The organism is Paenibacillus pini JCM 16418 (assembly GCF_000576305.1).
GTDB classification, from domain to species: Bacteria; Bacillota; Bacilli; order Paenibacillales; family Paenibacillaceae; genus Paenibacillus_AQ; species Paenibacillus_AQ pini.
Genome location: NZ_BAVZ01000004.1, coordinates 1 through 57,671 on the forward strand (window position 1 = coordinate 1; position 57,671 = coordinate 57,671).

At 38.0% G+C, this 57,671-nt stretch carries 51 protein-coding genes and 4 pseudogenes (1 of these 55 running past the window's edge); 32 read left to right on the top strand and 23 right to left on the bottom strand.

What is annotated here, in order from left to right:
* Positions 1 to 163 precede the first annotated feature (163 nt).
* The 8 genes from JCM16418_RS07175 (at position 164) to JCM16418_RS07210 (ending at position 6,469) form a co-directional block, all read left to right on the top strand.
* Complete coding sequence (locus tag JCM16418_RS07175) at positions 164 to 1,117, top strand: Ig-like domain-containing protein (protein WP_036647198.1); 954 nt, start codon at positions 164 to 166, stop codon at positions 1,115 to 1,117.
* 6 nt (positions 1,118 to 1,123) lie between these two features.
* Positions 1,124 to 1,606 carry a YomW family phage-derived protein gene (locus JCM16418_RS07180; protein WP_242403742.1) on the top strand — a complete coding sequence of 161 codons (483 nt, stop codon included), beginning with the start codon at positions 1,124 to 1,126 and terminating at the stop codon, positions 1,604 to 1,606.
* On the top strand, positions 1,603 to 2,328 hold the full coding sequence (locus tag JCM16418_RS07185; RefSeq protein WP_036647199.1) for a hypothetical protein: 726 nt from the start codon (positions 1,603 to 1,605) through the stop codon (positions 2,326 to 2,328). Before JCM16418_RS07180 ends, JCM16418_RS07185 begins: the two co-directional genes overlap by 4 nt.
* 19 nt (positions 2,329 to 2,347) lie before the next feature.
* On the top strand, positions 2,348 to 3,115 hold the full coding sequence (locus tag JCM16418_RS07190) for a YomU family phage tail tube protein (RefSeq protein WP_036647200.1): 768 nt from the start codon (positions 2,348 to 2,350) through the stop codon (positions 3,113 to 3,115).
* Positions 3,116 to 3,402: 287 nt separating this feature from the next.
* Positions 3,403 to 4,386 (top strand): tyrosine-type recombinase/integrase, encoded by a 984-nt coding sequence (locus JCM16418_RS07195; RefSeq protein WP_036647749.1) that lies wholly within the window; start codon positions 3,403 to 3,405, stop codon positions 4,384 to 4,386.
* Positions 4,383 to 5,504 carry a hypothetical protein gene (locus JCM16418_RS07200; RefSeq protein WP_036647201.1) on the top strand — a complete coding sequence of 374 codons (1,122 nt, stop codon included), beginning with the start codon at positions 4,383 to 4,385 and terminating at the stop codon, positions 5,502 to 5,504. The genes JCM16418_RS07195 and JCM16418_RS07200 overlap by 4 nt, the downstream gene beginning before the upstream one ends.
* Before the next feature lie 97 nt (positions 5,505 to 5,601).
* Positions 5,602 to 6,093 (top strand): YomO family phage-derived protein, encoded by a 492-nt coding sequence (locus tag JCM16418_RS07205; protein WP_036647202.1) that lies wholly within the window; start codon positions 5,602 to 5,604, stop codon positions 6,091 to 6,093.
* Positions 6,062 to 6,469, top strand: coding sequence for a YomN family phage-derived protein (locus tag JCM16418_RS07210; protein WP_242403743.1), 408 nt, complete (start codon positions 6,062 to 6,064; stop codon positions 6,467 to 6,469). The genes JCM16418_RS07205 and JCM16418_RS07210 overlap by 32 nt, the downstream gene beginning before the upstream one ends.
* A gap of 32 nt (positions 6,470 to 6,501) precedes the next feature.
* Here the strand turns inward: JCM16418_RS07210 and JCM16418_RS07215 are convergent, their stop codons facing one another.
* Positions 6,502 to 7,101, bottom strand: a complete 600-nt coding sequence (locus tag JCM16418_RS07215) for a hypothetical protein (RefSeq protein WP_036647204.1) — start codon at positions 7,099 to 7,101, stop codon at positions 6,502 to 6,504.
* Between the two features lie 192 nt (positions 7,102 to 7,293).
* Between JCM16418_RS07215 and JCM16418_RS07220 the strand changes: the two genes are divergently transcribed.
* The 14 genes from JCM16418_RS07220 (at position 7,294) to JCM16418_RS26325 (ending at position 24,678) form a co-directional block, all read left to right on the top strand.
* Complete coding sequence (locus JCM16418_RS07220; protein WP_036647206.1) at positions 7,294 to 13,686, top strand: phage tail tape measure protein; 6,393 nt, start codon at positions 7,294 to 7,296, stop codon at positions 13,684 to 13,686.
* A 54-nt stretch (positions 13,687 to 13,740) separates the two neighbouring features.
* Positions 13,741 to 14,520, top strand: coding sequence for a phage tail domain-containing protein (locus tag JCM16418_RS23590; RefSeq protein ID WP_052020107.1), 780 nt, complete (start codon positions 13,741 to 13,743; stop codon positions 14,518 to 14,520).
* 13 nt (positions 14,521 to 14,533) lie between these two features.
* Entirely contained in the window at positions 14,534 to 15,487 is a 954-nt protein-coding gene (locus tag JCM16418_RS07230) for a phage tail spike protein (protein WP_036647208.1), read from the top strand.
* A gap of 91 nt (positions 15,488 to 15,578) precedes the next feature.
* Positions 15,579 to 16,778 (top strand): phage tail spike protein, encoded by a 1,200-nt coding sequence (locus JCM16418_RS07235; protein ID WP_036647209.1) that lies wholly within the window; start codon positions 15,579 to 15,581, stop codon positions 16,776 to 16,778.
* A gap of 562 nt (positions 16,779 to 17,340) precedes the next feature.
* On the top strand, positions 17,341 to 20,151 hold the full coding sequence (locus JCM16418_RS23595) for a WD40 repeat domain-containing protein (protein WP_052020108.1): 2,811 nt from the start codon (positions 17,341 to 17,343) through the stop codon (positions 20,149 to 20,151).
* A gap of 172 nt (positions 20,152 to 20,323) precedes the next feature.
* Positions 20,324 to 20,602: a hypothetical protein gene (locus JCM16418_RS07255; RefSeq protein ID WP_036647216.1), complete on the top strand. Its 279-nt coding sequence runs from the start codon at positions 20,324 to 20,326 to the stop codon at positions 20,600 to 20,602.
* A complete protein-coding gene (locus JCM16418_RS26320; RefSeq protein ID WP_256203047.1) occupies positions 20,603 to 20,734 on the top strand; it encodes a hypothetical protein in 132 nt (43 codons plus the stop codon).
* Positions 20,735 to 20,776: 42 nt separating this feature from the next.
* Complete coding sequence (locus tag JCM16418_RS07260; protein ID WP_036647218.1) at positions 20,777 to 21,238, top strand: hypothetical protein; 462 nt, start codon at positions 20,777 to 20,779, stop codon at positions 21,236 to 21,238.
* Positions 21,235 to 23,085 carry a glycosyl hydrolase family 28-related protein gene (locus tag JCM16418_RS07265; RefSeq protein WP_081765349.1) on the top strand — a complete coding sequence of 617 codons (1,851 nt, stop codon included), beginning with the start codon at positions 21,235 to 21,237 and terminating at the stop codon, positions 23,083 to 23,085. Before JCM16418_RS07260 ends, JCM16418_RS07265 begins: the two co-directional genes overlap by 4 nt.
* An 83-nt stretch (positions 23,086 to 23,168) precedes the next feature.
* Positions 23,169 to 23,426 (top strand): hypothetical protein, encoded by a 258-nt coding sequence (locus tag JCM16418_RS07270; protein WP_036647221.1) that lies wholly within the window; start codon positions 23,169 to 23,171, stop codon positions 23,424 to 23,426.
* Position 23,427: 1 nt separating this feature from the next.
* The gene (locus tag JCM16418_RS07275) at positions 23,428 to 23,721 is read left to right on the top strand and encodes a hypothetical protein (RefSeq protein WP_036647223.1); all 294 of its coding nucleotides are present in this window, start codon (positions 23,428 to 23,430) and stop codon (positions 23,719 to 23,721) included.
* Positions 23,718 to 24,032, top strand: coding sequence for a phage holin, LLH family (locus JCM16418_RS07280; RefSeq protein ID WP_036647224.1), 315 nt, complete (start codon positions 23,718 to 23,720; stop codon positions 24,030 to 24,032). Before JCM16418_RS07275 ends, JCM16418_RS07280 begins: the two co-directional genes overlap by 4 nt.
* Before the next feature lie 32 nt (positions 24,033 to 24,064).
* The gene (locus JCM16418_RS25695) at positions 24,065 to 24,328 is read left to right on the top strand and encodes a M23 family metallopeptidase (RefSeq protein WP_052020109.1); all 264 of its coding nucleotides are present in this window, start codon (positions 24,065 to 24,067) and stop codon (positions 24,326 to 24,328) included.
* Positions 24,298 to 24,678: a M23 family metallopeptidase gene (locus JCM16418_RS26325; protein ID WP_277912094.1), complete on the top strand. Its 381-nt coding sequence runs from the start codon at positions 24,298 to 24,300 to the stop codon at positions 24,676 to 24,678. The genes JCM16418_RS25695 and JCM16418_RS26325 overlap by 31 nt, the downstream gene beginning before the upstream one ends.
* Before the next feature lie 254 nt (positions 24,679 to 24,932).
* Here the strand turns inward: JCM16418_RS26325 and JCM16418_RS07290 are convergent, their stop codons facing one another.
* The 7 genes and pseudogenes from JCM16418_RS07290 to deoR form a co-directional block, all read right to left on the bottom strand.
* Entirely contained in the window at positions 24,933 to 25,304 is a 372-nt protein-coding gene (locus tag JCM16418_RS07290; RefSeq protein ID WP_158442414.1) for a recombinase zinc ribbon domain-containing protein, read from the bottom strand.
* Between the two features lie 163 nt (positions 25,305 to 25,467).
* Positions 25,468 to 26,766 (bottom strand): pyrimidine-nucleoside phosphorylase, encoded by a 1,299-nt coding sequence (locus JCM16418_RS07295; protein WP_036647228.1) that lies wholly within the window; start codon positions 26,764 to 26,766, stop codon positions 25,468 to 25,470.
* A 395-nt stretch (positions 26,767 to 27,161) separates the two neighbouring features.
* A pseudogene (gene deoA, locus JCM16418_RS24220) lies at positions 27,162 to 27,437 on the bottom strand (pyrimidine-nucleoside phosphorylase); the annotation flags it as partial.
* 67 nt (positions 27,438 to 27,504) lie between these two features.
* Positions 27,505 to 28,686, bottom strand: a complete 1,182-nt coding sequence (gene deoB, locus JCM16418_RS07305; RefSeq protein WP_036647232.1) for a phosphopentomutase — start codon at positions 28,684 to 28,686, stop codon at positions 27,505 to 27,507.
* Between the two features lie 43 nt (positions 28,687 to 28,729).
* Complete coding sequence (locus JCM16418_RS07310; RefSeq protein ID WP_036647234.1) at positions 28,730 to 29,908, bottom strand: NupC/NupG family nucleoside CNT transporter; 1,179 nt, start codon at positions 29,906 to 29,908, stop codon at positions 28,730 to 28,732.
* 168 nt (positions 29,909 to 30,076) lie between these two features.
* Positions 30,077 to 30,741: pseudogene (deoC, locus tag JCM16418_RS07315) on the bottom strand (deoxyribose-phosphate aldolase).
* 225 nt (positions 30,742 to 30,966) lie between these two features.
* Entirely contained in the window at positions 30,967 to 31,902 is a 936-nt protein-coding gene (deoR, locus tag JCM16418_RS07320; protein WP_036647236.1) for a DNA-binding transcriptional repressor DeoR, read from the bottom strand.
* A 221-nt stretch (positions 31,903 to 32,123) separates the two neighbouring features.
* On the opposite strand from deoR, the gene coaA reads away from it, so the two are divergent.
* Positions 32,124 to 33,044 carry a type I pantothenate kinase gene (gene coaA, locus JCM16418_RS07325; RefSeq protein ID WP_036647237.1) on the top strand — a complete coding sequence of 307 codons (921 nt, stop codon included), beginning with the start codon at positions 32,124 to 32,126 and terminating at the stop codon, positions 33,042 to 33,044.
* 62 nt (positions 33,045 to 33,106) lie between these two features.
* On the opposite strand, the gene JCM16418_RS07330 is transcribed toward coaA, so the two are convergent.
* Positions 33,107 to 33,475: a hypothetical protein gene (locus tag JCM16418_RS07330; RefSeq protein WP_036647240.1), complete on the bottom strand. Its 369-nt coding sequence runs from the start codon at positions 33,473 to 33,475 to the stop codon at positions 33,107 to 33,109.
* 178 nt (positions 33,476 to 33,653) lie between these two features.
* Here JCM16418_RS07330 and JCM16418_RS23610 point away from each other — a divergent pair, with 178 nt between their 5' ends.
* The gene (locus JCM16418_RS23610) at positions 33,654 to 34,352 is read left to right on the top strand and encodes a class I SAM-dependent methyltransferase (RefSeq protein ID WP_052020111.1); all 699 of its coding nucleotides are present in this window, start codon (positions 33,654 to 33,656) and stop codon (positions 34,350 to 34,352) included.
* 17 nt (positions 34,353 to 34,369) lie between these two features.
* On the opposite strand, the gene JCM16418_RS07340 is transcribed toward JCM16418_RS23610, so the two are convergent.
* The 10 genes and pseudogenes from JCM16418_RS07340 to JCM16418_RS07385 form a co-directional block, all read right to left on the bottom strand.
* Positions 34,370 to 36,442 (bottom strand): MMPL family transporter, encoded by a 2,073-nt coding sequence (locus tag JCM16418_RS07340; RefSeq protein WP_052020112.1) that lies wholly within the window; start codon positions 36,440 to 36,442, stop codon positions 34,370 to 34,372.
* A 40-nt stretch (positions 36,443 to 36,482) separates the two neighbouring features.
* Positions 36,483 to 37,628 carry an NAD(P)/FAD-dependent oxidoreductase gene (locus JCM16418_RS07345; RefSeq protein ID WP_036647242.1) on the bottom strand — a complete coding sequence of 382 codons (1,146 nt, stop codon included), beginning with the start codon at positions 37,626 to 37,628 and terminating at the stop codon, positions 36,483 to 36,485.
* A complete protein-coding gene (locus JCM16418_RS07350; RefSeq protein ID WP_036647245.1) occupies positions 37,616 to 38,359 on the bottom strand; it encodes an SAM-dependent methyltransferase in 744 nt (247 codons plus the stop codon). The genes JCM16418_RS07345 and JCM16418_RS07350 overlap by 13 nt, the downstream gene beginning before the upstream one ends.
* Complete coding sequence (locus JCM16418_RS07355) at positions 38,343 to 39,515, bottom strand: type III polyketide synthase (RefSeq protein WP_036647247.1); 1,173 nt, start codon at positions 39,513 to 39,515, stop codon at positions 38,343 to 38,345. Before JCM16418_RS07355 ends, JCM16418_RS07350 begins: the two co-directional genes overlap by 17 nt.
* A gap of 165 nt (positions 39,516 to 39,680) precedes the next feature.
* The gene (locus JCM16418_RS07360; RefSeq protein WP_036647249.1) at positions 39,681 to 41,375 is read right to left on the bottom strand and encodes a M3 family oligoendopeptidase; all 1,695 of its coding nucleotides are present in this window, start codon (positions 41,373 to 41,375) and stop codon (positions 39,681 to 39,683) included.
* A gap of 205 nt (positions 41,376 to 41,580) precedes the next feature.
* Positions 41,581 to 42,489, bottom strand: coding sequence for an aldo/keto reductase (locus JCM16418_RS07365; RefSeq protein WP_036647250.1), 909 nt, complete (start codon positions 42,487 to 42,489; stop codon positions 41,581 to 41,583).
* 50 nt (positions 42,490 to 42,539) lie between these two features.
* Positions 42,540 to 43,793, bottom strand: coding sequence for a DUF445 domain-containing protein (locus JCM16418_RS07370; RefSeq protein ID WP_036647252.1), 1,254 nt, complete (start codon positions 43,791 to 43,793; stop codon positions 42,540 to 42,542).
* A gap of 142 nt (positions 43,794 to 43,935) precedes the next feature.
* Positions 43,936 to 44,493 carry a nitroreductase family protein gene (locus JCM16418_RS07375; RefSeq protein ID WP_036647254.1) on the bottom strand — a complete coding sequence of 186 codons (558 nt, stop codon included), beginning with the start codon at positions 44,491 to 44,493 and terminating at the stop codon, positions 43,936 to 43,938.
* A 53-nt stretch (positions 44,494 to 44,546) separates the two neighbouring features.
* A pseudogene (locus JCM16418_RS07380) lies at positions 44,547 to 44,806 on the bottom strand (metal-sensitive transcriptional regulator).
* A 45-nt stretch (positions 44,807 to 44,851) separates the two neighbouring features.
* The gene (locus tag JCM16418_RS07385) at positions 44,852 to 45,133 is read right to left on the bottom strand and encodes a hypothetical protein (RefSeq protein ID WP_036647256.1); all 282 of its coding nucleotides are present in this window, start codon (positions 45,131 to 45,133) and stop codon (positions 44,852 to 44,854) included.
* 150 nt (positions 45,134 to 45,283) lie between these two features.
* Between JCM16418_RS07385 and JCM16418_RS07390 the strand changes: the two genes are divergently transcribed.
* From JCM16418_RS07390 to JCM16418_RS07400, 3 genes are all read left to right on the top strand, one after another.
* Positions 45,284 to 46,516 (top strand): aminopeptidase, encoded by a 1,233-nt coding sequence (locus JCM16418_RS07390; protein WP_036647258.1) that lies wholly within the window; start codon positions 45,284 to 45,286, stop codon positions 46,514 to 46,516.
* A gap of 208 nt (positions 46,517 to 46,724) precedes the next feature.
* Positions 46,725 to 47,954, top strand: coding sequence for an aminopeptidase (locus JCM16418_RS07395; protein ID WP_036647260.1), 1,230 nt, complete (start codon positions 46,725 to 46,727; stop codon positions 47,952 to 47,954).
* Between the two features lie 49 nt (positions 47,955 to 48,003).
* Positions 48,004 to 48,768, top strand: a complete 765-nt coding sequence (locus JCM16418_RS07400) for an SDR family NAD(P)-dependent oxidoreductase (RefSeq protein WP_036647263.1) — start codon at positions 48,004 to 48,006, stop codon at positions 48,766 to 48,768.
* A gap of 143 nt (positions 48,769 to 48,911) precedes the next feature.
* On the opposite strand, the gene JCM16418_RS07405 is transcribed toward JCM16418_RS07400, so the two are convergent.
* Positions 48,912 to 50,030, bottom strand: coding sequence for an NADH-dependent flavin oxidoreductase (locus JCM16418_RS07405; RefSeq protein WP_036647265.1), 1,119 nt, complete (start codon positions 50,028 to 50,030; stop codon positions 48,912 to 48,914).
* A gap of 293 nt (positions 50,031 to 50,323) precedes the next feature.
* Between JCM16418_RS07405 and JCM16418_RS07410 the strand changes: the two genes are divergently transcribed.
* The 4 genes from JCM16418_RS07410 (at position 50,324) to JCM16418_RS07425 (ending at position 53,435) form a co-directional block, all read left to right on the top strand.
* Positions 50,324 to 51,277 (top strand): TRM11 family SAM-dependent methyltransferase, encoded by a 954-nt coding sequence (locus tag JCM16418_RS07410; protein ID WP_036647267.1) that lies wholly within the window; start codon positions 50,324 to 50,326, stop codon positions 51,275 to 51,277.
* A 147-nt stretch (positions 51,278 to 51,424) separates the two neighbouring features.
* A complete protein-coding gene (locus JCM16418_RS07415; protein ID WP_052020113.1) occupies positions 51,425 to 51,904 on the top strand; it encodes a zinc ribbon domain-containing protein in 480 nt (159 codons plus the stop codon).
* A gap of 207 nt (positions 51,905 to 52,111) precedes the next feature.
* On the top strand, positions 52,112 to 52,858 hold the full coding sequence (locus JCM16418_RS07420; RefSeq protein WP_052020114.1) for a spermidine synthase: 747 nt from the start codon (positions 52,112 to 52,114) through the stop codon (positions 52,856 to 52,858).
* Between the two features lie 79 nt (positions 52,859 to 52,937).
* Complete coding sequence (locus JCM16418_RS07425; protein WP_036647272.1) at positions 52,938 to 53,435, top strand: DinB family protein; 498 nt, start codon at positions 52,938 to 52,940, stop codon at positions 53,433 to 53,435.
* Positions 53,436 to 53,595: 160 nt separating this feature from the next.
* Here the strand turns inward: JCM16418_RS07425 and JCM16418_RS07430 are convergent, their stop codons facing one another.
* Both JCM16418_RS07430 and JCM16418_RS07435 read right to left on the bottom strand, forming a co-directional pair.
* Positions 53,596 to 55,311 (bottom strand): proline--tRNA ligase, encoded by a 1,716-nt coding sequence (locus JCM16418_RS07430; protein WP_036647273.1) that lies wholly within the window; start codon positions 55,309 to 55,311, stop codon positions 53,596 to 53,598.
* A 310-nt stretch (positions 55,312 to 55,621) separates the two neighbouring features.
* Positions 55,622 to 56,412 (bottom strand): annotated as a pseudogene (locus tag JCM16418_RS07435) (class I SAM-dependent methyltransferase).
* 94 nt (positions 56,413 to 56,506) lie between these two features.
* Here JCM16418_RS07435 and JCM16418_RS07440 point away from each other — a divergent pair.
* On the top strand, positions 56,507 to 57,355 hold the full coding sequence (locus JCM16418_RS07440) for an NAD-dependent epimerase/dehydratase family protein (RefSeq protein ID WP_036647276.1): 849 nt from the start codon (positions 56,507 to 56,509) through the stop codon (positions 57,353 to 57,355).
* Here the strand turns inward: JCM16418_RS07440 and JCM16418_RS07445 are convergent, their stop codons facing one another.
* Positions 57,356 to 57,671 carry the 3' portion of a GHKL domain-containing protein gene (locus JCM16418_RS07445; protein WP_242403744.1) on the bottom strand. It continues 917 nt past the right edge of the window, so only the last 316 of its 1,233 coding nucleotides appear in the window; the start codon falls outside the window, past its right edge; its stop codon occupies positions 57,356 to 57,358.

Here is a 57,671-nt window from a genome sequence, read left to right on the forward strand (position 1 = left end):
AAAAAACATGAAGTTTACATCTGATTTCAAAAACATTTCCTTTTCTATCGTAATAAATGGGCACTATACTCAAGCACTAATCAATGGATATATCAGACAAAAATTCTAAAAAATAATATCTAGACCTGATGAAGTTTTTAAAGCAGGTGATCATATAGTCTGGATGGAAAACGACTGGCTTATTACTGAGATGGATGATAATCAAGAGATATACTGCCGTGGTAAGATGTCTAAATGTCCATCTTCTCTTAAATGGCAAGATCAATATGGATACATTCATGAAACATGGTTTGCTTACATTTCTGATACTATGAGTAATTCTGGTATTAAAGAAGACCGTGTTATGAAGTTAGATAATGAACGTCGAAATATAATCTTTCAAAATAATGATCATACAATTTCGTTTGATAAAGAGAAACGGTTTATATTTGACAGGCGTACTTGGAAAATTACAGATATAGATAGGCTTGATCCCCATTTAATTACTGCCGTGTTAGAAGTTACTCCAACTGATAGCGTAAAAGATAATACATCATTGCGTGTTGCTGATTATGTTAATCCTAACTATGAAATTACAGTAGATAAAATAAGTGTTTTACTGAAACCTTCTGAATCTTACCAACTACATACAGAAGTAAAAAACAACGGAATCACTCTTATTAATCCTATCCTCTCCTTCTCATCATCTGATCAATCTATATGTACAGTAGATAATGACGGTTTAATATCATCTGTATCCGAAGGATCAGTTGTGATAACAGTAAATTATAAAGAATCGTACAAACGGATTACTGTAGTTGTCAATAGTAAAGATTCACACAAACTTACAGTAGATATATTCGACAATTCTACAACTAATAAATTTATCATCACCAAGTCTAAATCTAAAGAATTTACATGTGTCTTCAAGGGCAATGGTCAAAGTATTGTTTCAGAGGCTTGGTTTAGCTTAACTGATGTCAATGGTAACCCGACTAACCTTGCCACAATTACTTCTCAATCGAATAACTCATGCATTGTGCGTGGAGATAATATCGGATACGTGTTAATGAATGTAGCTAGTGCTGATAAGACCATTATTAATTCAAAACAAATACAAGTTAAATCTGCAATTTAGGAGTGAGTGAAACTGAGTAAATTAGAGAACTTAAGTAAAGACAAAGCTACAATAATGCTCAAGTTGGCTGACTCCCAGAATCTTTGCAAAGCATTGTATTATTCTGAAGATAATTTCTTGGATCAGCCAGACATTGAAGATACATCCGTTCTGTTTTATGACAAGATTTTTCCTTATAATAGAGTACCTGACGTTCAAACAGATAAAAACTCTTATATAACAATGGGTTTTAGGGATTACAGAAAAACAAGTAATAAAATGTTTAAGTCTGGTTATTTATACATCTATGCATTTACTCACAGGGACAAGGTAAAAACTGATCACGGCTTTCTTAGATATGATTTTATGATCTCTGAAATAGATAAATTGCTGAATAACAGCCGTGGGATTGGATTTGGAAAATTAGAATTTTATAAAATGGATGAATTTTATATTAACACAGACTATATTGGACTGTATATCGTTTATAAGGTTTGTGATCAAAATTGAATAATCTTATTTCAGAAGATATTGAGGCTAAACTATTAGCTAATCTTCCTATTGATATTGGGAATGGTTTGCTATACTATCCTACTCCATTTATAAAGGCAGTGGACATTGGGCTCTCTACCTATAACCTTTATGTCTCTCTATTTTTAATTGACAAAACCTCAATAAATAAGGCCATAGATGATCGAATAACCAACTTCGATATATTTTATGCAAACTGCTACCATGATACTGAGTTTAAAGATGCCGCGTTCTCTGCGTTGCGTCTTTTTTTCATGGAAGAGCCTGAAATGTATGAGGATATAGAAGGGGTTTCTATAATATTCCCTAGCAATGGCTTAATTCTTAATTTTAAAAACTTTGACAATTTTCAGCTTATATTGAAGACTGTTCACCATCTTAAAACTAATAATAAACCAGAGTTTAACCCTAAAGACTCACGAGCACAAGCAATGATAGATTTGATCCTTAAACAAAGAAAACAACAACCAACACCAAAGGAAAAAATGACCTTAGTTAGTATTGTTTCAGGCCTTTCATGGAAGTCTAATGGGGTTTCTATAAAAGAAATTCTTGATTTAAATATCTATCAAATTTACAATGGTTTTTTTACTACTAACAATATTGACAACTACCATCACACCTTATCCGCTATCTATGCAGGAACAATTGACAGTAAAAATATTAAAATGGCTGATATGCATTGGGCTAACAAACCATAAAAAATGGAGTGAATTATTAATGACAACACCAAATATCTGGGCAATTAAAGAAGTAGCACTTGCTACATTTTATGATTTAAAAACTGGTAAAGCAAAAGTACAACTACCGAATTTGAAGACTGCTGGGATTGAAAATAGTGGTGAAACAAAATACTCACAAGGTGGTCGAGGAAATACTAAAGTAGTTGGGTTCTCTGGGAATCGTGGAGGTAAAGTAACTCTTCAAGACTGCGTATTTACCAATGAAGTAATTGCAATGATGACTGGAAATGATATTAAAACAGGAGTTAAAAATATTGTACAACGTCAAGAGTTAAAAGTTAACATGAACAAAGCTATTTTAGATTATACGCCTGTAGAAGCATCCAATGGTCTTATCAGTGTATATATTTTGAACCCTGATGGTACTCATGGTGAAGAAATTACATTTACTACTGGAACAGTAGCAGCAACAAAATATACTTTAGCTGCAAAGACACTAACCTTCTTCGCTACTGAGTTACCCGATGGTACAGATATCGTTGCTTATTACAGAGTTGCTACAGATTCCACTGCTAAGACTATAACAGTTTCTACGGATAAGTTTGCTGGCTCATATAAAGTCATTCTTGACTGCCTAGTTCGTGATACGGTTAATGAAGAAGACTATGCGGCTCAAATTGAAATTTTTAAGGCGAAAATGGAAGATAACTGGAAAATAGACACAAGTGCAGATGGAGATCCTTCTGTGTTTGATATTCCATTAGAAATCCTTAAGCTTCTAGGGGCACTAAGACCTATGAAATGACTATTTATGACGAGGGCGCACTGTCAAAGCTTTAGGAGTCTTTCTATCAGCGACACAATACATAGAATTATAAGGAAGACTAAGATTTCAAAACAATAGTTGGCTACTCACTAAAGAGTGGTCAACTTTCTATTTTTAGGGCATTTTCTAAAGCCTTCTTCTAAGTAAGAGAGTTATATAAAGTGTCTTTAGACACATTTTTTTAATAAGATGAAATGGATGTTTTATGCACAGGTGTTGTTTTGAGTTAGGAAGGAATGATTTAAGTGAGTGAAATTAATAAAAATATGTTAAGAAATATTGCAGAAAAGCTAACACCTATTGATGACGAGAAGTGGCAAATGGTAAACGAGGACTATCGTAGTCTAGTTGAAGAGTACATCTCAGTACAGGAACATAGCCCTAAAACAAAAGAACAATACAAATCAGGTTTAAGGCAATTTGGATATTATGTTTTTAAAAATATGAATAATAAGCCATTTCATAAAATCTCTAAACGTGATTTTCTAAGGTACATAAGCTTTCTACGTGAAACAAGAAAAATGTCTTCAAGTGGTATTAATCTAAAAAAAGCCTGTGTCTCTAGTCTTTGCAACTATATAGAGAATGTAGTCGCTGATGATGATGATAACTATAAAACGTTCCGTAATTTTACCCGTGGTCTCCCTGCTGTTACAAAAAATCATGTATTCCATAAGGTCAAAATAAGTAAAGATGACTATGACTTAATAATGAAAACACTAATCGATGATGAAAATTATTTGGGTGCTGCTTGGGTAGCGTTTGCTTTTAATGTTGGGGCACGGAGAGCTGAGATTCCTCAATTCAAAGCTGAAATAGCCAAGTATCCGATTCCTGAAGGAAGCAATTATGTTATGTCTCATATCATACGCTTAAAAGGTCGTGGAGAGGATGGAAAACAAGAACCGTATATGATTAATGAAGAAGCATTAAAGTATATTAATTTATGGTTTGAAAAAAGAGGATATGAACATGATTATATATTTACAGTAAAGTACGGAGGCCAAATAAGTCCTATTTCTGAATCTTGGACAAATGATTTCTGCAAAGAAACATTATCAAATATATTGAACAGAAGAATTAATCCTCATCTATTCAAAGCTTCTTGCGTCACATATTTGCTTGAAGTTAAAAAGATACCCATTGAACTAGTTTCAAAATTCGTTGCACATCATGAGAATATAGCCACTACTATCGCACACTATGACTTACGGGATTTTGCTGAAGAAAAGAACAAAATATTCGGATGAATAAATTAGATAAACTAAAGCTTGAAAAGGTATCGAATTATTCCACAGATGATAGAAATACATATAAGGATGTAGATGCCTATATCTATGCTTTATCGGATGATAATTTAAGAGTTATAAAACGTCGAAATTCTCTACCAGCAAGATTTTTTAGATCTAATCCATATACATTTGACAACATTAAGTTATATCTTAAAAATAAAACTATTGGAATTGAATTAATTAGCACAGAAGCAAAAAATGGAATGGAACCATTAGAATTCAAATGCATTATTCATGGGCTATTTAATAAAAGTTGGAACGAAATTAAAAATGGTCAATTTTGTCCTCAATGCGGTCGTAATAAAGGAAGCGAAGCAAGAAAGAACCTTTATGTAGATGTTGTATCTGCTTTTAAGGCTAAAAATCTGAAGCTTATATCTAAAGAATACGTCAATAACGAAAGCGACTTGTCATATATATGCTTAAAGCACCAAGACAGAGGGATTCAAAAAATAACTTGGGGAAACTTTATTTCTCAAAAGGGTTGCAGATTTTGCAGTAAAGAAAATACTGTTAAAAAACAAACAAAATCAAATACCAAATTTGAGAGTGAATTATTTTTAGTGCATGGCAATAAGTATGATATGCAAAGTCAATATATCAATTCTAAAGTAAAAGTTCAGGTGTATTGTACGGATTGTTTAACTTTATTTTCAGCTAAGCCCAACCATTTATTAAATGGACATATGGGATGTTCTTGTAAGTCCACGTCTTTGGGTGAAGATAGAATAAGATCCTATTTAAATTTTAAAAAGATAAAGTATCAACAACAATTTCGATTTGACGACTGTAAAAATAAAAAACCACTTCCCTTCGACTTTGCTGTATTTTCAGAAATAGACAACCTTATATTCTTGATTGAATTTAATGGTAAACAGCATTATAAAAATACTGGATGGTCGAGTAATCCTTTAAAGTCAGATGAGTATTATAAGAAACAAATATATAATGATTCAATAAAAATAGACTATTGTAAAAGAAACAACTTGAAGTTAATTGTAATCCCTTATTGGGATATAAATAAAATAGATAATATTCTAAATAATGAAATAGAAAAATTTGATTTTATGCAGTAAAAATAATAAAAATTAATCAATCTATTGTCACAAACCAACCTTTTCTCTAAAAGGGTTTTTTCATTTATTTTAATAAAAAATATAGGGAGATGTATATATGACTCAACAAAAAAAGTTAACACTTATTGATCTAAATAGATTTGAAAAGGAATTAGACAAGACAAAGAAAATTAGCATCCTAGATAATAAGTACGAAGTTAATATTCACACTACTTTTAAAGACTCAGACATTGAAGACTTACTTCATGACTTTCGTACAATTATTGAAAAACTATCAAATACTCAGAATGTAGAACTTAGAAATGTTTATTCAATTTACTTAACTCTAATTCTTAGACAATTTACTGATATTCCTATTACTGAAGAGAATGAAATTGTTGAACTAATTAGAATTTCAAAAGTACTAAAAAACAAAGGAATTACCAATGAGGTGTTTAATGAAATTCCACAAGATCAACTTGATTATTTGACCCAAAAGGTTAAGAAATCGTCTGATGCATTAAATCAACTTCTTAAGGATACTGAGGTGGAAAATGGATATACAGAACCCAAAGCAGTTGGAAGCGATTCTGAAAAAGAAAGTAGCTAGCGCACTACTTATAGATGTGGCTAATACTACAAAAAACACCATGAAGGAAAAGATGGATGATGAGGTTTATATACCTTATACACCAAAGATGTATGAACGAGAAAAAAGCCATGGTGGATTAACCGACGATAGGAATATTCTTGTTAACTTAATCAATGAAACCACACTATCTGTAGAAAGCCATCGTATGGATGAAGAGAGAAATGTTAGTGAAATTGTGGAGTCTGGTAAAGGCTATCAATATGACTTCCCTTTCAATGGCGTTCCAAGACCATTTACTGAAGCTACTAGGGAAGAGCTCCTTAACACAGGCATTCATACTGCTTCACTTTATCGAGGGTTAAAGAGGCAAGGACTTACAGTAGAAGTTAAATAAAAGAGACCTTAGAAATAGGTCTCTTTATGTTTTTAATTTTGAATTGTAGTAAGTCTTCCATCTGAAAAGTATAAGTAATTATTACTTCCATAGACCCATTGCTCATCAACACCTGTTGCTGTTGTTGTTTTATATACTTTTTTCGGTTTACCCCAAGATGATTTCAATACTTGATCTTTACTCATTCCGATAGTTACACCTGATTTGCTCTCAGGTTCTGCCTTTATAGCTTTGGCCTTTGGTTCTAAGTATGCTATTTTATAGTCGATTTCTTCTTGATTAATAATACCATCAATCGGTAATAATTCTTTATAGCGGTTGTATGAGTTTAGATAATATCCATCTCTTTCCGATTCAGCAGCTAGAGAATATGTTAACAAATTAAATTCCATTTGTTCTTCTTGGGGAATTGATTCTATTTTTACTTCACCCCAATCACCATATTTAGCAGTAAGATCATCATCAATAATATTAGCACTCTCTCTAAATTTACCCTCGCTAATAAGTTGAATTGCCTTATCATTAATAGATTCTTCTACCTTAGCTTCTTTAACAGGTGAAGGGGAAGAACATCCTGAAATAACTATTGCTAATAGTAGGAGATAAGCACCATTTAATAATTTTTTGAACATGAATATGTCTCCTATCTGAAGAACATCAATTATAAAGCTAATGGGAATTAATATCATAAATATAAAGTAATTCTATATTTAGTAGGTGAAACAGTCAACATCTAATAGGGTGTTGGCTTTTTTGTTTGCTACTACCCACGGAAGTATCAATTGTCACTTCCTTTTTTATCATATGAAAGGAAGTGAACACATTTGAGTGAAAGTTTAAGAATATTGATATCTGTTGGTTTAAAAAACACCGCCGTTACGGATATCAATAAGGAATTAGAGAAACTATCTAAAAATCCATCATTACAAAAATTAAACGTTAAGATTAATATCGATCAAAGCTTTACAAAGACTATTAATAGTTTTATAGAAGTAACGAAAAAATTAGATCAAGCTCTTCAAAAGCAAAATCAAGTGGTTAATGAAACAATAACTACATACAAAAAATTAGATGGCTCGATTGAAAAAGTAAGGGAGAAACATTTAGCAAATGGATCAATCATTACACAAACGAACAAAAAAGTTGATGAACATAAACAAAAACTCAACCAAGAAACATCCGCATATGAAGCTCAAAGAAAGACAATTCAACAACTTGAAAAAGAATTGGTTGGCTTTAATAAAACAAGCGCTCAGACCATTAAAAATGGTACAGGAGCTATAACTGGCTACAAGAATACATATGTTAGTCCGACAGGTCAGAAATTAACAGCCACTGCTGATTCAGAAGGTATTGTTAATAAATATGCTCAAACAAGAGATTACGCCAAACAATTAAGTGATATTCAAAAAATATCCGATGGTCGAATGAAATCTGAAATTCGAGTTAGAGAAGAAGAACGAAAAACAAATGAGGCTCAGCAACGTGCAATACAAAAAAATGCTGATTCTGAACGAGAACAATATTCCAAAAAGCTCAATCAGCTTAAGGAGTTTCAACGAAAGTATGAAGAGTCCTATGCTAAAATGGGATCACAAAAACTTTCATTAGACAACGCTCAAAAACTTGATAACTCTATTTTGCAGACTCGAAATTTAAATGTCGCTGATCCCAATTTAGCAAATAAAATGAGAGATATTTCTAGAGCTTTTAATGATGTAGGTCAATCTGCTAAAGCAAGTACGACTGGCATCTCAGCTTTCATTAATAGTGCTACTAAGCTAGCCTCACATGTACCTGTTTTCATGGCTGTGCACACCGCAATTTATGGTGTGTTTAATGCTATCTCAGAAGGCTTTAAAGGTATGATTGACATTGAGTCTAAAATGGCTGGTTATATCCAAACAAACGAACATTACTTTAAATCTTTAGATGGTGACGGATTAGACACTAAAAAAGTGAATGACCAAACCAAGCAATTTATTATCACAGCACATGCTCTTGGTGCTGAAATAGGAGAAGTAACGGAATCGGCTCGTTTATGGGGTCGTATGTATAAAGACGTTGGTGTCGTGCAAGAATTAGTTCGTCAGTCTACCATGCTCTCGACGGTAGACTTAGTCTCACTTGAAGATGCCACAAAATCCATGGAATCTGTACTTGCTCAGTATGGAGTACAGCTAAAAAATACAGCAGACGCGCAATTGTATGGTAATCGTATTCTCGATTCATGGTCAAAGGTAGCCCATGAAACTATGGCTCCTGCAAAGGATTTAGGCGCAGCATTTGAACGAATGGGTAAAATAGCTTCAGAAACTGGCGTTTCCTTTGATTTTATGAATGGTCTCGTATCTTCTGGTGTCCGTAATACAGCCCTCAGTGGTGAAAACTTGGGTAACATGTGGAAGACGGTACTAGGTACAATTCGGACAGATAAAGCCGTTAAAGAACTTGAGCGACTTGGAGTAAAAACTAAGGATGTTGTTAATGGTGTCGAACAATGGCGTAAAGCTGAAGATATTCTACTCGATTTATCGATATCTGTTACCGATAAAAATTATGATCTTACACAATCTTATGCGGACATTTCTCGTGGTGTATATCAATATGCAAAACTAGCTGCATCGCTGAATGCTGGTGACATACTTCTTGGCACATCTAAATCTATTAATTCAACTGGTAGTACAGTTGAATATTTAATGACTCAAATGGATACGATTCAACGTAAATCTTCTCAAGTAAAAACATCATTCTTAGAGATATTTAATACGGCTGGTGATAATGGTTTACGTAGCACACTAAAAGGAATCTTAGATGTGATTGACCAGTTATTGTTAGGAATTAACAAAATACCTAGTGGAGTAATCGGAGCTAGTGCCGCGTTTGTTGGTTTAGCTGGAGTTGCTGCATTAGCTAAACAACCTATAATTAATTTTATTACAGCACTTGGGGTATTACGGACTGCAAAGGTTGCAGATGTAGCTGCTACTGCGGCGAACACTGCTGCAAATAGTGTTAATATAATATCATCAAATGGAATGACATTATCTACTGTGCAAAAAACGGCTGCTACCTCAACCTCAATTGTTGCTACTGAAGGGGCAACTATTGCTACTGGAGGACTAGCTACTGCACAAGCAGCGGCAACAGTTACGATGGGTCTCATGACAGGCGGTTTAACCATACTTGTAGGAGCGCTAGCAGTTTGGGCTGTCAGTGCTGGAGCGGCAGAAAAACAACACAGAGACACAACACAAAAAATTAAAGATGAAATCGCAGCAAATAATCAACTAATAAGTCAGCAGAATAGACAGGCTGAATTCTTACCAAAAGTCGTTAAAGCTTATGATACATATAATAAACTATCTACAAAGCAAACATTGTCTAATAAACAACAACAAGATGTTAAAAAACAACTTGCGGAAATAGAGCAAGTTCTTAACGAAACGGTACAAGAAGGTGGACTTGCTAGACTCAAAGCGGCTGGCATGAGTGAAGCAGCACTTAATCATGAAATTGATTTAATTAATCAAAAAACCGAAGCTGACAGAGCAGCCAACAAAGAGAAGCTTAAAGGACAAATTGAAACCAATGATAAAGAAAAGATAGATAAATATAATCAACTTATTGCGAAAGAAAAGGAACTTAAAGAATTACAAAAGAAAAAGGATTCGGCTTTAGACCTAGATACATCTCATATGTATACTAAAAAGATTTATAAGGTATCCAATCAGCTTGAAGTCTTAAAAACAGATTACGCAGATCTTGAAAAGAACCAAAAAGATTACAATGATCAGCTTATGCAGTTAAATAGTGATCAGTTTGATCAATTAACTGGCGCAATGGGAAAGCTAACTGAAGGAACAAAAACCGCGGAAGAACTAACTGAGGAACTTAACAAAGGGTTTGAAGAAACGGTTGACTCATTATCTAATCTAGCTTCAGCTTATGAAACGTTAAACAAAGGTGAAAGCTTATCAGCAGACACCATTGTGAGCCTTATAGATAAGTATCCTCAACTGGCTTCTTACTTAGCTCAAACGAATGATCTCACTTTCAACAAGGGTGAATTATTAAAAAAAGTTGCTGAGATTGAACGCAAAGCTAGAATTGATGAATATCAGAATTCTATTGACTCAATCGAAGTAACTCGGAGTGAGTTAATTAAGAAACAAGATCTATATCGGCAATATTTTGAGAATATGATCGCTACAAAACAACCTTTGGATAATTGGATGTTCGGTTCTGCTCTTACGAATGAAGAACAAAAAGCATTGGATTCGTTTAATACGGACACGGAAGCATTACAGGCGAAGATCAAAGTACTTAACCAACCTTTATCATTCTTTAACACTAAAACTGAAGACAAAAAGAAGCAAAAAGAATCTAATAATACAATCAGTGAAACAAATGAACTGCTCACAGAGACCCAAAAAAGACTGGCTGCAATTAAAAATGAACTGAGTGATCTTGAAAATAAGCGCAGTCGTATTAAGCAAGGATCTAAAGCATATCGAGATTCTATAGCGCAAGAAAATAAGTTATTAGAAGAGCAACGATCACTACTTAAAGATGGAATTAAGAATCCAAACAAACTTTTAGCGCAGAAAGTAACAACGACAACTAAAGTGCCAAGTGATTCCTCCTCTTCTGGTTCTGATTATTCATCTAACAATTCAGGTGTCTCTTCTCTTCTGTCCACAGGAAAAGAATTGCAAGGGAAATTTACATATAAACAAGTCAGTGGTGAATACAAGGGAACATTTAATCAATTTGTTCAGGGAGCTACTAGTGATTGTTCTCAATTTGTACAGGAAATGTTTAAAGAATTCTTAGACATTAAGTTACCTCGAACAGCCGCAGAGCAGGCAAAAAAAGGCACTAGTGTTAAAAAAGAAGACCTCCAAGAAGGCGACTTGGTTTTCTTCAATACAACAGGAAAGGCTAATTCTCACGTTGGCATTTATTCTGGTAATGGAAAAATGCTTCAAATGGGAAATAGTGGACTTAAAGAATCTGACATCAATAGTTCGTATTGGGCTCCAAAGTATCAGGGCGCTAAACGAATAAGTGGTGCAAGTTCTTCAAATGTCACTGTTTCTAGCTCTAGTTCTAGCTCTAGTAAAACTAAAGTGAGAATTAAAAATGCTTCAGAAAGCGATAAGAATCAAGCGATTCTAGAGGCAACCTCACAACTCTCTGATACTGAATTAAAGATATATCAAAATAAAGTTAAATATATAGATGATGTTATTTTAGAGTCACAGAATAAAATTGGTAATTATGATAATCTGATATCAAAATCACAAGTTAAGCAATCACAATATATTGAAGCTTCAAAAGAATGGCAAGCTGAAGAACTAGCTCAGATTGCTTTCATGGATAAACAACAAAAAGAGCTAGATCTTAACAACAATAACGTTAAATGGCTTGTTCAGAATAAAAAGATAACGGCTGGAGAATTTGATAAGCAGATTGCAGATAATGAACTTAAGCGACTTGAGATTGAAAAGCAAAAGCAAGAAAAATCATTTTCTATAATTATTAGTAGATTAGATGTATATACTGGCAAAATTGATGTACTTAAAAATAAACTCGATGAATCAACTGCTAAAATGGGGTTGATGACCGAAGGAACAAAAGAATATAACGATGCGCTTCAAGCTCAAATTCCTTTACTAAAACAAGAACAAAAAGAACATCAATCTAAAATTGATCTTATTAATTTACAGCTTCAGAATAATAAATTAACTGCCGCAAATAAAAAAGAATTAATTTTGCAATTACAGGCTGAAACAACTGCATGGTTAGATAACGAAGCAGCAATTAAGACGAATATTGAAAGAATGGCTCAACTTCGTCAAAGTGCAGCAGATAGAATCATAGATGAATACAAGAACATGTTGCAGAAACAACAGAAGCTTGAAACGGATGCTCTAGATAAGCGCACAGAGATTGAAAATAAACGTCATGATCAAATAAAAAAGAACCTTGATGAAGAGAATAAGTTATTTGAAGATGTCATTAATGCTCAATTAAAAATGCTTGATTTGCAGAATAACAAGGATGATTATGAGAGTGAATTAAACAAAAAACTCAAAGATCGTCAAAAATTATCCGACGACATCAATAAATATGCACGAGATGATTCAATAGAGGGTAAGGCTAAGAAAAAAGAACTTCAAGAGCAATTGGATGCTAAGAACGAAGAGATAGATAAATTTAAACTGGATCGTGACCGTGAATTACGAAAACAGAATCTTCAAGACCAACTAGATGATCATAAAAAACATACGGATAAAATTAGTGAAGACGAAGATCAACTAAACAAAGATACATTAGATAATATTGAAAAAGAAAAGAAGGCTGTAGAGCAGAAATATAGCGACATTCTTGATAACGAGAAGTATTTTTATGATTTAAAACAAGGATTGCTAAGTAAAGATTCTGAGGTAGTCAAAACCACTTTAGCTGAGATGCAAACAGGTTATGATACTTATTTTGGTCAATTGAAGAGTCATGTCTTCGATACGAACCAAGAATTTGAAAATCTAAACTATACGCTTCAAAAGAGTTTAGAAATGCTTCAAAAATACTCAAATAGTGATTATTCTGAAAATAACGACTTTAAATCTGGTTACACTCCTTCATCACCTTCAACCAATAGTGATACCAGTAAAGAGAAGGTTGCTGCATGGAATAGCTATCTCAATAACAAGAAATCCGCAGAATCTATTACTCAGCAGGTTGTTACTCTAAATAAAACAAAACCTAATTCGGCAGATATAGCAAAATTAAAGTCACAATTAGATAACCTGAAAGCTCAAAATGACTCCTTGCGTACAAAATACGGATTTCCAGATGGAAGTTATAGTGAGTTGAAAACTAAAGATATATTTTCTGCTGAAACAGGTGGAATGACACCTTCTTTCTCTGGAGGAAAGTATCTTCTAGCACATGAAAAGGAATTAGTCCTTAAAAAAGATGACACTGCTAATTTAATTAAAGCAGTCATTCTTAATAGAGATCTTACTCAACCGAATTATCCATCAATGCAGAATATAACAAAAAACAATGGGTTAGATTCTAGAGACAATTCTTTTAAAGAAGGAGATGTTTACATGAATATCCGAATTGATAAAATTATTGGTGATGAAAGTGGCGCACAAACAGTCTTTAGTAAAATTCAAAAAGGTATGAAGAAATTAGGCAGATAAATGGTACTGAGTGGGATTCAATATTCCCACTCTTTTTTATGTGGAGGTGAATGAATGACGGTAGCTGAAAGTTTGTATTTTGTTTATGACGGAAAAAGAAGTGATGAAATGGGAATTATCAATGTAAACCTTGAAACAGGAATGTTAGAGGAGAACTTCTTACCTGAACAAAATATTAAAGAAATAACGATTCGAGGTAAAGATGCTCCATATTATATGGAGAAAAATCGTAATCCAATTACGCTTAAACTAACTTTTGCTTTTGTAGCTGATTTTAACGAGGAAAAATTAAAGCATGTAAGTAGCTGGTTGGCTAATCAACCTTACTATAAACCTCTTTACTTTTCGGATAATCTTAATAAATGGTACTACACTTTATATACAGGGGAAGTAAAACTGATTCACAATGCTTTAAAACAAGGATACATCACCATTGAGATGAGAAACATCAGTCCCTATACGTATTCTCCTATATATCAATCTGGAATTTACGACTATAGCCTTAATACATCAGATGGTATGGATTTCACAATCAATAACCTCGGTACATTACCATGCAAACCTATCATTAAATTAGAAAAAGTAGGCGCTGGAGAAGTTAAAATCGTTAATTATTCTAATAGGGGTAAAGAATTTTTAATTAAGAATCTAGTTCATGGAGAATTTATAGAAATTGATTCAGATACAGAAGATATTAGTTCGAACATACCCCTAACCTATCATTTTGATGATACGTCTGGTAAGTACCCTTATTTCACCGAAGGGAATAATTACATAAAAATTTATGGTAATTGTAAAATCCAGTGGATTTACCAATTCTCATCGTTATACTAAGGAGAAATTCTAAATGATTGATATTATAGATTCTGACATCATCAAGCCTAAATATTTTTTATGTAGGCCTGATTTGAAAAGAACTACGATTGCAAATTTAAGTGAAGCAACTAGTGATAGTCAAAAATTAAGCCGAGGAAACGTGAATGAATTAACATTTTCTGTCCCTCTATTTTTATCTAAAAAAAATAAAAGAGTTAAAAATAAACATGTCGATTTAATAAAAGAAAAATATCATATCCGAGTTGAAAAAGGTAAGCATATCGAGTATTACCTCATTAACAAAATCATTAAAACGATGGATGATATGGATACGATTAAAGTTGAGTGTTTTAGTTTGCCATTTGAGTTATCGACTAAACTCATTAAGAACTATAGTGTTGTCTCATATAATGCCACTCAAATATTAGTTGATATGCTTCAATCTACTATCTGGAATGTAGGCTATGTGGATGCTCAATTTGATCTGAAGTACCGTACTTTCGACTTTACTGGAAGTGTTCTCAGTGCAGTTCAACAAATTGCTTCTACTTTCACAGCGCTAATTGTATGGGATACGGTTAAACGACAAGTCAATCTCTATGATCCAGACACATATGGCTCGAATAAGGGTTTTAAAACAAAATACGGAAAACTTATGCAAGGGATTACCCAAGAACTTAACTTAGATGAATTTTGTACTCGTCTGAAACTATTCGGTAAAGATGATATGTCCATTCAAGAGGTTAATCCGCTAGGTGGTAATTTCATTCAAGATTTCTCTTATTTTATGTATCCGTTTGCTATAGATGATAAAGGAAATATTACTTCACATAGTTTTTATATGAGTGATGAATTATGTATTGCTTTAAACAAATATAATAAGCTAGTTGAAAGTAAAACATCTGATTACTCTAATTTATTGAAGCAAAAGTCAACCCAAGAAGAGAAACTTAACAAAAAAACAAACCGAATTATCAACACTTAATACAGAGCTTAATATCTTATCAGACCAACTTGATACTGCGAACGGGACAGGAAAACCTACGGCTGCACTTATTATACAAAAGAACAACAAGTTGGCTCAAATTAACTCAAAGAATTCAGAAATTGATACAATTAAAAATCAGATTGCTTCTACTGTATCTGCAATAAATGCTCTTGGTAAACTGTTGAGAATGGAAAGCAACTTAACTGTCAACCAGTTAATAGAACTCAATCAATTTATCATTGAACAAGAAATGTCTGACTCAAATTACACGGATGCAGCTACCTTACTGGAAGACGGTAAGAAGAAATTTGAAAAAATGCGTGAACCTAAGATCGTTGCAACCATTTCTTTAGTCAACTTTTATGAGATCTTAACTGAAAAACATAACTGGGACAGACTTGATATTGGTGATGTTATCACAGCAGAACACGAAGATTTAGGAATACATATTAAAGCAAATGTAACGGATATTGATTTCAATTATGCCGATGCAACGATAAGCGTAACGATCTCTAATGTTAACGAACTACTATCCGATGAAGAACGTTTCATGAAAGATCATCTGAAAAATATTAGCATGTCAAATAGCGTCAATATGAATCAATATAAATGGGATGATGCAAAGGCTACAGCAGATGATGTTACTAAAATATTGAATAATACGTGGGACGCTGTTAAGCGAGATATTACTGCTGGAGTTAATGAAGATGTGAGTATTAGTAGGCGAGGAATTATTATAAGAGATCCTGCTGACGCAAATAAATTACTTATCATGCAGCATGGTCAAATAGCTCTCTCAAATGATAATGGAAATTCTTGGAAGATGGCAATTACACCAAATGGAATATACGCAGACCGATTAGTGGGAAAGATTTTACTCGGGAATAAATTAATTATTACAGACGACAATGGCACGTTTAATATTGAAGGAAATCTCCTAACCATTAAAGATAAACTAGGCTCTATAAGAATCCAACTTGGAGAGTATCTACCAAATCGATATGGCCTAAAAATACTTGGTGCGAGTGGAAATGTGGTACTAGATGAAACTGGTATTTTACAAACAGATACAATTCAGTTAGTCGATAATGTTGATTCAGAACATCCACTAAAAATTAAGTTTTATATTGCGCCTAAAACGATGAGATATGATGAAATCATGCTTAATTTTTCCCTTGAACGTTTCAGGCATATAGTAAAGGAGCATCTTATGGTGGTGGGGGTGCAACAACCTCATCTTCAGGCGGAGGTAATGTTACTACAGCTCAAAGTACGAGAATTGATTTAACAACCACAGGATCTACGTACATTTCGGGTTCCACTCAAACTGAAGGCTCTTATTATGGATCAGGTGGGCATAATCATGGATGGCCTGAGGGTACGGTATTCAAAGATATTAATGGAGTACCTAGAACTTGGGTTCCTTCAGGAAATCATCAACATTCGGTTTATTTGGGAGACCATTATCATAATATTTATATGCCCTCGCATGACCATAGTGTATATATTCCTTCTCACGAACACCAAGTATATATTCCATCGCATACTCACGCCATTGACTATGGAATTTATGAGAGTAGCTATGCAAGTGGCGTACAAATTAAGATTGACGGTATCGTTAGAAATAGCACGTCCTATTATAGCGATAGCAATGTAAATATCACGCAATGGATACAAACAACAGGATGGCATACGATTGAGTTAACATCAAATCAATTAGGTAGAATTAATGCGGCCTTATATATGCGTACATTTGTTGGTTCATAGAAAAAAAAGAAGTCAAATATACAACAATACAGAAGAGCCTTTATTCATATAAGGATCTTTATTTTATTATAAGGAGGAATGACATGTCATCATTTGATTTTGGAAAAAGCACCATAACGAAATACCGAGCTGGAACTAGTGGCGATCAATATATTGATATTAGCGAATCTAAGAAAGTAATTAATGGGACAATACTACTTAGTGAAATACCTGATTTCGATAATAAAGTTAAAATACCGAATATGTTTGAAGTCCCACGAACAAATAATAGTTCATTAAAGGATAAAGAATATATCGTTGATTATAATGAAGGTATTATTTCTTTTAGTAATTCAGCAGAAGGACTAACCTTAAGTCTGACATACAAAGGCAGAGGTAATCACTATGTTAGCTCAGCTAGGATATGGACACAGGAGCAAGATGGAGAAGTTCTTGAAACATTAAAAGATATTGTTGACAAAAGTTCTTCTTCGCTCGAAAAAATTTCTGAGCTTTCTAACTTGATGAAAGATACAAAGCAAGCAACAATTAATGCTAATGATAAAGCGACGTTAGCCGACACTAAGGCCACTTATGCTCAGACTCAAGGTGACTATGCCAAATCACAGGGGGCTTTAGCTAATACAGCATCTACACTGGCTAATACGGCTAAAGACAATGCAAATACAGCGACCTCTTTAGCTAACAGTGCAACCACTGCTGCGAACAATGCAAGGGATAATGCTAACGTTAAGGCTACATATGCTCAGCAACAAGGTGACTATGCATTAGGTGTAGCTGATTCTTTAGTGCATAAAGGAATATATAATGCCTCAACTGCTTATGTAGTTCGAAACATCATTTATTATAATGGTTCGACTTATATGTGTATTAGTAACACGACAGGTAACCTTCCAACTAATACAAGCTATTGGAGAAAGCTAACCAATATGAATTGGCTAGGAACCTATTCTACTTCAACAACGTATAATTTCGGGGATATTGTTGTTGATAGTTTAAATCAAACTCTTTACATGTGTATTTTAGATGGAACTCTAAATAAAGCATTAACAACCGTGGTAAACTGGACAACTTTAGTAAGTGTAGCATCAGCCATTTCAAACGCGAATACGGCTACTACTCAAGCCAATACAGCAAGAGATAATGCGAATACAGCAACTACCTCAGCTAATAACGCAGCGACTAGCGCAAATACAAAGGCAACATTTGCTCAGACTCAAGGAGATTATGCTAAAGCGCAAGGAGATTATGCTAAAGATAAAGCGGAGAAAGCAATTGAAGTTGGTACTTCTCTTATCAATAGAGGTACTTATAGTAACACTTTGGCTTATAAACCATTAAATATCGTTGTTTATGACAGTGGAGTGTATCAGAATATTGTTCAATCAACAGGAATACTCCCAACAAATTCTTCTTACTGGCAATTACTTATGCAGACATCAACATCTGTTACTTGGGACACGATTTCAGGTAAACCTGAAGTTGAGAGTCATATTGCAAACAAAAGCAATCCACATGCAGTTACTGCATCACAGGTAGGGTCATATTCGAAAGAAGAAGCAACTGCTAATTTTGCACCTATTAGTCATAATCATACAGCAATTGATCTACCTAATAATTTAGAGACAATTACTGGAGCTCAAGCTAAAGCAACAAGTGCTGAAACAAAAGCAAATACATACACAGATAATAAAGTAAGTGCTCAAGTAGGTACACTTAGTAATTTACTGACTTCAAAGAAAACGAATACAGTTGAGGCTATTAATGAGCTTTTTACCTCGTTAGGTGATGGGAAAAATAATGTACGTGCCGCTATCATCGAAAAAGGGGGAACGGTTGCAGGAACTTCCCCTAATTCATTTAAGGAGTTAACGGATGGTATAAAAACTTTATCGTCATCTATAAACGGACAATTAAATGAGATCATTCCTTTTGCTGAGACTATTAATACTAATGATCCAGTTTCAATAAAGATATCGCCCATTGCGTTATCGAAAATTCCTAATCCCGATATTTTACCTACAGGAAACGCGAATGATGTGGCTTTTAGTAACGATGGTAATTACCTCTGTGTCGCACACTCAACTTCGCCATATATTACAATTTATAAGAAAAATGGTTCGAATTTTATAAAGCTTGCAGATCCAACTGATTTACCTCTTGCATCTGTTACGGATGTAGCTTTTAGTCCTGACGGTGTTTATTTAAGCATTGCAGAAAGTATGTCTTATTCTGCGACAATATATAAAAGAACTGGTGATACATTTACCAAACTCACTAACAAGGCAAGTGTATCAAGTTTTATTATGGACTTATCTTTTAGTCCTGATGGTAACTACTTAGGTGTAGCGACCTATCAATCTCCATATATAAGTATACATAAACGAAGTGGAGATACGTTTACAAGGCTCGCAAATCCTTCTGCACTGCCATCAGGTCAATGTAATTGCATCTCTTTTAGTTCTGATAATAATTATGTAGCCGTAGGACAATCCACTGCTCCTTACTTATCAATTTACAAAAGAAGTGGAGATACACTTACGAAAATCACAAATCCAAGTATATTACCGACAGACACTTGCTTTGGAGTAGCCTTTAGTAATGATAATAAATTTTTAGCATTTGCGAGTTCGTCATCACCATACATCATCATTTATAAGAGAGACGGAGACACATTTACGAAGATTGCAAATCCAATTGATATTCCAGATGGAACTTGCTATAGTGTTGATTTTAGTTCTGATAGCAACTATCTTGGTGTCTCTCTAAATTCATTTCCCTACTTTACAAGATATAAAATTACGGGCGATACGTTTACGAAGCTAAGTGACCCAAGCACTCTACCTACAAGTGGCTGTAATAGTACTTCATTTAGCCTGATACTAACTTTTTAGCCACTGTTAATGCAATTAGTCCTTTTTTAACTATATACGCTTCTAGTAGAACAGCCTTCAAAAGCACTAATTCAATTTCTGAAATACAATCTTCTCTTGGATTAGGTTTTGCTAAAGAACAAGGAAAATTAGGGAGTAGTAAAACGATAGCAACTCTATGGAGGTAAATAATATGAAATTTTATCTAAAAGTTAATGAACAAACAAAAATCATTGAAGATGCTATTACGTATAAGCATGATGGTTATATGGAAGTCGAATATCCAGAACTACCAATAGGAATTAACGCAGGATACTACCGTTGGGAAATGGATCAGCCTATTTTAGATGAGGAATTGAAGAAGGAAGCAGATAAAAAGAATCTTCCGCAAGGTTATCTCGAACTAGCAAGCAAGCTGGAATTATTACAGAAAGCAATGGACGACATGATACTTAAGGGAGGTACATCTTAAATGGGCGCATATATGGGACAACGTATTATTGATGGAGTCTACGAGTACAAGTATGTAATTTCTAAACGACCCGATTTAAAGGATGAGATTGAAGAATATCTTACAGAAAACCTATACGATTTTAATAATTAAATTATAGTAATAAAAAATACTAATAAGGATGTGAATATTAAAATGGCTGCTCATAATAAACCCCTTCAGACAGCATCGTCAGGTACATTTGCGCCCCAACATTTTAATCGAGATACAGATAACTACGAATACTCGGAAGGTAAAAATGGTGCATTATTTGTGGCATTTAAATCCTCTCACGAGGAGTTTGTATTTATTGATAAATCTAGTACAGCAGGGATAAAAGACTATACTGTACTAGATGAAAAGACTATAAATATACCTTTTATCTCTTCTGATCCTGTCGGTACAAAATCTACTCTTAGCGCATTCTTGGTTGATTCATCAGGCAATGAGTACCAAAAACAAGGAATTAGGCAGAGTGGAGTAATGGATATAGTTGATATAGTTAATACTGGAGAGGTAGTTACTTATTCAAAACCAGCGGGATTTATGTTAAGAATAAAATGGCAAAAACCAACAGGTGCTGGTACAGTGAGTGCCAAGGCGGTAATTGTACAATGAATTTAAATGATGGCGTTGTTACAACAGCATTAAACAGATCACTTAAAGCCTTGCGTAATAGAAAGGGGCTGAATGTATTAACAACTAAAGCAGTAGGCGATGGTATCATAGACGACACCAATGCTATTCAATCAGCAATCGACATAGCATATGCTGAAGGTTATGAGGGAATATACTTACCAATAGGAAAATATAGAACAACAAAGACCCTTATACTTCCGAATCAAGACAGACCGAATACGTTAGCTACACAAGGTCGTGGGTTTAAGATTGTTGGCGATGGAATGTATGATAGCGGAATAGTTTACACAGGCAACGAATTTGCTATATATAGTGACAAGAATATGGCAGAAACTATATTATTTCAAGATTTCTATATTAATCATAGGAATGGTAGTGGCATTCATCTACCTCAAGGAGCTCATCAAATGTTTGAGCGCTTCTTTTCTAGTTCATGCGGTGAAGGTGGATATGGCGTATTAATTGACGGAGATATTGCGGATCAAGATAAAACCAAAGGTCAAGGTTCTTATATGGTTTCATTCCGTAATTGTCGATTTTGGGAAGAATGGGGCTATCGAGGTACTGGAGTGAAAATAATCAATTCTGTATTATGTACTGAGTTTTCAAATAATTTTTTTAGTAGAACTATTACTAACAGACCCATTTTAGAATTGGTTAGATGTGATACTGTTAATATTAAAAGTTGTGCATTTGAAAGAACTCCCCAGAGTGTTCCAGTTGCGGATGCTAGTAAGGGTAGAACTGAAGCTATGGTTGCGAGTGAATCAAGGCTTGCTAACTCTAAAATCACTTCTCCTTTGATTATTCTTGATCAATGTCACGCTGTATCCATTACAGATAGTCATGTAGAAATGTCTTTTGAGTCGTTCGTAGGCATTAAAAATCACAGCGCTGGAATTTTAATTGATGGTTGCCAATTATCACATTATGCAATTATCGACTATGATTTATCCAATGGGTATGTAATTGTCGTAGATAAAGACTCTATATACTCCAGAGATATTATTTTAGGAGCTCGTAACCATCGTACTCAGGTCAATCATGAAGGTGGAACTATCGGTGCAGCATATGTTGACCCTATCGGATGTGTAACGGTTAAATCACATTATGATTATACTCCATACCAAGACTTGAACTATCTTCATGAGCGTAGAACTGTACCTTATATCGGTAGTACAGGCTCAAATTTATTGTCTAATCCATCTTTTTATTCTCTTACTCCTAATGGAGTGCCAAGTAATCTTGAATTAGTAGACGGTACATGGACATTTTCACAATTACCGTATATCTCAGGTTGTAGAATTAAACAGATTGGAGCAAAGGGAGCAAAGTACAGGCTTCGTACGAGAACAGTTGAATCCTTAAATAAACATGATTTCTACTCCTTTATTATCGTAGGTAGAAATAATTCAGGAGTGTCTAATGAGGTATATATTGATATTGCAGGAGACACAAACGATTTAACTTATATAATCCCTTCGGGGAATCAAAGGTTTACACATATCCAACAAATTAAAGGACAAGCCTCTGATATCATTGATATTGTTACATACGCTCCTCTGGACTTAACAATTTATGCTATGTACATAATTCCAAACATTGTCACGGAAGTTCCTTACGGTTCCGAAACTCAATCAGTCTCGAAATTGAAATCTGTTGATATTACAACCCTTTCCATTAAGCTTGACGCAGTAGAAACTTTACCTGAGTCAACTTGGAATACTAGGGGTCACATATTTCGTCGAGAAACTGATGGAGTTGAAGATCAACTATTTATTTGCAAAAGAAAAGCTGATGGAAGTTTTTACTGGAAAGAAATATAGTTCTACGTAACATAGTAGAGACTTCATTCAATGAAGTCCCTTTTTGTATTCTATAGAACTGATAATGAGAGGGAGTATCTATTATGGATGAAGTACAAACAGAGATGCTACAGCGTATTACAAGGGTTGAGACTGTAGTTGATGGCATGAACAAAAAGCTAGATAGCGCTATTAATGCAAAAGATTTAGCAGTTGAAGCTCTTACGATTGCTAGAGATAATACGCGACGCATTTCAGACATGGAAGACGGTCAAAAGTTCATGCGTAGAGCTATTGGTGGCTCGGCTATCACGCTAGTCATGGGTATTATCATAGCTGCCATAAAGTTAGGGGTCGTTTAGAATGGTTGCTCGTAAACCAGTGAAACGAAAACTCACTGCAAAACAACAAGAAAAGAAAAGTATAGAATTCAGCAAGATTATATTAGCAATGGTTATGTCTACATATTTTGCAGGTGTATTGCTAGGTGGGTATATTGTATTTCATTCAAGTAGTGAGTTAAGCGCCCTTCTTACCTTTATTGGCGCGCCTGTTGCTACAGCAATTGGATTTTATTATTGGAAAGCCAAGAATGAAAATGTTAGTAAGCACACTATGAATAGAATTGAAAATACTGAAGGAGATGAGCAACCATGATTGATCTTACACCCATCGTACAGGCAATTGTTATTCTTGCTGCTGCTATAATTACTACGATTATCGTACCTTACATCAAAAGTAAAACTTCTATTAATCAACAAAATCAAATTTCTTTGTGGATAGATGTCGCTGTGCATGCAGCAGAGCAGCTCTATATAGGCTCTGGTCGTGGAGAAGAAAAAAAACAATACGTAATTAACTTTCTTAAGATTAAAGGGTTTAAAATCGATATTGAATCTATAGAAGCTCTTATTGAATCAACAGTTAATAAGATCAACAACGATAGCAATACAATCATCGTTAACTAATTTTTCTAAAACTATTGAAAGGAATGAAAATTATGTATCCATTTGAAAAATATCGTCTCACCTCCCCTTTTGGTATGCGTATGCATCCAGTTGATCATGTCATGAGATTTCATAGAGGTGTAGATCTCGTTACATCCCCTTCTAACGGTGTTCTAATTGCATTTGTAGCTGGAGAAGTATTACATGCAAAGATGGGCGTGACAGGCTCAGGATTTGGGAATATGGGCAACGTAGTAGCATTAAAGATGATAAAGGTTATCTGCATGTGTATGCCCACCTTTCTGCCGTATCCGTGAAAGTAGGACAGCATGTTACAAGAGGAGAAAAAATAGGTAACCAAGGAAATACAGGAAAATCTACAGGAGCCCATCTCCATTATGAAATTCGTAAGAAGTACAGTCCTAGCTTTGGTTGGACTGAGACTGAGTCTGGAGTTGTAGAACCTACTCGTTATTTACAAGAGTACTATAAAAATGAAGGAATTAAGGAGGAAATCGAAATGAAATTAGTTGATGCAAATTTAATTATAGATAAGTATCTTAAACCGGCTTGGGGAGCTTCTAAATCAATATCTGAGAAAAATGACATCGGAAGGTTAGCTGATATTCTTCGTGTTGCTTCTGGACAAAAACCACAAAATAATTAGTAAAATATGCTCTAAAATGATCAAATTATATAGAAAAGTGTCATCCTAAAATTATTCAATAATGATATGCATGATAGTCCTGTTTTATGCATAGTTTCGTCTTAGAAAACCCTTATATATCAACGTTTTTTGAACGCCCCTATTTCGTAAAATGATTAACAATAGCCTCCTTCAAGTAAAAAATATCAAAACATACCATGTCATCCTAAAATGGTCTAATTTGAATATTTATCTTGAGGGAGGCTATTTTTTTCTTAAAAATATATTTGATCATCAGAAACGAACGTTCTTGTGTTGTCATTGTATAATATTTCTATAGTCTTATTAATTGGATCAATATTAATCTGTTTCACAGAATTCATAACTTGTTCTAATGTTATCTGATCATAATCCTCTACTTTTGTCCTTAATGTCATTTTAGATCCGCTTGTACCAACTCCTGTTTTAACTTTGTCTATTTCGAGATGGTTAGCAACTAAATAGACAATTCGATTCTGTTCTATAACTTGTCTTATACATTTGCCGTAATTAGAGTAAGAAGAACAAATATATTTTTCTTTGTTTCGCTCCTTTATTCCCTTAAAGTTTTTCCCGCAACTCGAACATTTAATTTTCTTTGAAAACAAGTACATCTCTTATACCTCACTATTATAAATATTAAGTTAACTTATCATATATTACTTTATGTATTATTATCGTTTATCAGAAACCAAATAAATACCCCCTCAAATTAATAAACTACATTGAAGGGGTAATTTTTTAAATTATAGTTTTTAATTATCCATCAATTCATTGAATAACTTCATAAATAATTGGATCTACAACTGGAGCTGTATTCTCAATTGTGAATGCTTTTTTTAGTTTAGCGACACTATCTTCATGGTTTCCGTTACTATGAATATGTGCTATAACATCCCCTTTTTCAACTTTGCTTCCAGTCTTTTTCAACACTGTAATTCCGACAGCATAGTCAATTTTATCTGCCTTTGTTTTACGACCAGCACCTAGCAACATGGCTGAAATTCCAACTTCCTCAGCGTCGATTGCCGTAATATAACCACTAGTCTCACTCAACACTTCAATTGTTTCTTTCGCTTGGGGCAACAGTGAATAATCATCAATGAAACCACTATTACCTCCTTGAGCTTCAATAAACTCTTTAAACTTCTCCAGAGCTTTTCCTGAACTAATTGCTTCTCTTAGTTCGACGATTGCTTCTTCTTTATTGCTTTGTTTCTCACCTAATACCATCATTTGCGCTGCCAATTCTAAACATAGTTCCGTTAATTTAGTTTCACCATGTCCTTTTAATACTTCAACTACTTCTTTAATTTCATTAGCGTTACCAACTTCATGACCAAGCGGCTCTTCCATATTGCTTAATATCGCAACAGTCTTCCTGTTTAATTTACTACCGATACTAACCATTAGTTTTGCTAGTTCCTTCGCATCATCAACAGTTTTCATGAATGCACCTGAACCTACTTTGACATCTAACACAATTGCGTCGGCTCCTGAAGCAATTTTCTTACTCATGATGGAACTTGCAATTAGTGGAATTGAATCTACAGTACCCGTAGCATCTCTAAGTCCGTATAATTTCTTATCCGCAGGAACCAAATTAAGAGTTTGTCCAATTAAAGAAATCCCAACTTCATTTACGGTTTGAATAAATTCATCATCACTTAACTCAATTCTAAATCCTTCAATTGCTTCCAATTTGTCCAAAGTTCCACCTGTATGACCAAGTCCGCGACCTGACATTTTAGCTACTTTAATACCTAGTGAAGCTACTAAAGGCAAGACAATTAAACTTGTTTTATCTCCAACGCCCCCAGAGGAATGCTTGTCTACTTTTATGCCATCTATACCCGAAAGATCAATGGTGTCTCCCGAAAAAGCCATTTCATGTGTGAGATAAGAAACTTCAGCATCATCCATTCCTTGAAAGCAGACCGCCATAGCGAAAGCAGCCATTTGATAATCTGGAATTTCATCTGAGCTATATTTAGAAATCATAAACGTAATTTCTTCTTTAGTCAGAATTTCGCCATGTTTTTTCTTGAGTATAAGATCAGACATTCTCATAGCAATATTCCTCCTGTGTTGTTCGTTTTGATTATATTTTTATTTTTCCATGTTACAACTGTTGTTACGATATCAAAGAGAAGGTGAGAATGTACGTCAATTTTTGCAAAAGCCATGAATTCTTCTAACGATGTGTTATAAGCTGCGCTTATTTTTTCAAACAAAGGCTGTTGTGGAACAGAATCATATACTAGATAACTTTTTGCAGTATATTGACTTATGTGTGTTTTATCAGCAATTGCTTTAGCAGTAAAATCGTGGCCTTCTTTTTCAACAATTGATTCTAACCACAATTTAAAACCATTTCTAAATTTTTGGTATATGTTAAAAGCCCAGATACGGAAATTAGTCGGTTCTTCTGCTTTTAAAGATAGCTGCAACATTATGTTATTTGGTGTAGTTGTATCACCCACACCACCTGTAGAGTGTTTATCTACCTTCACACCTTCAATTTCAGAAAGGTCGATCGTATCACCAGAGTTCACAATGGCCATTGTAAGGTCAGCACGTTCGCGTTCATTCATATTTTTAAAGAAGATGGCCATAGCCAAAGCGCTAACCTGATAATCCGGGATATCACCCTTGGTATATCCTTCAATGATAAAGTTAATCTCTTCTGTTGTTAGTTCATGTCCGTCACGTTTCTTCTCGATCAAATCAACCATTCTCATTAGATGTATACCTCGCTTTCAAAGTTGTAAATATGGATGAATTAAAGTATGAATCATAGCAGATTTGCTATTTAAGTTGTGATAAGAAGCTTGTTCCGTATTCAGGCATCTTCACGCCAAAGTTCTCCGCCACGGTAGCACCGATATCAGCAAATGTTGTACGAATTGAAAGATCACTACCACCATCCTTAAATCGTGGTGAGTACACAAGCAAAGGTACATATTCACGCGTATGATCTGTTCCACGATAGGTTGGGTCATTTCCGTGATCAGCTGTAATGATCAGAAGATCATCATCCGTCATTTTAGCGAATACTTCGTTCAAACGCACATCGTAATCTTCCAATGCTTGGGCATATCCTTGAGGATCACGGCGATGACCATATAGAGCATCGAAATCAACCAGATTCAAGAAGCTCAAACCTGTGAAATCCTCGTCCATCGTTGATATCATTTTGTCCATACCGTCCATATTGGAAGTCGTACGAACAGATTTTGTTACGCCTTCACCGTCATAAATATCTGAAATCTTACCCAGTGCGATAACATCATAATTAGCATCTTTCAGCTCACTCATTACCGTACGATCAAATGGTTTCAGTGCATAGTCATGACGATTCGGTGTGCGCTTGAAATCTCCAGGCTCACCCAAGAATGGACGAGCAATGATGCGTCCAAGCATGTACGGATCTTCAAGTGTAATTTCACGACAGAATTCACAAATTTCGTATAACTCCTTGAGAGGAACCACATCTTCGTGTGCTGCAATTTGCAGAACAGAATCGGCAGAAGTATACACGATTAGTGCACCTGTTTTCATATGCTCTTCGCCCAGCTCATCAAGAATTTCTGTTCCGCTAGCTGGTTTATTCCCAATCACCTTGCGACCTGTCTTCTCTTCAATATGCTGAATCAACTCATCTGGAAATCCATCAGGGAATACTCGGAATGGTGTATCAATATAGAGACCCATGATCTCCCAGTGACCCGTCATTGTATCTTTACCAACGGATTTTTCTTGCATCTTCGTATAATAAGCCATTGGCTTGTCTGATTTATCCACACCCTGTACTTCACGAATGTTAGAAAGTCCAAGTTTACCCATGTTAGGCATATTAAGCCCACCACGTTCGCGTGCGATGTGTCCGAATGTATCCACATCGAAATCATCAAACTGTGCAGCGTCTGGCGCTTCACCAATACCTACAGAGTCCATTACAATCAGATGTATTTTTTTAAAAGTTGCCATATGAATCACTCCTTCATTCCTGAGTATAACGCATGCGAATCAATTATAAAAACAGTCCCGCAATCGTAGCTGAAAGTACACTCACTAGCGTTGCACCATACAACAGTTTTAGACCGAAACGTGCAACCACATTACCTTGTTTCTCATGCAAGCCTTTTACGGCACCGGCAATAATTCCGATCGACGAGAAGTTTGCAAAGGAGACTAAGAAGATGGATACAATACCGTTTGCGCGAGCGGACATTGCCGTATGTTTACCAAGTTCAAGCATCGCAACAAATTCGTTGGAAACCATTTTAGTTGCCATAATGCTACCGGCTTCCACTGCTTCTTTCCATGGAACACCCATCATAAATGCAAATGGTGCAAAAATGTATCCAAGTAACTCTTGGAACGAAATACCAAAGATGCCATCAAAGATACCGTTAATCATTGCAATTAATGCAACAAATCCGATTAACATCGCAGCAACGGTAATGGCTACCTTGAAACCGTCCATAATATATTCGCCAAGCATTTCGAAGAATGATTGTTTCTCTTCTTCTTGGACTTCAAGAAAATCTTCTTCTTTCGATACTTCATAAGGATTCAGAATCGAAACAATAATGAATCCACCAAATAAATTCAGCACTAGCGCAGTCACAACATATTTCGGATCAATCATGGTCATGTATGCCCCAACGATTGACATCGAAACCGTCGACATAGCCGATGCGCATAAGGTATAGAGACGATGTTTAGGCAGCAGTCCGATTTGCTTTTTCACAGAAATGAACACTTCAGACTGTCCCAGGATCGCAGAAGCTACAGCATTATAAGATTCAAGTTTACCCATTCCATTAATCTTACTTAACACCAATCCAATATACTTAATAATAAAAGGTAATATCCTTGTGTACTGAAGGATACCAATTAATACGGAAATGAAAATAATCGGTAAAAGCACCGTCAGGAAGAAAGGCGCCTGACCCTCGTTCGCCAGTCCACCGAATACAAAGTTTACACCTTCTGCCGCATACGCGAGCAATTTGTCAAAGACACTAGAAAAACCTTTAATCAAAAAAGAACCTATACTCGTGTTCAGTAGAGCATACGCTAGTATAGCTTGCAGCACGATCATGATGATCAGTGGGCGATAGCGAATTTTGCGCTTGTTATTACTGCCTACGAAGGCAAGTGCAAACACAACAAGTAAACCTAGAATCGCAATTAAGTATTTCATAGCTGTCTCCTTGCACTCGATTTTAAGTTTAGTAAACGTGAAAACTTTTGAAAATAATATATTAAGCGCTTACACGCTCTTCAAATAGTCTATGACAGTGAAATAACTTGAAATTGCACCCATTAATAAGGATTGGGCAAAAGAGAAACCTCTTCTGCCCCTCAAACATTAATAAGTAGATGTAGACGTTCCACCTTGCATGATTTTCACGCCTGAACTAGCACCAATACGAGTAGCTCCTGCTTCGACCATTTGGTTCATATCTTCGAGCTACGAACACCACCCGAAGCTTTGACTCCGATGTCAGGACCAACGGTTTGACGCATGAGACGAATATCTTCTGGAGTTGCGCCACCAGTAGAGAATCCCGTTGAAGTTTTCACGAAATCTGCACCAGCTTGGACAGATAAACGACAAGCGCGTTCTTTCTCTTCGTCTGTTAACAGACAAGTTTCAATAATTACTTTAACCAATGCTTTACCTTTAGCAGCTTCAACAACTGCCTTAATGTCTTGTTCAACGACACGATCGTTCTTATCTTTCAAAGCACCAATGTTAATAACCATATCCACTTCAGTAGCTCCATTAGCGATCGCATCTTGGGCTTCAAAAGCTTTCACAGCAGATGTGGAAGCACCTAGAGGGAAACCAATTACGGTACATACTTTGACTGTAGTACCCTTCAGTTGTTCCGCTGAAAATTTGACCCAAGTTGGGTTCACACATACAGAAGCAAACTCATATGTCTTCGCTTCTTCAGTCAGTTTCTTAACCTCAGCTTCTGTTGCATCTGCACGTAGCAGAGTATGGTCAATCATGCGTGCTAAACTCATATTTATATCCTCCCTTTATTATGTTAGTTAACGTTATTTGATACGGTCTCAAACGATGAAACCGTTTATAGGGTTATCATATCACCCGCTTGAACATATGTAAACAACATCATGAAATTATGTTCATGCTGATTCATATCGTCTCAAGTATTGTGCACAAAAAAAATCTGCCGTATGTAAACTCGGCAGATTTCTAAAAGTATAATTGAGGATTTTTAAGCATTATTAATGAAGTAAAGCCTGGGCTGTAAACTGATCTGTGACTAGAATATTAGCATATTTACCCGCAAGTGCAGCCTGAATGGCCTCCACTTTACGCTGTCCACCCGCAACGAGTATTGACTTCTCCTTGTTACGAAGATCAGAAAGCTGTATCCCTACGGTACGGTTATTAATTTCTTCACTGCAAATATGGCCTTCCTTATCAAAAAACCGAGAACAGATGTCGCCTGCACCTTTGCTTTTCAACTGTTCCTGTTCGGCCTCACTAAAATAACCTAAGCGAAATAGTAGCGCATCTTCCTTCACGGTACCTACCGTAAATACTGCAATATTTGCTTGTTTCCCTAATTCAACAATACGTCCGATATGACGATCTTCATCAACAATCTGCTTCATGGCAATACTATCAAAGACGACTGGAAGAGGTAAATATCTCGGTACGGTCTGAAAGGCTTCAGCGAATAAATTAACAGTCTCAGCAGCATAAGTATTTACGTGAGAGTGGCTTACACCGCCCTTCAATTGGACAACTTCCACACCTTTTACATGCTTGGGTTGTAAATGAAGTGCCACAGCATGCATGGTTGTTCCCCACGTTACACCAATAATGTCTTTATCCTGGACGGTTTCATTTAAGAATGAAGCGGTCTTCTTACTAATGTGCTTCTTAATCTCTTCATACGTATTAAGCGGTGAATAACAAACTTCAACCGTGTCTAGTGCATATTTTGTACGTAAATCTCTCGCGAGTGCATTTAAATCTTCATGGGGATCAACAATATCAATACGAACATAGCCTTGTTCCTTGGCGTATTGAAGCAATCTGGATACAGTAGGTCTTGAGACACCTAGACGAGAGGCGATATCTTGCTGGCTATAATCGGACTGATAATACAATCTCGCGGCCTCAATCGATAAACGCTGTTTTTCTTTGTCCATTAGAATCAACTCACTTATCTGTAAACCTCATTTTTATATCATTCTTATCATTATAACGGTTCCGACTTGAAACTAAAAATATGGTATTATTTCATTGTAATCCAGTGCTTGTATGTTTACTGGATACACTATATACTGCATTACAGATGTTTATAGTTCAAGAAAAACTTAGTCCAGCTATGTATTGTGCTTAAGTTTATTCTCTAGAAAGCAGGCTTGCAATGAATACATATTCTCCTTATTTCGAGTTTGGCCGTGAGGATTGGGGTAGCGTGAACGACCTCCCTCATTTTCAAATCACAGAAGAAGAGTTTGAACAACTCAGAGGACTTAACGAAGACATATCCATAAGAGAAGTTAGTGAAGTGTACTTACCTCTAACGCGATTAATTCATTTATATGTGAACGCTTTCCAAAGGCTCCATGCAGAGATGAGATCACTACTTGGCAGTCCTGTAGCTAAATCTCCTTATATTATCGGTATCGCTGGTAGTGTTGCCGTCGGCAAGAGTACAACAGCAAGGCTAATGCAGACTCTACTATCACAATGGGATCAGCATTCAAATGTAGCACTCGTAACAACGGATGGTTTCCTGTACCCAAATCATATTTTACAGGAACGAGGAATGATGGATAAGAAAGGCTTTCCTGAAAGTTATGATATTAAGAAACTGATTCAGTTTATTGGAAACGCTAAATGCGGACAGCCTGAACTACGTGCTCCTGTCTATTCCCATACTGCATACGATATTCTTCAAGGCGAAGAACAAATCATTACTGAGCCTGACATCTTAATCCTAGAAGGAATTAATGTATTACAGGTGAATACGGAAGCCCAGGTCTTTGTCAGTGATTATTTTGACTTCTCCATCTATATTGATGCTGATGAGGCTAATATTCGCAAATGGTATGTTGAACGTTTTCAAATGCTACGTGATACTGCCTTTCAGAATCCTGAATCTTACTTCCATCGGTATGCTTCTCTTACACAAGCTGAGGCGATCCAGAAGGCTTACCAAATATGGGAACAAATTAATGCTGTTAATCTACAGCAAAATATTCTTCCAACGAAAGAACGCGCTAAACTGATCGTTAAAAAAGGTCCTAATCATACGATTGAGCAGGTTTGTCTGCGAAAATAGTTTATATTAAAAAAGCGTACGGGCATGAGCCTGTACGCTTCTTTTGTATTCTATAACTTTTCTTAGATAAAGAAGAACGGGAGTAAAAACAGCAGTGCTATACTTGCCCACGCAAGACCAGCACCGTTACCGTATCCGTACCCATATCCTCCACCATATCCATAACCGTTGCCGTAACCATTGCCATATCCGTATCCATAGTTCTTAATTTTAGCCTTGGCTTTATGCATATCTTGAAGCTGTTTTTTCGCTTTATATGCCTTTGTAGACAATACATTAGCGCCTTTACATGCGCCATCGAATTCCAGACCGTGTTCATGTACGTAACTGAGTGTGCCATAGACATGTCTTCCGTCATGCATGACTGCACAGAAGCGCTGACCGACCAAAGGCTTGCACGTTTCCTGACATATTGGATAAATTTGTCGCATTGGATGTACCCCTCCCTTTTCAGTTATTCCCCATATTGTATTCTCACTTTCCATTGCTTGACTGAGTCACTTGTACGTGCAGGCGAAGATCGGCTCCAGCCCATAAGCAAAGAAAGATTCTCACATACAATATAGTCAAAGGGGCGTGAACCATGAATTATCATGATATATTAGCATTATGGGTGAAGGAGCTGCCCATCCTGGCGGATTCGCAGCGACACTTCAGTTGTTGAAACGACATCCTATTGTTGCAGGTCAACGGGTATTAGAAGTCGGATGTGGTACCGGCAGAACGGCATGCCATCTCGCACGAAGTGGCTGCATTGTTACAGCTATCGACAATCATCAGGGTATGCTTGCCAAAGCCAGAACACGTGCAAAAAGGCAGCATGCAAGCATTACATTCATTGAGGGAGATGTAACGAAGCTCCCTTTCGATGATCATTCGTTTGACGTCGTATTCGTAGAATCGGTCACTTTATTCGCAGATCCTATTGCAGCACTTACAGAATACAGACGTGTGCTAATACCTGGTGGCCGTCTGGTGGATAGAGAACTATGCGCACGCAAACAAGATGTAGAATTAGAGAAAACGATGAAACACTTATACGGCATCCGAATTTTACCCAATCCGACAGATTGGCAGGATCTTCTTACCGCTTCCGGATTCAATCAAATACAGATAGAGACGGATAGCAAGATGGTTAATCCTTTAGACCGAACTACAGCAGCAATCGTGGATCGAGATCAAATGGTCGATTTTGCACAGATACAACATCCAGAAGTACTCGCTTTTCTGAAAAACAATGAAAAATTTATTAAAGAGCAATATAATGATTTCACTTATATCATCATGATGGCTATCAATCCAAGTTAAGTCGAAATAAACGGCTGCTAACGCAGGAAGCGTGGCAGCCACCAGTTTAGCCGCCCCATTAACATCATCAAGGAAGGTACAAGCACTAATCTGATTAACGTTGCATCGATGAAAACGGCCGTAGCGATACCTACTCCTAGTTGTTTGACCCCTGCCACTTCACCAAAAGCAAAAGGTATGGTTACGACAAGTAAAATGGCTGCCGCCGATGTAATTATTCGACCTGTTGAAACCAGACCTTCTTGAATCGCTTGTTTATAATTTCCTGTCGCTTCATATTCTTCGGTCATACGTGAGAGCAGAAATACACCATAATCCATACTAATCCCAAAGGCCAATCCAAAAATAAATACAGGAATCATTATGGCAATGCTGCTAGGCTCCATCCCTAATCTTCCATCTTGAAATATAAAGACTAGGATACCGAAGGCAGCTCCCAAACTTAACACATTCATAAGTAAAGCTTTGAGTGGAATCACAATTGAACGGAAAGCTATGAATAACAAAATGAAGTTTGATAGCCCAATCCATAACAGCACACTAGGGAGCCTTTCATGAATTTCATCCTGTATCTCCTGCTCATATTTGGCTTCTCCGCCAAGTATAAAAGGTAACGTGTAATGCTCACCCTTCTCTTCCCATGTTCGCAGCCACTCGCTGGCCTCTTCCGATCCTGGAATACCTCGAATCGTCACAGAGAGAAGTAATTCATTATGTATATTTTGTAAAATTGGTTCCATTGTCAGGACGTTAGGATCATGTTTAAGAGACTGCTGCAACTGAACAATGGCCGGCCACTTCGAGCTACCCACTCCCAAATCCTTGTCCTGAATTACAATTGGAATAGACGAGCTTGTCTTACTCTCAAATTGGGAATGGTATGTATTAGCAGCCCATCTGGATTCATAGGCTCTAGGTAAGGAGGAAGCATCAGGTATAGAAGTCTCTAAGTTCCGTACAGGAATTACACACAATACGATCAGCATGGAAGAGAAAAAAGTCATCCGTAATGGTTTTCTCATTACAAAGGAAGACCATTGTAGCCACTTAAGGCGCAATTTAGCAGTAGAGGCTCGATATTTTGTAGATTCTCTACGATTCAATAGTGAAAGCATTGCAGGTAGCAGCGTTAAATTCAGAATCACAGAAATGATAAGCACCGTAATTGCTGCTACAGCAACCGATTGGAACATCGGAAGACGTATTAGATATATAGCAGCAAGTCCCAGGATAACACATGCCGCAGAGAACAGAATCGATCTACCTGCGGTTCGTAGAGTGATCAGCATCGCTTTTTCAATGGTGTTCTCCACCCCACCTGCTGAGCGTTCTTCTCTAAACCTATTCGTCAATATAAGTGCGAAATCAATGCTCAATGCAAGCCCAACCATTGGGATAACATTAAGGACAAAATTCGAAAGTTCCATAGTTCCGCTCATGCCTAACCAATACATGATACCCATCGCTCCACTCACTGCAATTAGTCCAATTACAATAGGTAGCAAAGCGTAAAGCACGCCTCCAAATGCAACTAAAAGAATAACAAATGCCAGTGGGATACCGATAAACTCAGCCTTCTTCATATCCGCTAAACTAGCTCGATTTACATCCGCTTGTACAACAGATTTACCGGTCAAACCTACTGTTATATTAGGTGTTTTAGGAATAAGACTATGAATCTTAGAGATCGTGGGTGCCATCGCAAAAGAGGGGTGATTGAATCCTAGGACAATATATCCTGTATTTCCTTGGAGCATTCGTGGATCTGACTTGGGAGAGATAACCGTTTCCAGCCCTTCAATCCTTATCATATCCGATAAAGTTTGATCCATAATCTGCTTCAGATTTACTACAGATTCCTTATTATCTCTCTCGAACACAATAATCACAGGATCTGCAGGAATACCGAAATGATCATTAAGAATATGCTGGACTTCGTTATAAGCACCCTCTACTTGGAGACCATGATCCTTTAGCACTGAAGGAAGCAATGCAGCGGAAGAGCCGAATACGATACAAAAAGCCATCCACAGCGCAATGATCACGCCTGGAAGGCGAATGGTCAGATAAGTCAGCATTCGGTATCCCATAGATAGCTCCTCCTAGCATTTTTAGACCATACTGTCCAAGCTACTGCTCGATTTCCTTCAGGCGCGTTGCTCTAACAAGCTTTCTTTTCATTGAGGGAAATAGCTGTCCTCCTGCAACAAATAGATGGGGGATCAGCGGAGCTGAACTAAGAGAATGCAGCAACTGCCCCCAACGAAGTAGGGAACTGAACTCCCTTCGAACGGAATGAACATAATTGATTTTCCATTCATCCATCGATATTTCATGACGTAAATAACGGTTTGCTGAGTCTGCGCAGAGCTTAGCTGAGCGCATCGCTACAGACATCCCATCGCCAAACAATGGAGGAATAATCACACTCGCGTCTCCAACAAGAGGCATGTTCTGCCAAGCAAGAGGTTTTTTGGAGATCGCAACAGGAGCCACAGATACTTGCGTTCCAGTGATAATAGAAGCGGTTGATAGTCGCTTCGCCAGCTTGGCATTGCCTGATGCAGCCGCTTCAAGCAGTTCCGTAACCGAATGCCCGCTTCCTTTTATAACATCCCGTCTCAGCATCGCTGCCATATTCACAACGCCTTGTTCAACGGGGGAAAGCCCAATATATCCGCCAGGTACAAAGTATAGCTCAACCGCTGAATTCATCATGACACCACGTAAGTGAGTTTTCACGCCAATATAGGTCTCTTTGCTTCGATGAGGTCTTGCAATATTCTCACCCATGCCAGACGGCCGCCTTGTACCCCATGCTCCATATATCGTCTTTGATTCGATCCATTCACTTGCTCCACCACGTCTGAGCTCAATCGTATATCCTGATTCGTGAGCGATGACGGAATGAACGGCTACTCCAGTTTCAATGATGGCGCCTGCTGTTTTAGCTGCCTGATGAAGGAGTGAATCCAATGCTAACCTGCTTATTCCCCATGCCTCTCCCGTGAGTTCTGTATCTAGCGTACCCCCGTGCATGAAAATAAGCTTGCCCGTATTGATTAGACTAGGATTCATGGAATGAATGGCATCACTCACTCCGAGAAGATGTAACATTTGACGAGATTCAGGAGACAGAAACTCCCCACATGCTTTATGACGTGGAAAGTGCTGACGGTCAATTAATAAGGTCTTCCACCCTTGTCTAGCTAGCTGAATAGCCAGGCAACTGCCCCCAATACCACCGCCAATGACAACAGCATCTATGTCAGGCATCCATTGCCTCCTTCCTGTGGCTTCTTAATCACAACTGTGTAACGAAACAAAGGTTTCCATGCGTAGGTCATATTTAGCGAAGGATCTATGCCGCGCTCCAGTTGTATCCAGTCTTCAGATCTGAACCCTTTCGCTACGGAAAGAGGACCATCATGATGAATATATCGATTTCTAGATATTAGACGAGCCGTCACCCAGACCGCTGCCCATGGAATAATATGACGATGGATGTCATTAATAACCACGCCGATACGAGATGCGTTGGTCATATGCCGTACGACCTCTGCCATTTTCACTTGATCAAAATGGTGGAGGAACTGAGACGACACCACCATATCCGCACAGTTCGGAGCTAATTGGAATAGGTCCATACGCCAAACTTTGACACGGGGTTCTTTATGAAATAAACGTCGAGCTTCCGCACAGGCCTCTTCGGTTATGTCCACAAGCGTAATACGTATATCAATGTGATGTCTTTCAGCCCATCTAAGAATTCTTCGATTCACATCTCCTGAGCCTGCTCCAATATCTATAATCGATAGCTGAACGGGTTTACCGGATTGCTGCCACAACTTATGAATTCCTTGCAAGACCGGGCCCGAATTGCCAAATATCCAATTTAATCTACGTAAATGCTGTAGTGCTTCTCGCAGCTCAGCACCACCTGTACTAAAATCATCCATATACTCATCTTCAAGTGCTCTAGTCTTCAACTTATGAATGATGTACATGTTGCAGCTCAGCCTCCTGTGGAGATGTAGATGGCATAAATGTAAACTTCATCAACTCTGATGTAAGCCCGGGGCCAAAAGCTAGGGCAATCCCTTCTGCTGATGATAGCTTACGTTCGACTAAATCTTGTCTCATTTGTTGCATCACGAACAGAATCGTAGCAGACGATACATTTCCAAAGCTTCGTAAAATGTTGCGACTATACATCGTCTGCTCATCTGTAAGGTTGTACAATTTTTGGACTGCGTCTACGATTCCACGTCCTCCAGGATGAATGGCCCATAATTCCGGAACTTTGCGCTCTCTAAGCAGCAAATTCACTTCTTCTGGGAGAAATTTGGTTAATAGCTTTGGGATGTTGGGAGACAGATACAGATCAAATCCTGTATCACCCACCTCCCAGATCATTTCATCTGCACAATCAGGTAGTAATATGGAATGCCCCTCGCCGAGCCTGAATACTCCATTGTCATATGTCTTGCTAGAGTCAGACATACCAATAATACAAGCTGAAGCACCGTCACCGAAAAAAGATGAGGCAAATAATGACTCTCTTGAACTTGAAGGCTGAAAGTGAAGTGTGCACAGCTCTACACAAACGACTAAAATGTTCGAAGAGTTCGTGCTTTCCGCTAATTGTTTCGCCAACTGAATAGCCTTCAGACCTGCTGCACAGCCTTGAAAGGTTAGCGGGATACGATTAACTCGTGGAGAAAGACCTAAATGATGCACCAAGATGGCATCAAGTCCAGGAAGAAATTGACCTGTACAGCTCACCGTAATGATATGTGTAATCTCAGTTGGATCTGTATGAGCGTCTTGTAGAGCTTCGCGCGCAGCCTGCAGCGCTATTGGAATACTTTCCCTTTTATAGATTTCCATCCGCTCAGAGGTTGATGGGACATCCTGAAGATTCGCTGAGGGAAGATAACGGCAATCCCCTGCCTTTTCAAGCAGATTTGGTTCGCAGGTATAGCGGGTTTCAACACCGCATTGTTTAAAAATCCGCTTAGCCCAGCGAATTGAATCTGGATAATCTTGCAGTGCTTCTTCGATTCGATTAAAAACTTCATTTTGCTGAAGTAGATTAACGGGGACGGCCGTACCGATTCCAATAATAGATATAGCGGTCGCATGTGTTTGAGCGTATGACATTCGGTCTACCTCCTTGTCCTCTTACAAAAAGAATGGTGTACAAGTACATGTCTATTCAACATCCACAGCCAGTATGCAAGTTGAGACAACAAAAAGACATCTGGACTAAATATCCAGATGTCTTCTCGTTCACATATTTTTTATGTGATAATATTTATTCGTTTTTTATAATACGGTGTCATCAACGCGATCAAGCCAATTTTCAATGACTCCAATAACGGAGGATACACATCCGTCTTCAAAAGGAGACTTCAATCCAGCAAGTGCCACTAACCCTGTAAATGAAAGACTACCTCCAGCCTGACACAGCGTTAGGTAATCGGCCCAAGCAGATTTCCAGTCCTCATTCATACGTTTCCAGAACTGGAATGCACAGATTTGTGCCAATGTGTAATCAATGTAGTAGAATGGCATCTGATAAATATGACCCTGCTTCTGCCAGAAACCACCCTGTTTTAAATATTCATTATCTCCAAAATCACGATGAGGCAAATATTTACTCTCAATTTCACTCCATGCTTGTTTACGCTCAGCAGGAGTAGCATCCGGATTCTCATATACGAAATGCTGGAACTCATCCACGGATACACCATAGGGAATAAATAACAGCGCACTTTCCAGATGGTGGAAGCGATACTTATCTGTATCTTCTTTAAAGAAGAGCTCCATCCAAGGCCATGTGAAGAACTCCATGCTCATGGAATGAATTTCTGCAGATTCATTGGTTGGGAAGTGATATTCTGGAACTTCGTAATTTCGGCTAGAATACACTTGGAACGCATGACCAGCTTCATGGGTAAGAACATCAATATCTCCTGAGGTTCCGTTGAAATTCGAGAAAATGAATGGGGCACTGAATTTGCTCATATATGTGCAATATCCGCCACTTTGTTTACCCTTTTTGCTAATCAGATCCATCAGATCATTTTCAACCATAAAATTGAAGAATTCGTTGATTTCAGGCGATAGTTCGGAGTACATTTGAACGCCTTGATCCAGAATCCACTGTGGATCACCTTTTGGTGTTGCATTTCCTGTCTTGAAACTAACCGCTTCATCATAAAAGTACAACTGATCGAGACCCAACCGTTTGCGTTGACGGTCTTTCAATTTGCTCGCGACAGGCACGATAAAGTCTTGGACTTGTTTACGGAAATTTGCAACCATCTCGGCATTATAGTCAGTACGGTTCATACGTGCGTAGCCCAATTCCACATAATTCGCATAGCCGAGTTTACGAGCCATTTTCGTCCGTACTTTTACCAATTCATCATAGATCCGGTCAAATTCAGCTTCGTGGTCGGACATGAATTTGTATCTCGCTTCGGAAGCGCTGCGACGTACCTCTCGGTCAGTTGATTCCTCATAAGGAGTAAGCTGAGATAAAGTACGCTCTTCACCATCAAAAGAAATTTTAGCAGAAGCAATAAGCAGCGTGTATTCAGTAGATAGCTTGTTCTCCAATTGCAAATCCTCAATAATTTCTGGACTGAATGTTTTTAAGGACATTTCAGCGAGCAGGAATAATTGCTTACCCCATTTACTTTCTAGCTCATCACGAAATTTGGAATTCACCAGTGCCTTGTAATACTCCGTTATGTATTCTTGATAGACAGGTTTGATTTCGTCAAAAAGATCTTGTTCTGCTTTGTAAAATTCATCATTTGTATCGATGGAATGACGAATACCCACTAATTCACCCATCGTTTCGAATTCACTACGTAGCTTATTAATTTCATTCATCACTTGATTTTGCACTTCGAAAGTTGAAGCTTCTTCAAAGTTATGAATCGATTCTTTAAACCGCTGTTCAATTACTTTCATATCGGGACGTTCATAAGGATATTCAGTGAATTTCATATATAACGCATCCTTTCATCTATGTTCTCTCCATCATTATACATAATGAATACGTTTTAATTCTACAAAACTTTAATAAATAATAATTATAATTATTATTTATTGGATAATTTTTACATATTTAATAATGGTGAATGTTTTAGATTCAAAAAAAAAAAGAATGAGGGTTATCCCTCATCCTTTCACATGCTCACTTTTACAATACCTATCGATGTGACGCATACCGATTGGCTTTACTTATTTTTTGAATCGTTGATAACTCTTCCTCTGTCAATTCTAATGAATGCCCTGCAGCAATATTATGCTCAAGTTGTTCGATTGAGCTTGCTCCTGGAATAGCAACTGCAACGACAGGAGATGAAAGTGCATAACGAATAGCCGTTTGCGACATACTGCGATCCGCTAAGGAAAGGGATTTCAGTTTAGATTGAAGGGTGATAAGCTCCTCGCGGGAGTAATCGAGGAAGCCATCCTCTGCTTTGCGTTCCCCTTGTTCAGACAAAATCCCTTTGGCCACGGGTCCCCTAGCAATCAAACTAATTTGATGCTCAGCAAGCAGAGGCATTATTTCCTCTTCGGGTCTGCGGTCAAGAATACTATACTGACTCATGACGCTAACGATTTTTGAACGTTTCACATACTCACGAATGACATTGGGACGTATCGAGGAAATACCATAACTACGAATCCAGCCTTCTTGCATAAGCTCTTCAAACGCTTCAATGGTCTCATCTATCGGATCATCAAGCGTACCTCCATGAAGCTGATACAGATCAATATAATCGGTTTGAAGTCTTGTTAGACTGTCTTTCACAGCTGATTTGATATAAGCCTTGGAAGGATCCCAATGCCATCCCTTTTGTCCTAGAATACGCCGGTTTCCGACTTTAGTTGCGAGTATCAGTTCATTTCTCTTCTTTTTAATGGCTTTACCAACGATCAATTCATTCAAACCTTCATCATATAAGTCCGAGGTATCTAAGAAATTAATCCCCTGCTCAATCGCTTGATGGACTAGCTCCGTTGCTTTCATTTCATCTGTCCCAAGAGACATACAACCTAATCCAATTTCACTAATATATATATCTGTCGAACCTAGACGGTTTTTTTTCATATGATAACACCCTTTCTAGTTCTATTCTTGTTGTCATTCATGCTGAAATATTATGAAATGGCTAGATGAATAATGGACAACACGATACCGATGAGAAAACCACACACGGCACCATTGACTCTAATCCATTGTAAATCATCTCCGATTTTTTCCTCAAGCATTTGCACTAGCGCCTGATCATCTAGTTGATCCAAATTGTCTCTAACCAACTGTCCTACACGGTAGTAATTTGCCTCAACCATTTGAATAATAAACGACAATAGGCCTTGCTCCCAGCGGTTCATTAACTCTTCCTTGGATTGAAGTGTACGAGTGATCCATCGGAAACCTTTAATAAGGGAGCGCCCACCGCTTCTTTGTTCCTTCTCAAGAATCGCAAGCAGGCGTCCACGAAGCTCTTCTAATTTGGTTGTAATCCATTGTTCAGTATTCGGATCGTCTAGCTTCGACTCAATCCATTGATTGATTTGTAGAGAAATATTTGGATTTCCAGCAGTTTCTTTCAGCTTCGTTTTAATTTCACGCAAAATGCGAATCCGATATTCGCTTTCAGGATACGAAATTTCCTGAAGCGAAGAAATAATAATATTTTTAATCATTGAACCTAATTTTTCTTCACTCATAAATCCGATAAATGCTTGTACGGCAAAGCCCTTCATTCCACTAAACTGTAGCTGCTGTAATTTGCCATGAACCAGCTGTCCTAGCATGAGCTCCGTCTCAGGTTTTCTTGCCCATTGTGATCCATAAATCACGAGTTGATCTAACGCCTTTTCATCGTATCCCTTCTCTACTACTTCGTCAGCCGCCCAGTTTAACAAGGGAGCTACGTCCTTATTTCGAACATAACGCACAATGCCTTGTTGGATAAAAGGCGCAGCCTTCTCAACGGGAACCTGTTCAATAACGGAGGCAATCGAAGTAAGCGTAACCTGACGGACCTCTTTTTTGCGAACCCATTTAAAAGTACCTGAAGATAGCGCCTGAAATAATTTCATTTGGCGAAGCTTACGGCTGATACTCTCTTTGTTAAGCAATTCACTCTCCATCGCAGAAATCAACGAATTAACAATTTTATTGCGGTTCTCGAGTAGCAAAGATGTGTGGGGTATCGGAATACCTAATGGATGGCGAAACAATGCCGTAACTGCAAACCAGTCTGCGAAACCACCGACAAGACCCGCTTCAAATCCGCCCTGTAATAAACGAACCCATAGGTTTTGGGGTAGGAACAAGGTAACGATAAATCCAATTCCCATGACGATCAGTGAATACGTGGCAAGATGTTTAGATTTAGATTTCATGCTGATTTACCTCCGATATGTGTGAATAACTTAAACTCTATGTACGCTCATAACTCTATTACCCTTGTTATCATTATGACCAAACCCTCCTGCCTTCAACAGTGCTCTAAAGTAATTATAAAAAACTCCCGAATCTCGGGAGTCACGGCTGAAAAATAGTAAATTTCTCTTCGACGGGTATTCTTGGCTTGCCTTCTGGTACTTCATCAAAATAGCCCAAATGCAAATATCCAGCTATTCGCTCATGATCCGTAAGGCCAAGGCGCTCATGAAGCCTCTTGTCATAAATATGAACATTCGTCTTCCAGACTACACCAAGTCCTCGTTCCCAAGCCAAAAGCTGAAAGTTCTGAATCATGGAGCCAACCGCACCATAGTCTTCATCACGTTGCTTCTGACGTTCTTCTTCTGGCATGATTACAATGAGGAAAGCTGTAGGTTCACTAAAATAGTTACGACGATTCTCTGCCATATCCTCAGGATAATGTTGGACCATTTCTTCAACAAATGACTCCTTTAGCTCAGCAGGCACAAAGATAAACCGCCAAGGCTCACGCAATCCATGGTTTGGTGCATAAACCGCATCATTTAACAATTCAAGAACGAGCTCTTTAGGAACCGACTGGTCTGTATAACCCTTCTTTACAGATCTGCGCTCACGAATAATTCGGGCTAATTCCGTTGGCTTCTTATTTTCCATTCGGTTTCCTCTCTCCCTTTTATTTCAATCTCTATCTGTAGAATAAGTAACAACTAACGGCTCTTAATCAGTAATTCAACGGCTTCATGTACAAGAGAGCTCGTGTCATTGCCCTTCTCTTTCTCTTCAAGAATACAATGTTCTAAATTCATCGCTACAATATAAGCCATCGCTTTGTCTGTCGCACTACGTACGGCAGAGAGCTGAGCTACGACTTCCTTGCAGTCTTTGTCTTCTTCCATCATCTTCAGAACGCCACGAACTTGGCCTTCAAGCTCTTCAGCCGGCGTTTGACATTATCATCATAATTCATAACATACATCCCCTTGTCATACATCTACAGCCATATTGAGCTTGTCTACTCTTCCTTAGCTTCCTCTTCCATTGTATCTAAAGCCGCATCCAGTAACGTATCAAACAGATCATCGTCTTCTTCAACCAAGGTGTCGGTTTTCAAAAACTCTTCTTCGTTGCCCGGTTCACCGGCGAAATTAAGGCTATAATCCCAATCTTTACCTCTCTTACTGAAGAAGGTAATTTCATACTCGGATTTATGGTCAGCTAGCTTAAATATCGTATGTCCAACGTAATGCTTTTCCTCGTCTTTGTGCATATCAGCTCTTATGATCTGAACTTCCATCGTTTGAATCTCCTTTGGTAATGATATTTATGTATATATTATACCATACGGGGTTCTCTTTCCAACGTAGCATGCTTGTTTTCATTATGGTTCACAATTTAGTACAATATGGGTGTAAGGATGTCAGATTATTCTGTGGAGGGAAACTACATGTCAGATTTCAACAATCAATTAAACAAATATGCCGATCTTGCGGTTCGCGTTGGCGTAAATATTCAAAAAGATCAAACCCTAGTCATTAATGCACCCATCGCATCTGCTGAATTTGTGCGATTAATTGCCACAAAGGCTTATGATGCTGGAGCTAAATTCGTTAAAGTTAACTGGAATGACGAAGCTCTTACTCGTCTTCTTTATGAACGTGCAGCCGACGAAGTGTTCACTGAAGCGCCTACTTGGTTTGCTGGAGAAATGACGGAGCTTGTAGAGAAAGGTGCAGCGATTCTACATGTACTTGCTGAGAATCCTGATTTACTCAAAGGCATTGACCAGCAACGAATTGCAACGTACCAGAAAACACGTGGTCAAGCGATGACGAAATACCGTGCATACCAACAGGCAGATAAATTCAGCTGGTGTTTGGTCGCTGTTCCTTCACCTGAATGGGCAGCTAAAGTGTTCCCTTACGCTCCTGAATCTGAACAAGTTGATAAGCTGTGGGATGCTATTTTCCACACTGTACGTATCGATCAGGACAATCCAGTTGAAGCCTGGGAATCTCATCTTCAAACATTAAGCTCTAAATCGAAATTGCTTAATGATAAAAAGTACAAGAAGCTGCACTACATAGCTCCGGGTACGGATTTAACGATCGAACTACCAGAAGGACATATATGGACGGCTGGAGATAGCCACAATGAGCAAGGGCATAGCTTCGTAGCTAACATGCCGACAGAAGAAGTATTTACAGCTCCTTTAAAAACAGGTGTTAATGGTACCGTGAGCAGCACCAAGCCTCTAAGCTATGGTGGTAATATTATCGATCGTTTCTCCATTACATTTGAGAATGGACGGATTGTGAACGTATCCGCTGAAGAAGGTCAAGAAACACTTGAACATCTTGTGGCTATGGATGAAGGCTCACACTATCTTGGTGAAGTTGCATTGGTACCTCATCAATCACCAATCTCTGATTCGAACATCCTATACTTCAATACACTCTTTGATGAGAATGCTTCCAACCATTTAGCAATCGGTAGCGCTTATGCCTTCTGCCTTGAAGGTGGTAAGGACATGAACCAAGAGCAATTGGCCGAACATGGTCTAAACACTAGTGTTACACATGTGGACTTCATGATTGGTTCGGGCGAGATGGATATTTTCGGCGTAACCGCAGATGGACAGGAAGAGCCTGTAATTAAAAAAGGAAATTGGGCAATTTAATCAGATCCGTATACAATATTGACAGTCTAGAAATAGCAAGAGCCTTCTCCAATTATGGAGAAGGCTCTTTTTTACAATAATTTATTAGCACTAGGGTTCTATTTGACCCACGGTTGATTTACAATAGTAAGGATATAACTTAACTACTCACAAGATCAGGAGATGGATGCCAAACTCCTCAGCCCAAACACACTGGAGGCCTCAATTCATGTTAACTTTTGAAGAGAAATTGAATAACTATGCAGAACTAGCTGTCAAAATTGGTGCGAACGTGCAGCCAGGTCAAACGCTTGTTGTAAACGCAACCATTGATGCTGCACCACTCGTTCGTCTTATCGTCCGTAAAGCTTATGAGATCGGATCGCCACTCGTAAAGGTTAACTATACTGACGAAGACGTTACCCGAATTCGATACGACCTTGCACCTGACGAGTCTTTCCTTGAAGCGCCAACATGGCATGCAGGTGAAATGATTGAACTCGTTGAGAAAGGTGCTGCTTTTATTACGATCATTTCCTCTAACCCAGATTTGTTAAAAGGTGTGGATCATGAGCGCATCTCTAACTATCAACGTACATACGGTAAGGCAATGGCAAAATACCGCAAATATCAACAAGCGGATAAAATGAGCTGGACGGGTATTGCTTTCCCTTCACCTGATTGGGCAGCCAAAGTGTTCCCTGATGCGCCTAAGGATGAGCAGGTTAGCAAACTATGGGATGCTATTTTCTATGCAACTCGTGCAGACCAAGAGAACCCTATTCAAGCTTGGTCAGAACATATCGACATTTTGCAAAAGAAATCAGATCAATTAAACCATAAGAAATATCATAAACTTCATTTTGTAGCGCCAGGCACAGACCTCACGATTGAACTTCCAGAAGGTCATTTATGGGCCCAAGCAGGCAGTCTCAACGAACAAGGTACTATGTTTGTAGCGAATATACCGACGGAAGAGGTGTTCACTGCACCTCATAAAGATGGAGTCAACGGTTACGTGAGCAGTACCAAACCACTTAGTTATGGCGGTAATATCATTGATCGTTTCACCCTCACGTTTGAGAATGGAAGAATTGTTAAATTCACGGCTGAAGAAGGCGAAGAAACACTATCCCGTTTAATTAGCATGGATGAAGGATCGCATTATCTAGGTGAAGTCGCGTTGGTTCCTTTCCACTCTCCGATCTCACAAAGTAACATTTTGTATTATACGACGTTGTTTGATGAGAATGCATCATGTCACCTAGCGATCGGAAGCTCGTACGCCTTCAATTTGAATGGTGGTAAAACGATGTCCGAAGAAGAACTTGCTAAACACGGTATGAATGCAAGCATCACGCATGTGGACTTTATGATGGGTTCCCCTGAAATGAGTATTACGGGTATCACCCATGATGGTAAAGAAGAAGCGGTCTTTGTAAACGGTAACTGGGCATAATTTATATCGCAATCTACAGTTCTGTACTCGGGAGAGGAGTCAACTGAATATGACTGGAATAGATCTGGCAGGAAAAACTGCACTCATCACAGGTGCGACTGGCCAGCTTGGCCGGGTTATGGCCCGCACGCTTGCGGAGTATGGCGCTAATATTATCGTTCATTACCGAGGTAATGAAGCTAAAGCTTCTGAGCTTATCCATGAGATTCAAGCGCAAGGCAGACCGTGCATGTCTGTTCAGGCTGATATAACTGATTACCAAGCTGTGGTGACCATGAAAGAAAAAGTTATCGCGGAAATGGGCCAAGTTGATATTGTCGTTGCGAATGCAGTTATTCAGTACGAATGGACTAGCATTTTAGATCAGCCATTAGAAGACTATCCTAGCCAATTTGAGTCTTGTGTTATGCAGAGTGTACATTTGGCAAAAGCTTTTGTTCCATCGATGATTGAGCGCCGTTCAGGACGTATGATCGGCATCAATACTGAATGCTCGATGCAGAACTTCCCTGGTCAATCCGCTTATACTGCAGGTAAACGCGGAATGGACGGTATTTATCGTGTACTCGCCAAGGAAATAGGCGAATACCAGATCACCGTCAATCAGGTGGCTCCTGGATGGACGATCAGCGAGCGTGATCGCGAGAATAATAGTGAAGAGAACGAAGCCTATTCGCGGAACGTTCCTTTGAAACGCAGAGGAACGGATCAAGATATCGCGAATGCAGTTGCCTTTCTCGCCTCTGACATGGCGAGCTTCATTACCGGAGCTTATATTCCCGTAAATGGCGGCAATGTGATGCCAAGTATTTAATCTCAATTATATTTAGCATTTGTAGTAGCTATAAGAAAATGCACCTTTCGAATTTCAGCAGTTACATGATGAGATGTCCGCTGTTTATTCAAAAAGGTGCATTTTATTGTTAGCCAATTGAAATATAGAATTTCCTAGATCAGTTATACAACTGGAAACCATCCTGTTCTAGTCATAATGCCTTGCCATAATGGATCTGGAACCACAAGTAGTTCCTGTGCATCCCGGCTTATAGTCGTCGCAATGTCTTCTTCGTTACCTGATTCGATCTTCTCCACCCAATCAGGTTCAGCAATAATTTCTCTACCTAGAGCAATAAATGGAATGCCCATCTGTACGGCTTTCAAGCCATCTTCTGCTGTCTTAATTGAACCAACACCCATAATTGGAACACGATTACCGACAAGGTCCCTAATCCATTCCATACGAGAAAGACCCTTGTCTTCTACACCACGTCTTGGCTCGGACCAGAAGTCCATAAGAGAAATGTGAATATAGTCAAGTTCTTTTTCCACTAATTCATTAAGCAATGCAAATGTATCCTTCATCGTGATACCCGCTTCTTCTGGCTCTTCAGGAGACAATCGGTAACCTACTAAGAAAGGAGATTTAGCATACTTAGCTACTGCTTCTTTAACAGCATCCACCACCGCTAACGGGAAAGCTAAACGATTCTCAAGGCTCCCTCCCCATCGATCTTCACGACGATTTGTATGTGCAGAGAAGAATTGTTGTAACAAGTAATTGTTAGCCCCATGTATTTCGACTCCGTCATAACCAGCTTCAATGGCTCTCCGTGTAGTCTCACCGAACTCCTGAATAATGGTTACAATTTCTTCATCCGAAAGTGCCCTTGGAGTTACTTGACCGTCATCAGTAGGTACCGCACTTGCACTGACAACATCACCATCTACAAGTTCAGGAGGACAAAGACGTCCACCGTGGAAAATTTGCAACACAGCTTTCGACCCTTTTTCCTTAATCGTGGTTGCTACTCTTGCCAAGCTAGGGATCATCTCATCGTTATACCCCGCGAATTGCCCGTGAAATCCTTGGCCATTCCTAGAGACATTCGTGCATGCCGTAATTACCATGCCTACTCCACCAGATCTACGGCTATAATAATCAATCTCAGCATCAGAGATTGTACCATCTACATTTGAAGACCATGTCGTCATAGGTGCCATCGCAACGCGGTTCTCTACCTGCACACCACTACGAAAAGTAAATGATTCGAAAAGCGGGTTAAACTTAGCTTCCATTTGATTAGTCCTCCATCGATTCATATTGATCATACTGTAACTATTATAATTACAATTATGCGAAATTGCAAATCAGACGGGTATCATTGTTATGAATGGACTCTTTATCATCAACTGTTCCACTAGACTCGTTAGTTAATTCTCACCGTTCGTACCGCTTTACACGTTATAGCAAATAGACTAATTTTATTATCTTATAGGCATCTTGAGCGCATTTTTTTGCTTTTCTAGGCTTTAACAGATATGGTTGTGAGACACACACAAATAAAATTGCTATAGAGGATGAGACAAGATTGAATACAAACAGCCCTTTAACGGAGTATATATACACCTTTGCATATAATGGCGATGAAAGCTCCCTGTGTCATTTAGAGATGCGTTCTTTCTTTGGAGTAGACACGACAACGAATATATTAAAAAGCTCGATAGAGGTTCTTCCTAGCCGAAGCCCATTTATCAAAGAACGAATAGAAGTTATGTACGAAGGTAATTATTTATCCCAAATCCTCGAGCAAGTAGAGGCTATTCAATTAAATGGTGCGACGTTCAAAGTTATTTTCAACAAAATTAACGATTTAAATCCTTCTGATAAAATAGAATATGATGACCGACGCAGCATTGAGCGGGATCTTGGATTACATATTGATGGTGAAGCGGATGTGAATCATCCTGACCTAACATTTGGTATCATCCCCCTTGGTGGGCGTTGGTATTTTGGAAAATATCTAAAGAACGAGGCCATTTGGTTACACCATATGAAGAAACCACGTAACTATTCCATAGCACTAGGTACACGACTTGCTAGAGCGGCCGTAAATATTGCAATACCGAAACCAGAAGGCATCTCCGCCATAGACCCTTGTTGTGGAATTGGAACTGTAGTTATTGAGGCCCTTTCCATGGACATCAACATGGTAGGGCGTGACATCAATCCTCATATCATACAAGGTGCACGCGCTAATACAGCCCATTTCGGTTACGATACGGAGTTAGTTTTAGGAGATATCGGTGATGTGCATGCGACATATGATGTAGCGATTATAGACATGCCGTACAATTTATTCTCATCAACGACGCCGGAAGAGCAGCTCTCCCTACTTCAGCATACTCGCCGTTTTGCAAAGAGAGTTGTCATCATTACTATTGAAACGATTGACGACATGATTGTCGAGGCCGGATTCATCATTAAAGACCGTGGTGTCGCGAAGAAAAGAGCATTCTCTAGACAAATTATTGTATGTGAGTAATTAGTCATCCATATGTTGCTCCAGTCTTCCATTAGTTATAATACATCAATATAATCATACAATAATATAAGTCCGCATAGCGGAATATGGCCACATGAGTAACCATCAAGATGAAGAAATACCGCATCAAGGAGGAGAAGCCAAGTCATGTCTAATTTTTTCGATAAGCTTAAACAGGGTGTGTCAGACGCTGGTAAAAAAGCGCATCAAACGGTTGAGTCAACGACTTTAAAGTTCCAAGTTTCTTCTAAGGAGAAAGATATAGAAAAGAGCTTTACAGAAATTGGCCGTCTAGTACATGTATCCATGTCCATTCCAGGTACCCCTCTGCCTGAGGAGGAAATCCAGAAACATCGGAAGAATATCCTCGATATTGAAAAAGAAATTGAGGATCTACAGCGCAAAATTCAGAATCTACAGAACCTCAAAGAATGCGGATGCGGTAAAATGTTACCTGCCGACGCGACCTATTGTCCTTTCTGCGGACAGCAGTTCCAAAAGGTCGTCGTCCAACCTGTAGCCGATGCCTCCTCATTTCAAAAAACGGCTCACTGCTCTCAATGCGGCCACGCAGTATCACCAATAGATCGTTTTTGCGGCGACTGTGGTCACGCGCTCAATGGATAGACGATGTAAATAAAGTCGCAAGCTGAGATAATTGCAACGTTACTGGCCTCCTAGCATGGGTCAAATAAAGACACCTTTAAATTGAACATGTGAGTGTTGTGAAATTACTCGCACAATTTGAAGGTGTCTTTGTATGGGTACAGCCTCATTCATCGCTTATAGGTTACCTAATGATATAATGTCATAAGCTATGTAATTAAGGAGACGATGATATTGCCACCCGAATATAAAGTAATTAGTAATAACCATGAAATCACCGTTTCTGAGATTTCCGAGTTATACGGAGAAAAAGGTAACTTTCGTGTGATGCAGTTTTCAAATGCAGCTTTGCAGGGTGCATTAGATCTCAATGAGCCTGATCGAATTGTTTTTGAATATCCAAGAGTCATGATTCACCTGATGGAGTGTAACGACGCCTCTTTCGAAAATGTATTTGTTATTGGGCATGGAATTGGGACAATAGCGAGTCATTTTCCAGAGAAACGTTTTAAAATAGCTGAGGTCGATCACAACGTAGTTGATTTAAGTAGACGATATTTTGGATACAGCATGGATAATGTAATGATCGGAGATGGCCGTCACATTCTAGAGGGTGAGGATTCTGATACTTATGATTATATTATTTTGGATGCCTTTAACTCAAAAGGAACTCCGCAACATCTGATCTCCCAAGAATTTTTCAAAATAACTGCCGACAAGCTTACCCCTCAAGGCTCTATTATCATCAATCTAATGGGAAGAGGTGAGAATGATTCGCTTATCAACGCTATCCATTCTACGCTTAGACAAGTATATACCTATACCCTATCTTTCATCTTACCAGGAGACCGATTTACAGACGTGCAGAATATGATTATGATAGGCAGAAACATTCCCATTCGTTTCCAAGCACGCCAAATGGCAGGTTTCATAGAAATGCATCTTGGAACTGGACATATCATATTAGATTATTGATTTCGCCCTCTTCCCTTTGCTAAACATATGATATGATGAAATCAGCTTCAAAATAATAAGAATGGTTGGTGAGTATGATATGGAAACAGTTAACGGTGTCATGCAAATTCGTAATCATCTATTGGAAGAATTGGAATTGTCTGTACGGACAAGTTGTAATCTGATACGAAGCATCAAACCAGAAGAATGGGAATATCAACCTCAAGACAATATGCGTACGTTATTGCAATTAGTGCATCATCTTGTATCCATACCTGCAAGTGATTTAGCAATTATGCAGGAGCAACCTCAACCTGAGATTGAACTCGTAGAGAATGATGCTAGCTCTATCACTCATCCCGAAGAATTGGCTCAACGTTTCGAATCGAATTTTGATAAACTTCGTACATATATGGTTTCACTTAGTGAAGATGATTTCTTGAATAAATCGACTAAAGCTTTTTACGCAGATCACGGAATGGTTCAAGTTAAGTGGCTAATTGAAGTGGTTACGCACACGTTCCATCACCGTTCACAGCTCTATAACTATTTAAAACAACAGGGACATGAACTTCACTTCTCAATGTTATATGCTTAAATGTCAGTGTCGTGAAGAAACGAATATGAGTGCTTGAGCGTTCGCATTTATATTCCGAGCCGCTCTTTGCCCAGAAGAGATTTCCTATTTCATAATCTTCAAACCGTATGACATGACATTTGGAAATCCCTTCTGATTGGAGGCGGTCAATAACATTTATTTAATGACTGTTTTTCAAAAGAACACTGACATGCTCCACAACATCTTGGATATGCATCATCTCTTTTGCCTGACTTCTTCTGTTAACAAATTCTATATTCCCTTCCCCTGCATCCTTACCAATGATAATTCTGTAAGGTATTCCAATGAGATCCGAGTCTTTAAATTTCACACCTGCACGTTCATCACGGTCATCCATTAGTACTTCAATACCATGACTAATAAGACGTTCATATAATTCATTTGCAACTTGGATTTGCAGATCATCTTTCACAGAGATGGGTAGGAGATGAACATGAAATGGTGCCAAAGATAGTGGCCAATGTATACCATTCTCATCATGGTTCTGCTCAACAATAGCAGAAAGCACGCGTGAAACTCCAATCCCATAACAACCCATAATCATCGTCTGCGCTATTCCAGATGAATCGAGGAACTTTGCACCTAGCTTGTCACTATATTTCGTTCCTAATTTGAAGACATGCCCAATTTCAATACCGCTATGCAAATTAATGATTCCTTCACTACAGCGAGGACAGGAATCCTGCTCCGTTACATTACGAAAATCTCCTACATGTTCTAAATTTATATCACGCTGCGGATTGAGATTTTGGTAGTGGTAATCGAATTCATTAGCTCCAGCTATTCCACTATTCATTTGAACTACTGAATGATCAACTAATACAGGCAAGTCTAAACCGTAAGGTCCAATAAATCCAACAGCTATACTTGAAATTCCTTCTAATGCTTCCGAGTTAGCAATTGTTATATTCTTCGCACCAAGGTAGTTTAGAACTTTAATTTCATTAATCTCATGGTCGCCCCTAACCACAACAGCAACGACTTGATTGTCCACTATGAACATGACCGTCTTCATAATTTCAGAGGGCAAAATCTGTAACGACTCGACAAGTTCATCAATTGTCCGGATGTTTGGAGTATACAATTTCGCTATTTGGTCTAATTTGATATTCTCCTCGTTCTTTTCACTTCTAATTCCTACCTCGGCTTTTTCCAAATTAGCGGCATAGTCGCAGCTTGTACAAGCAGCAATGGTATCTTCACCAATGTCAGCAAGAGCCATGAATTCATGTGTTTCACCTTCACCACCAATGGCACCTGCGTCCGCTTCGACTGCGCGAAAGTTTATTCCGCAGCGGGCAAATATACGTTGATATGCCTTAAACATCGACCAATAGGATTGATCGAGTCCATTCCAATCGACATCAAATGAATAAGCATCTTTCATGAGAAATTCTCTCCCGCGGAGTAGCCCATAACGTGGACGTCGTTCATCTCGAAATTTGGTTTGTATTTGATATAAAGTTATAGGTAACTTTCGATAGGAATTAATCTCATTGTGTACTAATGTCGTAATCACTTCTTCATGCGTTGGTCCGAGTGCAAACTCCCGATCATGGCGATCATATAAACGCATTAATTCTGGCCCGTACACATCATATCTGCCGGATTCCTTCCACAGCTCGGTAGGTTGTAGCGTTGGCATCAAGATCTCCTGGGCATGGGCAAGATCCATTTCTTCCCGCACAATTTGTTCAACTTTCCTAAGCACGCGTCTTCCAAGAGGCAGATAAGTATATACGCCCGCTGCCAATTGACGGATAAACCCCGCTCTAAGCATCAACTGATGACTCATGGCTTCAGCATCACCAGGTGACTCACGTAGTGTTGTCAGTAATAATTTGTTTTGACGCATATGATGAAACCTCCCTCTATTTTCTTGAAAATAAACAAAAAGACACATTCGTCCGGGACGAATGTGTCGTGATACCACCCTATTTTGACCGCAAATTCATTACGGCCCTCATTCAGATAACGGTATATACCGGTAACGGTAAAGTAATATGCCGTTACAGCTCACAAGGTAGGATATAGTTCACTCGCTATGAGAAACCTTTCAGCCCATGGGTTTCTTCTCTGTACAACGATGATCGAACTCTTTGGCCTTGGTCAAAGCTATTCATTATTTATAATTTCCAATACTTTACTCAATATTCTGGGATTAGTCAAGAATCTTCATTCATTTTCCGACATACATAAACCATGCCATAGCTATTATTCGCAATGGGTGTTTCGTTCCAGTCTTCAAAAATATCCAAAATTTCAAATCCATTTTCACTCAACATACGTTCCATTTCTTTGGGGAAAACGTATCTTAAGCTAATGTTCGTTGGCTTTTCATTCACGACTTGGCCATCTTTATTTATAGATTTTCTTATGGTAATGTAGTGTTGAAGTTGTTTAGAGAATTATAGCTACAGATCGTTGAAATATCCACAGTTTCTCCATCAGAACCGTTAACGTAACTTTTCCAGAATTCCTCAGAAGACGGTTGAAATAATTCCTCCATACTAGGAAATCGTGTATTAAAAATAAATATTCCTTGATGTTCCAAGTGTCTATTTACAGATTGTAATAATTTATTTTGAGCTTCATTCGTAAGAAAATGTTGAAAACTATTTCCTACCATAAAAATGAATGAACTTGTAACATTTAACTGTAGTTCGGAGCAATCTTGCTGGATCCATTCAACAGCTACATTTCGATCCATAGACTTTTTTACAGCTTGGTCTAACATTCCCCTATGTATATCTACACCTATCATATGATAGCCTTCTGTTGCTAAGGGAATGGTTACTCTACCTGTCCCACATCCTAAATCAATAATACACCCACTTGCTTGTAAAGCCCATTTGCTTAGAAAAGGAATATCATCCACATATCGATCATTCTCTACATCATATTGATTAGGATCTTCATATTCTTCTGAATTGTGTAATATAATTGGTTTGTTCATTTCATCCCCCTTATGCAAATTTACCTATTTACTACAACATAACCCTATTATGAATGTAAAACTACATAATTATTTTCTTAAAGGAGACAACCTAATGAAAATTTTTATTGCAGGTGCAACTGGAGTACTTGGACGTTTACTCATTCCTAAACTAGTACAAGAAGGTCATGAAGTAGTAGGCATGACACATCATAAATCCAATATGAAATTAATATCAGATTTAGGTGCGGTCCCAGCGGTTGCGGATGCTCTTAATCAATCGTCCGTCCAAACGGTGCTTGAACTTGCTCGTCCTGATATGGTCATTCATCAGCTGACATCATTGGGCTCTTACAATTTAGAAGATAATGCAGAAATACGAATGGTCGGTACACGCAACCTAGTTGAGGCTTCTAAATCGGTCAATGTGAAAAAAATGATTGCACAAAGTATCTCCTGGGCATATGAGCCCGGAGATAAACCTGCCAATGAACAAGTCTCTTTAGATATTCATGCTGCGTTACCCAGAAAAACGACTATTGATGGTATTGTAGCCTTAGAAGAAGCAGTGGCTGAGATACCTAACCACATTATTCTTCGCTATGGAGCTTTCTATGGACCAGCAACTTGGTATGAGAGAAATGGAAGGAATGCTGTAAAAGTAATGAACAAGGAAATTCCAGCCACGGACGGAATCAGTTCATTCATTCATATCCATGACGCAGCACAGGCTACCGTTCAGGCGATTCATTGGCCTACAGGTCCTGTTAATATTGTCGATGATGAACCAGCACCAGGAGTCGTGTGGCTCCCACTATATGCTTCTGCCATTGGTGCACCAATGCCTGATCTTCAAGAAGGCCGTAATGCTTGTGAACGAGGTGCTTCGAATAGACTGGCACGAGAAGACTATAAGTGGCAACCGATGTTTCCGTCTTGGCGTGATGGATTCAAACATATATAGTTAGATTGTAATCCGGATAACAACGTTGTCTTCTTCATATTGAAAGTGAATTTTGCCTTTATATAGCTCAACCGTTCTTTTAATAATCATAAGACCGTTACCTCTTAATTCATCACTATTTTCTTTTGTTGTATATCCGTTCTGAAATAAGTTCTTCTGTTCTTTAACTGAAAGTTGAGCCGTGTTCTCCACTGCAAATACATATTTATCTCCAATGGTTTTACATATGACACGAATTTGTTTAGGCTGTTCTCCCATGTAATCTTCTGTTGCTTCAATCGCGTTATCTAGAAGATTAGAGAAAATTCTCGCCAAA

What these genes read in the sequence shown, in the direction of transcription:
- JCM16418_RS07175 (WP_036647198.1), top strand. Translation starts at nt 164, where the DNA reads ATGGAAAACGACTGGCTTATTACTGAGATGGATGATAATCAAGAGATA.
- JCM16418_RS07190 (WP_036647200.1), top strand. Translation starts at nt 2,348, where the DNA reads ATGACAACACCAAATATCTGGGCAATTAAAGAAGTAGCACTTGCTACA.
- JCM16418_RS07195 (WP_036647749.1), top strand. Translation starts at nt 3,403, where the DNA reads ATGTTAAGAAATATTGCAGAAAAGCTAACACCTATTGATGACGAGAAG.
- JCM16418_RS07200 (WP_036647201.1), top strand. Translation starts at nt 4,383, where the DNA reads ATGAATAAATTAGATAAACTAAAGCTTGAAAAGGTATCGAATTATTCC.
- JCM16418_RS07205 (WP_036647202.1), top strand. Translation starts at nt 5,602, where the DNA reads ATGACTCAACAAAAAAAGTTAACACTTATTGATCTAAATAGATTTGAA.
- JCM16418_RS07215 (WP_036647204.1), bottom strand. Translation starts at nt 7,101, where the DNA reads ATGTTCAAAAAATTATTAAATGGTGCTTATCTCCTACTATTAGCAATA.
- JCM16418_RS23590 (WP_052020107.1), top strand. Translation starts at nt 13,741, where the DNA reads ATGACGGTAGCTGAAAGTTTGTATTTTGTTTATGACGGAAAAAGAAGT.
- JCM16418_RS07230 (WP_036647208.1), top strand. Translation starts at nt 14,534, where the DNA reads ATGATTGATATTATAGATTCTGACATCATCAAGCCTAAATATTTTTTA.
- JCM16418_RS23595 (WP_052020108.1), top strand. Translation starts at nt 17,341, where the DNA reads ATGTCATCATTTGATTTTGGAAAAAGCACCATAACGAAATACCGAGCT.
- JCM16418_RS07255 (WP_036647216.1), top strand. Translation starts at nt 20,324, where the DNA reads ATGAAATTTTATCTAAAAGTTAATGAACAAACAAAAATCATTGAAGAT.
- JCM16418_RS26320 (WP_256203047.1), top strand. Translation starts at nt 20,603, where the DNA reads ATGGGCGCATATATGGGACAACGTATTATTGATGGAGTCTACGAGTAC.
- JCM16418_RS07260 (WP_036647218.1), top strand. Translation starts at nt 20,777, where the DNA reads ATGGCTGCTCATAATAAACCCCTTCAGACAGCATCGTCAGGTACATTT.
- JCM16418_RS07265 (WP_081765349.1), top strand. Translation starts at nt 21,235, where the DNA reads ATGAATTTAAATGATGGCGTTGTTACAACAGCATTAAACAGATCACTT.
- JCM16418_RS07270 (WP_036647221.1), top strand. Translation starts at nt 23,169, where the DNA reads ATGGATGAAGTACAAACAGAGATGCTACAGCGTATTACAAGGGTTGAG.
- JCM16418_RS07275 (WP_036647223.1), top strand. Translation starts at nt 23,428, where the DNA reads ATGGTTGCTCGTAAACCAGTGAAACGAAAACTCACTGCAAAACAACAA.
- JCM16418_RS07280 (WP_036647224.1), top strand. Translation starts at nt 23,718, where the DNA reads ATGATTGATCTTACACCCATCGTACAGGCAATTGTTATTCTTGCTGCT.
- JCM16418_RS25695 (WP_052020109.1), top strand. Translation starts at nt 24,065, where the DNA reads ATGTATCCATTTGAAAAATATCGTCTCACCTCCCCTTTTGGTATGCGT.
- JCM16418_RS07295 (WP_036647228.1), bottom strand. Translation starts at nt 26,766, where the DNA reads ATGAGAATGTCTGATCTTATACTCAAGAAAAAACATGGCGAAATTCTG.
- deoB (WP_036647232.1), bottom strand. Translation starts at nt 28,686, where the DNA reads ATGGCAACTTTTAAAAAAATACATCTGATTGTAATGGACTCTGTAGGT.
- JCM16418_RS07310 (WP_036647234.1), bottom strand. Translation starts at nt 29,908, where the DNA reads ATGAAATACTTAATTGCGATTCTAGGTTTACTTGTTGTGTTTGCACTT.
- deoR (WP_036647236.1), bottom strand. Translation starts at nt 31,902, where the DNA reads ATGGACAAAGAAAAACAGCGTTTATCGATTGAGGCCGCGAGATTGTAT.
- coaA (WP_036647237.1), top strand. Translation starts at nt 32,124, where the DNA reads ATGAATACATATTCTCCTTATTTCGAGTTTGGCCGTGAGGATTGGGGT.
- JCM16418_RS07330 (WP_036647240.1), bottom strand. Translation starts at nt 33,475, where the DNA reads ATGCGACAAATTTATCCAATATGTCAGGAAACGTGCAAGCCTTTGGTC.
- JCM16418_RS23610 (WP_052020111.1), top strand. Translation starts at nt 33,654, where the DNA reads ATGGGTGAAGGAGCTGCCCATCCTGGCGGATTCGCAGCGACACTTCAG.
- JCM16418_RS07340 (WP_052020112.1), bottom strand. Translation starts at nt 36,442, where the DNA reads ATGGGATACCGAATGCTGACTTATCTGACCATTCGCCTTCCAGGCGTG.
- JCM16418_RS07345 (WP_036647242.1), bottom strand. Translation starts at nt 37,628, where the DNA reads ATGCCTGACATAGATGCTGTTGTCATTGGCGGTGGTATTGGGGGCAGT.
- JCM16418_RS07350 (WP_036647245.1), bottom strand. Translation starts at nt 38,359, where the DNA reads ATGTACATCATTCATAAGTTGAAGACTAGAGCACTTGAAGATGAGTAT.
- JCM16418_RS07355 (WP_036647247.1), bottom strand. Translation starts at nt 39,515, where the DNA reads ATGTCATACGCTCAAACACATGCGACCGCTATATCTATTATTGGAATC.
- JCM16418_RS07360 (WP_036647249.1), bottom strand. Translation starts at nt 41,375, where the DNA reads ATGAAATTCACTGAATATCCTTATGAACGTCCCGATATGAAAGTAATT.
- JCM16418_RS07365 (WP_036647250.1), bottom strand. Translation starts at nt 42,489, where the DNA reads ATGAAAAAAAACCGTCTAGGTTCGACAGATATATATATTAGTGAAATT.
- JCM16418_RS07370 (WP_036647252.1), bottom strand. Translation starts at nt 43,793, where the DNA reads ATGAAATCTAAATCTAAACATCTTGCCACGTATTCACTGATCGTCATG.
- JCM16418_RS07375 (WP_036647254.1), bottom strand. Translation starts at nt 44,493, where the DNA reads ATGGAAAATAAGAAGCCAACGGAATTAGCCCGAATTATTCGTGAGCGC.
- JCM16418_RS07385 (WP_036647256.1), bottom strand. Translation starts at nt 45,133, where the DNA reads ATGGAAGTTCAGATCATAAGAGCTGATATGCACAAAGACGAGGAAAAG.
- JCM16418_RS07390 (WP_036647258.1), top strand. Translation starts at nt 45,284, where the DNA reads ATGTCAGATTTCAACAATCAATTAAACAAATATGCCGATCTTGCGGTT.
- JCM16418_RS07395 (WP_036647260.1), top strand. Translation starts at nt 46,725, where the DNA reads ATGTTAACTTTTGAAGAGAAATTGAATAACTATGCAGAACTAGCTGTC.
- JCM16418_RS07400 (WP_036647263.1), top strand. Translation starts at nt 48,004, where the DNA reads ATGACTGGAATAGATCTGGCAGGAAAAACTGCACTCATCACAGGTGCG.
- JCM16418_RS07405 (WP_036647265.1), bottom strand. Translation starts at nt 50,030, where the DNA reads ATGGAAGCTAAGTTTAACCCGCTTTTCGAATCATTTACTTTTCGTAGT.
- JCM16418_RS07415 (WP_052020113.1), top strand. Translation starts at nt 51,425, where the DNA reads ATGTCTAATTTTTTCGATAAGCTTAAACAGGGTGTGTCAGACGCTGGT.
- JCM16418_RS07420 (WP_052020114.1), top strand. Translation starts at nt 52,112, where the DNA reads ATGATATTGCCACCCGAATATAAAGTAATTAGTAATAACCATGAAATC.
- JCM16418_RS07425 (WP_036647272.1), top strand. Translation starts at nt 52,938, where the DNA reads ATGGAAACAGTTAACGGTGTCATGCAAATTCGTAATCATCTATTGGAA.
- JCM16418_RS07430 (WP_036647273.1), bottom strand. Translation starts at nt 55,311, where the DNA reads ATGCGTCAAAACAAATTATTACTGACAACACTACGTGAGTCACCTGGT.
- JCM16418_RS07440 (WP_036647276.1), top strand. Translation starts at nt 56,507, where the DNA reads ATGAAAATTTTTATTGCAGGTGCAACTGGAGTACTTGGACGTTTACTC.